Source organism: Streptomyces erythrochromogenes (genome assembly GCF_040684695.1).
In the GTDB taxonomy this organism is placed as follows: Bacteria; Actinomycetota; Actinomycetes; order Streptomycetales; family Streptomycetaceae; genus Streptomyces; species Streptomyces erythrochromogenes_C.
Map to the genome: position 1 here is coordinate 1 of NZ_JBFBGM010000004.1, position 55052 is coordinate 55052.

Sequence of the window (55052 nt, forward strand, 5' to 3'; positions counted from 1 at the left end):
CCTCGTGTACTGGCCGTACTCGGGAGCCCCGACAACGCAGGGAGGTGCGGTGCCGGGCAGCGCGGGCCCGGCAAGATCCGAAAGAGACGGCCTAGCGGCCGGGGAGGCGTTCCAGGATGACCAGGGGGATCTCGCGGGGGCGGGCGGCGGCCTGGTCGTCCTCGAAGGGGGGCCAGAGGGCGGTCATCATCTCCCAGTACACCTCCCGTTCCGTCGCGGTGGCCGTGTGCGCCGTCGCCTCGAAGGTGGCGGCGCCGACCTGGAGGCGGACCTCCGGGTGGGCGGTGAGGTTGCGGTACCAGTGGGGGTGCTCCGGGGCGCCGTCCGCGGAGGCCACGACGAGGTAGCGGCCCGCGTCCTCGCCGTAGATCAGCGGGGTGCGTACCGTGGTGTCCGTGGCGCGGTCGAGTGTGGTGATCAGCAGCGTGGGGACGCCGTGCCAGAGGTGGCCGTCGGCGCCGGCGGTGCTGACGTAGGCGCGGACATGGTCGAGCTGCGGACCGGGTCGCGGGTCCGTGGGGTGGTCCCAGTCGACTTCGAGTGTGTGCATTTACCTGTCCTTAGGGTTGCGGCCCCCTGGCGGCTAACGAGCATTAACGATTCTGGATGCGTACGACCCGTAGCGCACGTCTATAGGTCTGAACCAAGCTCTTCACATGGATCTGGAGCTGAGGCATCTCAAGATCGTCAGGGCGGTCGCCGACGCCGGGAGCCTGACCCGGGCCGCGACCGCCCTCGGCCTGGCGCAGCCCGCGCTCAGTACGCAGCTGAAGCGGATCGAGCGGGCGCTGGGCGGCCTGCTGTTCGTGCGCGGGCGGGAGGGCGTGCGGCCCACCGCGCTCGGGGAGCTGGTGCTGGAGCGGGCGAGAGTGGTGCTGCCCGCGGTGTGCGAGCTCCAGGAGGAGGCCCAGCGGTTCGCCCGGCAGGGGGCGCAGGGCTACCGCCTCGGCGGGACGCACGGGCCGCTGCTCGGCGGGCTCGTGGACCGGCTCGCCCACGAGGAGCCGGGCGTGCCGGTGACGACGTACACCTCCTGGTCGGAGAAGGAGGTCGCCGGGAGCGTCGCGGACGGGCGGCTGGACTTCGCGCTGGTCGGCGTCTGCGGGGAGAGCGCGCCGCCCGAGCCGGGGCGGCTGGCGTGGATGGAGGTCGCGCGGGACCCGGTGCACGTGATGCTGGCCGAGGACCACCCGCTGGCCCTGGCCCGGGCCGCGCGGGACGAGGTCGAGCTGGCCGAGCTGGCCGCCGAGGCGTGGACGGACGTACCCGGCGACGGGTGCTTCGGGGACTGCTTCGCCGCGGCGTGCGTACGGGCGGGTTTCACGCCCGCCTGCGTGTACGAGACCGACACCGCCTCCTGCGTGCACCTGGTGCAGGTGGGGCGGGCCGTCGGCCTGTGCCGGGCCACCTTCCCGCCGACCCCGGGGGTCGTCACGCGGCCGCTCGCCGGGACGCCACTGGTGTGGCGGCACGTGCTGGGGTGGCATCCCGCGGCGCGGGTGGCGGCGCGGGCCGCGGGTGTGCTCGGTCATGCGAGGGCTGCGCATGCGGAGGCTCTGGCGAGGGCCGGCGGGGGGTCGGCCCTGCGGGCGACCCCGGTCCGGGCGGCTGCGCCGTCGCCCGCCGCCTAGTCGCGCTGTGGCCGGGCAGGCGTAAAGGACGGGGCTCCGCCCCGGACCCCGCGCCTCAAACGCCGGCGAGGCTGAAAGAGCGCCTCAAGCGCCGGCCAGGCTGAAAGAGCCGGCGGGGCCGAGGAGGGCGGGGCCGGGGCGGGTGGGGCAGCCTTCGGGCGGCTACGGCAGGTAGCGCTCGATGACCTGCGGGCCCTCCTTCTCGATCAGTTTGCGGGCCTTCTCGACCCGCTCCGGAGTCGGGTCGTGGCCTGTCGCCATCACGAGGTCCTCGGGGTCGTACGGTCGTTCCCCGCCCGTGAAGAGCCGGTCCGACCGCGTGGGCTGCTCGTCGGGTTCACTGACCATCGCGTACCTCCTACGTATTCCCCTGGCCCCATACTCCGGCCGCCGCCCCATGAACGCACGTCGGCCGCCGCGCGGCCGCGGGCATAACACCGGGGGAGGGGCCAACCGGCAGCTCCCGCGCGCAGGTTCGGATTTCTACGGTTTCCGCAGACCCCCACCGGAAACCGAGGAGATCCCCCATGCTCAAGCGACACGCCCGCGCGGCGTGTACCGCCCTGGCCGCCGCCGGGCTGCTGCTGGCCGGGACGGGCGGCGCCACCGCCGACCCCGCCCCCGCGGTGCCCTCGGCGGCCGCCGCCCTGCGCACCGCCGACGCCGCCCCCGAGCTGCTCGCCGCCATGCAGCGCGACCTCGGCCTGACCCCCACGCAGGCCAAGGCCCGTCTCGCCCACGAAGCCGAGGCCGGGGCCACCGCCGCCCGCCTGCGGGACCGGCTCGGCGCCGCCTTCGCCGGGGCCTGGGTGGACGGGGCCGACTCCGCCGTGCTCACCGTGGCCACCACCCGGGCCGCCGACACCGCCGCGATACGGGCCACCGGGGCCCGGGCGAAGCTCGTCACCCGTACCCTCGCCGACCTCGACGGCGCCAGGGCCGCCCTGGACCGCGCCGCGGGCCCCGCGACGCCCGTCCGCTACGTCGACCCGCGCTCCAACACGCTGGTCGTCGAGGAGGCCGAGGCCGGGGCCGCCGCCCGGCTGCTCGCCGCCACCGGCACCGACGCGGCCCTGGTCACCGTCGTCCGCACGGCCGAGGCCCCGCGTCCGCTCTACGACCTGCGCGGCGGGGACGCCTACTACATGAACGGCAGCGGCCGCTGCTCCGTCGGCTTCCCCGTGACCAAGGGGACCGTGAACGGCTTCGCCACCGCCGGGCACTGCGGGCGCGCCGGGACCACCACCACCGGGTTCAACCAGGTCGCCCAGGGCTCCTTCCAGGCGTCGGTCTTCCCGGGCAACGACATGGCCTGGGTCGCCGCGAACGCCAACTGGTCCTCGACCCCGTACGTGAAGGGCAGCGGCGGCGCGAACGTGCAGGTGGCCGGTTCGGTGCTGCAGCCGGTCGGGGCGTCGGTGTGCCGGTCCGGGTCGACCACCGGATGGCACTGCGGCACGATCCAGCAGCACAACACCAGCGTCACCTACCCCGAGGGCACCATCTCCGGCGTGACCCGTACGACGGTCTGCGCCGAGCCGGGCGACTCCGGCGGCTCCTACATCTCCGGGAGCCAGGCCCAGGGCGTGACCTCGGGCGGCTCCGGCAACTGCTCCAGCGGCGGGACCACCTTCTTCCAGCCGCTGAACCCGATCCTGTCGGCGTACGGGCTGACCCTCAAGGTCAGCGGCTCCGACCCGGGCCCGGGCCCCGGTCCCGGCGAGCCCGAGCCCGGCGGCACGTGGAAGGCCGGCTCCGTCTACGCGGCCGGCGCCACCGTCACGTACGGCGGCTCGACCTACCGCTGCATCCAGGGGCACCAGGCCCAGACGGGCTGGGAGCCGCCGAACGTCCCGGCGCTCTGGCAGCGGGTCTGACGCACCCGCGCGAAGCCGGGAACCGGTGCCGTGACTGCCAAGGGGGGAGTCACGGCACCTTTACCCGTTCGCGCGGGACGGCCGCCGGTCAGACGAGGACCGCGGCCAGCGTGCCCAGCGCACCGAAGACGGCCAGCAGGCCGCAGATCGACAGGTTGACCGCCCGGTGCTCCCAGAAGACGGCGACGAACTCGCGGATGGTGGCGCTCGGCCAGTAGTACTTCGCGGTGGGGGAGCCCAGGACCTGCCCGTTCACGCCGGTCTTGCGCGCCAGCATCGCCGCCCGGAAGGCGTGGAAGTTGTTGGTGACCACCACGCACCGGTAGCCCGGGTCGTGGGCCTCCATGATCTGCCGGCTGAAGAGCATGTTCTCCTCGGTCGTCGTGGAGCGGTCCTCCAGCACGATGTGCTCCGCGGGCACGCCCTCCGCGATCAGCCAGTCCGCCATCGCCCGGGCCTCCGCGACCTTCTCGTCCGAGCCCTTGCCGCCCGAGACGAGCAGCACCGGCGGCCGGCCGCTCCGGGCCAGCTGGACCTCGTAGATCTGCTGCCCCTTGCGCAGCCGCGAGGCCAGCAGCGGCGGCACGCGGTCCCCGCCGATCAGCCCCGAGCCCAGCATGACCACGTGGTCGACGTCGCCGCGCACCTTGATCCGGCCGTAGAGGTAGGCGTAGCCGAGGAAGCAGAAGAAGACGAAGGAGACGTAGCCGGCGACGACGGTGAGGGTCCCGGCGATGCCGCCCAGGACGGGGGAGCCGACGACGCCGACGAGGACGAGCAGCGCGATCAGCGCGAAGATCGCGAGCCCGGCCAGCATCGACAGCAGGTTGGCCGGGCGGAAGCCCTCCTTGCGGACCATCGTCATGCCGTTGCGGACCAGGAGCACGCCCAGGGCCAGGACGCCGAACGCCGGTGCGGCGAAGGTGAGCACGACGACCGTGGCGGCCGCCCAGAAGGGGAGCTTGGCCACCTGGAGGAAGAGCGCCGAGAAGGCGGTCAGGAAGGTCAGCCCCAGGAGCACGGCGTTGCTGAAGCGCCGCCGGTCCTGTCTGACGCTTATGCAGAACGCGAGGAAGAGCAGGGCGGCGAGGGCGAAGGCGACCATGGCGCCCATCGTAGGCGGCGGATCTAGCGGTGAACGTGGCCGGTTCTGCGCACCGACCGGCCGGCCAGCACCTGGGTCCGGCGCCCGTCGCGGATGACGAACCGTCCGCCGATCAGGACGTGCGGGATGCCCGTGGGCAGGGTGCGGGGCCGCTCGTACGTGGAGCCGGCCGCGACCGTGCCGGGGTCGAAGAGGACGAGGTCGGCGCGGTAGCCCACCCGGACCAGGCCCCGGTCGGGCAGGCGCAGCCGCGCCGCGGGCCGCCCCGACAGGTGCGCGACGCACTCCTCCAGGGAGAGCAGGCCGAGTTCGCGGACGTAGCGGCCGAGGTAGTGCGGGAAGGTGCCGTAGGCGCGCGGGTGCGGCTTCGCGCCCTGGAGGATGCCGTCGGAGCCGCCGGTGTGGGCGCGGTGGCGCATGATCGCCCGGACGTTCTCCTCGTGGCCGACGTGCTGGAGGACCGTCGGGGCGAGCCGGTCGCCGACCAGGAGCCTGCGGGCGGTGTCCCAGCCGTCCAGGCGCGTGCCGACGAGGGCGGCGTACGCGGGGTCGCCGACGCCCGAGATCTCGATCGTCGACCAGTCGACGGGGACCCCGTGGCAGCCGTCGGCGCCCTCGTGCTCCAGGGCGTGGCGGATCCGCTCGGCCGTGCCGTCGTCGCGCAGCCGGGCCAGGACCGCCTCCGGGCCGCCCTCGTTCGCCCAACTGGGCAGCAGGGCCGCGAGGGTGGTGCAGCCGGGGGTGTACGGGTAGCTGTCCAGGGTGATGTCGGCGCCCGCGTCCAGGGCCGCGTCGAGGAGGGCGAGCAGGTCGCCCGCCCGGCCCTCGTTCTCCCCGAAGTTCATGGTGGCGTGCGCGAGGTGCAGGGCGCAGCCCGCCTCCCGGGTCAGCTCGACCATCTCGGCGTAGGCGGCGAGGGCGCCCCGGCCGTAGCTGCGGTGGTGGGGGCAGTAGTAGCCGCCGTAGCGGGCCACCACCCGGCACAGTGCGGTCAGTTCGGCCCCGGAGGCGTACATGCCGGGGGTGTAGGTGAGCCCGGAGGACAGGCCGACGGCGCCCTCGGCGAGGCCGTCGGCGACGAGGGCGCGCATCCGGTCCAGCTCGGCGGCGGTCGCCGGGCGGTCGTCCCAGCCGACGACGTGGGCGCGGACGGTGCCCTGGGGGACGAGGTAGGCGGCGTTGACGGCGACGCCCTCGCCGCCGAAGCCGCGGTCCAGCCGGTCGAGGTACTCGCCGACGGTGCGCCAGTCGAGGTCGACGTCGTCGCCGGGGCCGTTCCAGCCGGCGATCGCCGCCCGCACCCCGGCCAGGGTCCGGTCGTCGACGGGCGCGTACGACAGGCCGTCCTGGCCGAGGACTTCGAGGGTGACGCCCTGGGCGGCCTTCGCGCTGTGGTCCGGGTCGCGGAGCAGGGCGAGGTCGCTGTGGGCGTGCATGTCCACGAAGCCGGGGGCCAGCGCGAGACCGTGCGCGTCGACGGTCTCGCGGCCCCCGGAGAGCCTGCCGACGGCCGTGATCCGGCCCTCGTGGACGCCGACGTCGGCGGTGTACGAGGGGCCGCCCGTGCCGTCGACGACGCGGGCGCCCCGGATGACCAGGTCCACCGGCCGGTGCCTAGAAGAAGGTGCGGACGTAGTCGGTGACGGTGCCGTCGGCCTCCACGACCGGGATCAGCGGCCACTTCTCGAAGATCGTGCAGGGGTGGGACATGCCGAGCGCCACCCAGTCGCCGACCTGGACGTCGTCGGCCGATCCGGTCTCCAGCCAGGCGTGCTGGTCGGACAGCTTGACCACGCGGATGCCGGTGGCGGGCCGCTCCTCGCCGGTGAGCGGGTCGCGGACCAGCTCGGCCTCGGGCAGGCCCAGGTCGTAGGCGATGTCGCGCTTGCCGGCGTTGACGAAGGCCTGGGTGGGGGAGGGGCGGGAGACGACCTGGGTCCACAGGCGGAACGCCGGGCGCAGGCCGCCCTCCTCGGGATGGCGGTTGAAGGGGGTCAGGCGGGTGTACCAGCCGTGGTCGTGGGAGACGTACGCACCCGAGCGGAGCAGCTTCAGGACGGGCCGGGAGAGCTCCGGGAGCTCGGCGAAGACGTCGGCGACGGCGTCGAACCAGGCGGAGCCGCCGGCACTGACGACGATCTCGTCGAGGTCGGGCGCGAACCGGCCCGCCTTGTCGAACTCGACGGCGAGGGCGGTCAGCCGGCGCAGGTACGCGTGCACGCGCGCCGGGTCGGCCTCGGGGACCTCGGCCTCGTAGCCGCCCATGCCGACCAGGCGCAGGGTGCCGGTCGCGGCGACCGCGTCGGCGACGGCGCGGCAGTCCTCGTCGGTGCGGGCACCGGTACGGGCGCCCTCGCCGGCGCCGAGCTCGACGACGACGTCGACGCGGGCCCCGGCGCCCTGCAGGGCCCGGTCCATGAGTTGGACGCCGCGCACGGAGTCGACGTAGCAGACGAACCGGAAGCCGGGGTCGGCGGCGAGCTCCCCGGCCACCCAGCGCAGCGCGGCCGGATCGACGAGCTCGTTGGCGAGGAAGATCCGCTGGATCCCGAAGGCGCGGTAGACGCGGGCCTGGTGGGGGACGGCGGCGGTGATCCCCCACGCGCCGTGGTCCAGCTGGCGGCGGAAGAGCTGCGGGGACATGCAGGTCTTGCCGTGCGGGGCGAAGGCGAGGTCGTGGCGGGCGGCGTAGGTGCCGAGGGCCGCGAGGTTGTGCTCCAGCGCGTCCGCGTCGAGGGTCAGGACGGGGGTGGTGAACCCGCCGGTGTGCAGGTCCCGGCGCTGGGCCGCGAGCTGCCCGACGGTCAGGCCGTCCGCCTGGGCGTCCGGGGGGAGTCCCTTGAACCGGTGGTCCACCGGCTCGTCGGCGAGGTCCTTGACGGGGTCGCTGGCGCTGGCCATGCGGATGCCTCCCGGGCGTGTTGCGTCGGCTGCAACAGTCGTTGCGTGTACCACTGCATGCTGTCTAACATCCCGGGTGACGGCCGGTCAACGTGTGCCGCCGGAGCCGGGGATGCGGGCGACCGTGGGAGAGGGCGAGCGATGAGCCAGTCGGTCGAGAGAGCGCTCGGCATCCTGCCGCTGCTCGCGAAGGGGCCCGCCGGCCTCGGCGACGTGGCCGACGAGCTCGGCGTCCACAAGAGCACCGCGCTGCGCCTGCTGCGCACCCTGAACGAGGGCGGCTTCGTCTACCGCTGCCCCGACGGCCGCTACCGCCTCGGCGCGCGCCTTTTCGCGCTCGCCGCCGAGGCCATCGAGAACCTCGACGTGCGCGAGGTCGCCCGCCCCCACCTGGCCGGGCTGAACCAGGCCACCGGGCACACCGTTCACCTCGCCCTGCACCAGGACGACGAGGTCGTGTACGTCGACAAGGTCGACAGCCGCTACCCGGTGCGCATGTACTCCCGCATCGGCCGGCCCGTGCCCCTCACCGTCGCCGCCGTCGCCAAGTTGCTCCTCGCCGACCTCCCCGAGGCCGAACGCCGGGCCCTCGCCCACCGCATCGACTACCCCCGCTACACCGCCCGCTCCACCCCGGACGCCGAGGCCTTCCTGCGCGAGCTGGACCGCGTACGGGAACAGGGCTGGGCCACCGACCTGGGCGGCCACGAGGAGTCGATCAACTGCCTGGGCGCGCCCGTGCGCGGCCCCGACGGGCGGGTCGTCGCCGCGCTGTCGGTCTCCGCGCCCGGCGTGGTCCTCCCGGCGGACGGGCTGCTCGAACTGCTGCCGCAGGTGCTGCGCACCGCCGGTGCCATCAGCCAGGACTATTCAGGAGTACAGGAGAGCGCGTGACCGAGAAGACCGCCATCACCCCCGACACCCACACCGCGGCGCCCGCGAAGTTCTCGCACGGCGTGCGCAAGGGGAACATCCTGCAGGTCGCCGGCCAGGTCGGCTTCCTCCCGCACGTGGACGGCCGGCCGCCGACGCCCGCGGGCCCGACGCTGCGCGAGCAGACCCTCCAGACGCTGGAGAACGTCCGCTCCGTGCTGGAGGCCGGCGGCGCGGGCTGGGACGACGTGATGATGATCCGCGTCTACCTCACGGACACGGAGCACTTCGCGGAGATGAACGGCCTCTACGACGCCTACTTCGAGGAGCAGGGCCTGAAGGAGGCCCCGGCGGCCCGGACCACCGTGTACGTGGGCCTGCCGGCCGGGCTGCTCATCGAGATCGACGCCCTCGCGGTCCTGGGCTGACGCCCGCCGCGCACAGGCGGGCGCCCCGCCGCGGACGGGAGGGTACGCCCCTCCGGCGGCGGGGCGCCCCCCGGTTCAGGTGACGGCCGCGAGCGGTACTGCGAGCGGCACAACGAGCAGTACTACGAGCAGTACTGGGCTTCCTTGCCGATCGAGCGGTACATGCAGTCCGCGTTCTCCAGCAGCTGGAGCACCGCGTCCTTGTTGCGGGCGGTCTCGCGGTCGATCACCTCGTCCGGCGGGTAGAAGCCGCCGCCGCCGCTCTCCGGGTACATCTCGAAGGTGTAGGCGAAGATCTTCTGGTTGCCCCACAGCCAGTCGTCGATCGTGCCGTCCGTGATGTACAGGTCGCTCGACTGCTCCGGCGTGTAGCCGTTGCTGCCGGCCATGCCGGTGCCGATCTTCTTGTAGACGGCGAGGTCGTCGGCGGTCAGGCCCGGGGCGGTGTCGTTGTAGGTGTAGCCGAAGGGCCACAGCACGAGCTCGCTGTAGGTGTGGAAGTCGATCGCGGCCTTGATCTGCTGCTTGCCGCCGACCACCCGGCTGCGCACGAAGTCCGAGACGACCTTCACCTCGGGCGCCGACTCGGCGGCCGCGCCCCGGTAGGTCTCGGAGCTCTTGCTGCTGCTGGAGCCGCCGCAGCAGCCCCACTTGTAGTTCCAGTTCCGGTTCTCGTCGGTGCCGACGTAGGAGGACCCGGAGTTCGGCTGCCGGTTCTTGCGCCAGGAGCGGTAGGAGCCGGTGGCGATGTCGTACTCGCCGCCGTCGGGGTTGAGGTCCGGGACGATCCAGATCTCGCGGCCGTTGACGGCATTGGTGACCCGGGAGTCGGTGCCGTACTTGGAGGTGAACTCCTTGAGCAGGTAGAGCGCCATCTCGACGGTCAGGTGCTCGCGGGCGTGCTGGTGCGCCGTGAAGAGCACCTCGGGCTCGGACTCGTCCGTGGCGACGTTGTCGCTGATCTTGATGGCGAGGAGGTCGCGGCCCTGGTACGACTTGCCGATCACCCGCTTGGAGGCGATCGCCGGGTACTGCGCGACGAGCGTGTTGATCTCGGCCGTCGCCTCGGCGTAGTTGTGGTACTTCGAGTCCGCCGAGGGGAAGTCCATCGGGCTCGCCGCGATGCCGGGCAGCGAGCGGTCCGGGGGCCCGGGCAGCGGCGTCAGCTTGTAGCCGAGCGCCTTCAGCTTCTTGGCCTGCATGGTGTCGGCGCTGACCACGACGGTGTGGTCGTCCACCTCGTCGATGGAGACGCCCGTACCGAGCAGGGCGGTGCGGTCGGCGACGGTGGAGGGGCCGTGGATCCGGTACTGGACGATGGCCTCGTCCTGGGTGGCGGTCGACGGGCTGGGCGGTGGCGCCGCCGTCGCACTCATGCCGTAGGCGGGTGCGCCGAGCGCGAGCGCCAGCAGGGCCGCCGTCAGGCCGGCCCTCCGGCGGGTATGGAGCCGCATGCGTTCTCCTGGGTGGGGAGTGTGGGGGTAGCCGTGCGGACGCGCTCAGCGTCCTCTCGTGGCATGTCCCGGTCAAGGACCTCGGGTGTCCGCCGAACCGATCCGGCCACCCCCCACAGGTACCGCCTACGGGAGCCCGTGGACCTTGGGACCCACCGAGTTCGACCAAGCACTACCCGCCTTGGCGTCCCAGTTGGTCGACCAGGTCATCGCGCCGCGCAGCGCGGGGTAGGTCTTCGACGGCTTGAAGGATCCGCAGTTCGTGCCCCGGGTCAGGCAGTCCAGGGCGTTGTTGACGACGGTCGGGGAGACGTAGCCGCTGCCCGCGCCGCTGGGGGAGGCCGGGACGCCGATGCCCACCTGGGAGGCGTCGAGGCCGCCCTCCAGCTGGATGCAGGCCAGCGCGGTGAGGAAGTCCACCGAGCCCTGGGAGTAGACCTTGCCGTCGCAGCCGTTCATCGCGCCGCTGTTGTAGTACTGCATGTTGACGACGGTGAGGATGTCCTTGATGTTGAGCGCCGTCTTGAAGTAGCCGCCCTGCGGGGACTGCATGTCGATCGTCTGCGGCGCCATGGTGATGACGAGCGAGGGGCCGGCCTTCGCGGACAGGGCGCGCAGCGCCTGCGTCATGTAGGTGGGGTTGAGGCCGTTCTCCAGGTCGATGTCGATGCCGGTGAAGCCGTACTCCTGCATCAGGGCGTACGCCGAGTTCGCCAGGTTGGTCGCGGAGGCCGAGTCGTTGACCGTGATGGTCCCCTTCTCGCCGCCGATCGAGAGGATGACCGACTTCCCGGCCGCCTTCTTCGCGGCGATGTCCGCCTTGAACTGGGCGACGGTGTACCCGCCGAGGCCGGCCGAGTCGAGGTTGAAGGCGATGGCGCCGGGCGTGGTGGTGGCGTCGGCGAAGGAGACGGCGATGATGTCGTACTGGGCGGAGACGTCGGAGATCTTCTGGACGGTCGCGCCGTTGTTGAAGTTCTGCCAGTAGCCGGTCAGGGCGTGCTTGGGGACGGCCGGGTTGCCCGGGTTGCCGCCGCCGGTCGTGGTCCCGGTGACGGGCGCGGACTTCGGGCCCTCGCCGGCCGTGTTGTACGCGCTCACCTGGAAGGAGTACGAGGTGGACGGCGCGAGACCGGTGACCGCGGTGGAGGTCCCGGTCACGGTCTGGACGCGGGCGCCGTCCTGGTAGACGTGGTAGCCGGCGGCCCCGCCGACCGCGTTCCACGAAAGGGTGAGTCCGTTCGCGCTCTGGCCGGAAACAGCGGTCCCGGCCGGTGCGCCCGGGATGCCGGGGCCGGGGTCGGTGCCCCCGCCGCCGTCCGGGCCGAAGACGCTGAAGTCGTCGACGGTGTAGGCCGGCTGGCCGTACCAGCCGTGGGTGTAGACGGTGACCTGGGTGGTGGAGGGGCCGGTGGTGAAGGTGGTGGACAGCTTCTGCCAGCCGCCGCCCGAGCCGGGGGTCCAGGTCGAGACGTCCTGGGTGCCCGTCCCCGTCGCGCCGAGGTAGACGTAGCTGCCCTGCACCTGCGTGCTCAGCGTGTACGTCGAGTTCGGCTTGACCGTGACGGTCTGGCTGCAGCGGGCGTTGTCGGAACCGGCCGGGGTGGCCTTCAGCGCGCCGGCCCCGGCGTACACGGGCGAGGAGACGGCGGCGCCGCTGCCGCCGGAACAGGACCAGTTGGCCAGGCCCGACTCGAAGCCGCCGTTGCGGGCGACGTTGATGTCCGCGGCCTGTGCGGCGCTCGCGGCGAGGGCCGTCAGGGCCCCGGCGGCGACGGTGACGGCGATCGGCAGGGAGAGGGAGCGTATGCGGTTCACGTGGGCTCCGTGGGGGGAGGTGTCGTGGGGAAGGGAGAGCCGGGCCGCGTGGGGTGGGGCCGACTCACGGCGTGCGCTGCCAAGTTGGTCCAGACCAATCCCCGTGTCAAGAGTCTTCGCAAAGTGGCTTGAAATGGCTCAATGCGCGATCCCTGTTGTCCGGGTTTCCCGTCACCTGTGACCGGTGCCTTACGCACGGGAATCACCAAGCCCCTGACCTGCCAGGGGTGACGCGGTTATGGTGCTGGGGCAAGGGGGGATGGGCGACGGCCGTCCGCGGTCGCGCAGTGGTGCGCGCACGCGACGCGGCTGCGACGCGTCCCCGTCGAGCGCGCGAACGTCCGGGCGTACGGGGAACGTGGGGGAACGGGGGAATTCGCGTGCCGACCGCCATCGCAGTCACCAGCGACGATCTGGTGCTTCCGGCCCCCGACCGGCACACGCCGGGGGCCGCCCTGCTGCACCCGCCCGAACAGCACGACCTGGAATCGGCGCTCGCCGGGACCAGCGCCCTGCTGGAACGGCACGGCCACCTCGTGGCGCTCGTACCGCCCTGGCTCCCGCGCGCCACCGTCCAGCGGCTGCACACCGTCCGGGCCATCCTGGAAACCGACCGGATCGCGCTGCTCGACATCGATCTCCCGCCGCTGGGAACGGCCCTGCTGGCCCGTCAGCTGCGCCAGCTCAGCGTCTGCGACTTCAGCCCCGGCGTCATCGCCTCCGCGGCCCGGCTGCTGTCGCACTACATCTACGCGGGCGCCCTGCTCGGCTCGGTCGCCAAGCTCGACCGGGTCCGCGTGCCCGTCGGGCTCGGGGCGCACGCCCGGTCCTGGTCGCCGAGCGCGCAGTTCGCCGTACTCGCCCACCCGACACCGCACCTGGCCAAGCTGGGCTCCGGGGGCGGCGGGCGCACCGGACGGGGCGGGTCGCACGGCGCGTCGCACGCCGCCCACGGTGCGGGGGCCGCGGCCCTGCCCGCCGGGCCCGACTTCGCCACCCAGCTCACCTTCGCGCGCGGCCAGCTCGCCTCCGACTGGGTCGCCGCCGAACTGGCCCCCGCCTGGCAGGTGCAGGGCGTCATGGAGAACCCGCTGCCGGCCGCCTCACCCGCCTGGTGGGGCACTCCCAAGCTCGTCGAGTTCGCCGCCGGCATCCCCGACCTGTCCGTGCTCTACCAACTCGTCGCCTCGGTCCGCCGCGAGCAGTGCCGCTGGTGCGGCCTCGAACTCATCGGCGACCGCTGCGGCTTCTGCGCCGCTCCGCTCACCGCCCCACCGCCGACCGCGGCGACGTCGGCGAGCACCGGCCGCTCCAGACCCTGACCGACGACCGAACGTACGAATGAAGAAAGAACGGCGAGGTAGTACGGCCTATGAACTCACGCCAGCGCCGCGGCGTCATTCTGCTGCTCCTGTCGGTCCTGTGCGCCCTGGGGGCCTTCGCCGGAGTCCTCGTGGTGATCGGCGACGTCAACTCCAAGGTCGGGTCCGAGGTCGTCGCCTACCGTGCCAAGGCCGACATAGCCCCGTACAGCCCGCTGGGGCCCGGCCAGTTCGAGGAGATCAGGATCCCCGAGCGGTGGCTGTCCGACACGGCCGTCACCGACCTCGGCGCACTCAAGGACAAGATCGCGCTCACCACCCTGAAGAAGGGCTCGCTGCTCCAGACGGACATGGTCGTCGACCGGCCGCAGCTCCAGCCCGGTGAGCAGGAGATCGCCATCATGATCGACGCGGCCACGGGAGTGGCCGGCAAGATCACCTCGGGCGCCAAGGTCAACATCATCGCCACCTTCAAGGGCGCCAAGGACACCGAACCCTCCCGTTCGGTGATCATCGTCGCCAACGCCCGCGTCCTGAACGTCGGCAAGCTCACCGCCCTGGAGAAGGACGGCGACCGCAAGGGCCCCGCCGAGGCCGTCCCGATCACCTTCGCCCTCAGCACCAAGGACACCCAGCGCGTCGCCTACGCCGAGTCTTTCGCGGAACACGTGCGCCTGGCCCTGGTCGCCCCCGGCACCGATTCCGCGCCCGCCGCCGGAGACCGTACGTACACCCTCGACGGGGACAGGTGAGGCCCGGATGACCACGCGAATCCTCCCCGCGGTCGGCGACCCGGACGCGGCCCGCATCTTCTCCACCCTGCTGAGCCAGCTCCCCTCGGCGGAACCCTCCCCGCCGGTACCCGACTCGACCACCCTGCTGGACACCCTCGCCCGCCTCGCCGTCGAATCGCTCGACGAACTCCCCGAGGTGGTCCTCGTCCACGAGCGCATCGGGCCGGTGCCCGCACTGGAGCTCATCCGGGAAGTCGCCCTCCGCTTCCCGGCGGTGGGGGTCGTCCTGGTGTCCTCGGACGCCGGCCCGGCGCTCTTCTCCGCCGCCATGGACTCCGGCGCCCGCGGCCTCGTCGGCCTGCCGCTGTCCTACGACGAGCTCGCCGCCCGCGTCCAGGCCGCCGCCCAATGGTCCGTCGGCGTCCGCCGCCACCTGGGCCGGGGCGCCGCCGACGCCGACGCCCTCACCGGGCCGGGCGGGCGGGTCGTCACCGTCACCGGAGCCAAGGGCGGCGTGGGCACCACCTTCACCGCCGTCCAGTTCGCCCTGGCCGCCGCCGCGTCGGGGCGGCGCACCGCACTGGTCGACATGGACCTCCAGGCCGGCGACGTGGGCTCGTACCTCGACGTGCAGTTCCGGCGGTCCATCGCCGACCTCGCCGGGATCCAGGACATCTCGGCGCGGGTCCTCCAGGACGCCGTCTACGAGGACCGCACCGGGCTCGCGCTGCTCCTCGCCCCGGCCGACGGCGAACGCGGCGAGGAGGTCGACGACCGCGCCGCCCGCCACATCCTCGGCGCCCTGCGCAGCCGCTACGAACTCGTCGTCGTCGACTGCGGGACCCAGGTGACCGGAGCCAACGCCGCCGCGGTGGAGATGGCGGACACCGCGGTCCTGGTCACCACCCCCGACGTCATCGCGGTCCGGGCCGCCAAGCGCATGGTCCGCCTGTGGGAGCGGCTCCAGGTCCGCAAGGCCGAGGACACCGCGATGGTCGTCAACCGCTGGAGCAAGCACACCGAGATCCAGCCCGCCCTGATCGAGAAGATCACCAAGACCCGCGCCACCCGCACCCCCGTCCCGGCCGCCTTCAAGGAGCTCCAGGCCGTGGTGGACGCGGGCCGCCTCCAGGACCTCGACAACCGCTCCACGGTCAAGCAGGCCCTGTGGACCCTGGCCGGCGAACTCGGCCTCCTCGCGGCCCCGGACACCGCCGCGGCGGCCCCGGCCCCGCCGGGCGGCGCCCTGACCCTGCGCGCCGCGGGCACGGTCTCCCGCCTGCGCCGCGGCCGGGAGGGCTGACGGATGCGGACGACGCCCGCCCGGAGAGGGACCCGCGGGAACCGGGCCGACGGGCGCGCCCGGGGAGACCGGGGCGCCCGGGGCGATCGTGGCCAGGTGGCGATCGAGTTCGTCGGCACGGTCCCGCTGATCCTGCTCCTGGTGGCGGCGGTCTGGGAGTGCGTACTGATCGGCTACGCCTTCTCCCTGGCGGGCAACGCGGCGGACGAGGCGGCCCGCGCGGGCGCGGTGCACGGGGACGCGGCCTGCGGCGCGGCGGCGCGGGAGCACATCGGGGAGGCGTGGGGCCTTGAGGTGGTGTGCCAGGAGTCCGGCGACATCTACCGGGCCAAGGTGCGCCTCTCCATTCCCGTCCTCCACCCGGCGCTCAACTTCGGCGGGATCGACGGCACCGGCGGCGCCGCGCTGGAGAAGGAGGCCGAGTGACATGAGGCGGCGCATCCGTTCCGACCGGGGCCAAGTGGCCCTGGAGTACATCGGCTTCGTACCGATCCTGCTGTTCGTCGCGCTGTGCGGGATCCAGCTGGGCTGGGTCGCGTACGTCCACGAACAGGCGGACACGGCCGCCCGGACGGCGGCCCGCGTGGAGGCTCAGCACCGGGGCAGGGGAGAGGCAGCGGGCGTGGCGGCCGTCCGGGAAGGGCTCGGTGCACGCGTCGTCGTGAGCAGGACGGCCGACGCCGTCACCGCAGTCGCCACCATCCCCGTCAACTCGATCATCCCCGGGCTGAACCCGGAAGACGCCACAGCCACGGCAGTCATGCCCAACGACGACCCCGAGGTGACCGGACCATGAGCCTGCGTTCCCGGGTCAGCACCCCCGACGACCGCCACGGCCCGCGCGAGGACGGCCGGCTGGTCTCCTCCTACCGCGCCAAGCTGCTGGAGGAGATCGACCTCGCCGAGATGTCCGCGCTCGCACCCGCCGAGCGCCGGGCGCGCCTGGAACGCGTACTCGGGCACATCATCAGCCGCGAGGGCCCGGTCCTGCCCACCGCCGAGCGCGCACAGCTCATCCGCCGCGTCGTCGACGAGGCCCTCGGGCTCGGCGTGCTCGAACCGCTCCTCGAAGACGCCTCCATCTCCGAGATCATGGTCAACGGCCCCGACCAGATCTTCGTCGAGCGGGCCGGGCGCGTCGAGCAGCTCCCCATCCGCTTCGCCTCGCACGAACAGCTCATGCAGACCATCGAGCGCATCGTCTCCACCGTCAACCGCCGCGTCGACGAGGCCAACCCGATGGTCGACGCCCGCCTGCCCAGCGGCGAGCGCGTCAACGTCATCATCCCGCCGCTCTCCCTGACCGGCGCCACCCTCACCATCCGCCGCTTCCCGCGCGCCTTCACCCTGCACGAGATGATCGCCCTCGGCTCCCTCGACGAGCAGATGCTCCTACTGCTGTCGGGCCTGGTCCAGTCGAAGATGAACGTGATCGTCTCCGGGGCCACCGGCACCGGCAAGACCACCCTCCTCAACGCCCTCTCCGGCCTGATCCCGGAGGGCGAGCGCATCATCACCATCGAGGACTCGGCGGAACTCCAGCTCCAGCAGGCCCACGTCATCCGCCTGGAATCACGCCCGGCGAACGTGGAGGGCAAGGGCCAGATCACCATCCGCGACCTCGTACGCAACTCCCTGCGCATGCGTCCCGACCGCATCATCGTCGGCGAGGTCCGCGGCGGCGAGACCCTCGACATGCTCCAGGCCATGTCCACCGGCCACGACGGCTCGCTGGCCACCGTCCACGCCAACAGCTCCTCCGACGCCCTGACCCGCCTGCAGACCCTGGCCTCCATGTCGGAGGTCGAGATCCCCTTCGAAGCCCTCCAGGACCAGATCAACAGCGCCGTCAACGTCATCGTCCAGCTGACGCGCTTCGGCGACGGCTCCCGCCGCATCACGGAGATCTCCATCCTCGAGTCACACGGCCGCGAACCCTTCCGGATCACCACCGTCTGCCGGTTCGCCGCCCAGCCCATGGGGCCGGACGGCCGCGTCCACGGCTACTTCGAGTACTACCCGCTGCCCCGCCGCATCGCCGAACGCCTCTACATGAACAACCAGCCCATCCCGCAGGCCTTCGGCGTCGCGCTGCCCGACGACCCCCTCACCACCCCGCACATCACACGGACCGCCCTGTGAACCCACTGATCCTCCTCACCCTCGGCATCACGCTGCTGGCCTGCGTCCTCGCGGTCGTCGGCCTGCAGGCGTACGCGGCCGGCCGCGCCCAGCACGCAGCCCTCGTCGAACGCCTCTCGGCGAGCGGCCTGCCCGAACCGCTCGGCCGGGTAAGGCGCTTCCGGAAGATCGACCGCCGGCTGCGGAAGACGAAGTTCGGCCGCCGGATCGAACAGAAGCTGGCGACCACGGGCTTGGACCTCACGCCCGGCGAGTTCTTCGTCTACATGCTCGGCTCCATCGCGGGCGTCTGGCTCATCGCCTCGTCCCTCCTCGCCCCGTTCTTCGGGCCGGTGGCCGGACTGATCGGCGTCTGGGCGGCGAACGCGTTCCTCGGCTGGCAGCGGGCACGGCGTACGGAGCGCTTCATCAACCAGCTCCCCGACCTGGCCCGCATCCTCGCCAACGCCACCCAGGCCGGACTGGCCCTGCGGACCGCCATCGGCATCGCGGCGGAGGAACTGGAGGCACCGGCGGGCGAGGAACTCGCACGGGTCGCGGACCGCCTCGCCGTGGGCCACTCCATCGAGGAGTCCCTGGGAGAACTCACCGAGCGCCTGCCGTCCCGCGAACTCGTCGTCCTCGTCTCCACCCTCGTCCTGTCGGCCCGGGCCGGCGGCGCAATCGTGGACAGCCTGCGCAACCTGACGGTGACGCTGGAGCAGCGCAAGGAGACCCGGCGGGAGATCCGCACCCAGCTGTCGCAGGTCACGGTGACGGCCTACCTGGTCCCGGCCATCGGGCTCGGCTCGCTGCTCCTCGTCGACATGATGATGCCGGGCGCGCTGGACCGTATGACGGGCGCGTTCTTCGGGCAGACGGCCGTCCTCGTCTCCCTGGGCCTCTTCGCGCTGGGCTTCGTCCTCATCCGCCGCCTGTCGAAGATCGACGTGTGAGGGGGCGGACGCGACGATGACCGGACTCCTCCTCGCACTCGCCGTCGGCCTCTCGGTGTTCGGCGCCTTCCACGGCATCCGCCTCTACCGGGCGGACGTGAAACTCCCCACCGACCTCGCCCTGGCCCTGGAGGTCGGAGCGACCCGTACGACGGCGGTCGGGTCGCTGGTCGACCGCCTCGGCATCCGCTGGGCGCCGCTGGTGCTGCGCGCGATGGGCCCGACCCGGGTGGCCCGCAAGCGCCGGCAGATCGACATGGCGGGCAACCCGGCCGGCCTGACGATCGACCGGTACGCGGCCCGGCGCGCCGTGTACGGGCTGCTCGGCGCCGCCGGGGCCTTCTCCATGCTGGTCAACGGCCAACTGGTCGCGGCCCTGCTGATGGTGGCCTTCGGCCTGTTCTGGATCGAGGTCGGCCTGTGGTCGGCCATCCGGGTGCGCCGCGACCACATCGAGCGGACCTTGCCGGACTTCCTGGACGTGCTCGCGGTCGTCGTCAGCGCCGGGCTGGGCTTCCGGCAGGCGCTGGAGCGGGTCGCCGACAAGTACGAAGGTCCCTGGGCCGACGAAATCCGCATCACGCTGCAGCAGATGAACATGGGCGTCAGCCGGCGCCAGGCCTTCGACGAGCTGCGGCGGCGCAACGACAGCGAGCAGGTCGCGCAGTTCGTGACGGCCCTCCAGCAGGGCGAGGAACTGGGCTCCCCGATCGTCGACACGCTGATCGCGATCGCCGAGGACATGCGCCGCACGGACGCCCAGAACGCCCGCCGGCGCGCCGCCCGGGCCGTGCCCAAGGCCACGTTCGCCGTGACGATGTTCATGCTGCCCGGCACGCTCATCCTCCTCGTGTGCGGTTTCGTCTACGGCGCGAACGTCGACTTCGGTGCGCTGTTCGGGGGTGGCTGAGCCGTGGCGCGGCTGAGCGTGCTCATCGCCGACGGGAACCCGGTGATCCGGGCGGGTCTCGCCGCCATCCTGGGCGGGGCCGCGGACATCGAGGTGACCGCCCAGGCCGCGGACGGCCGCGAGGCGCTGAGCCTGACGCGTCGGCATGCTCCGGACGTGGTCCTGCTGGACGTCCGGATGCCGGGGGTGGACGGGATCTCCGCGCTGCCACACCTGGTGCAGCTGGCGCCCGTACTGATGCTGACGTACAGCAGCGAAGCCGAAATCGTCCGCGAGGCCCTGCTGCTGGGCGCCGGGGGCTACCTCGTGCACGGCGAGTTCACGGCGGACGACCTGCTCAGGGCCGTGCACGACGCGCCCCTGGGCCGCCCCCACTTCACCCCGTCGGCGGCGAGTGCCCTACTGGCGGAACTACGGGCCTCTTCGCATCCGCAACGAGATGTGGCACAGTCGTCCGAGCGGATGCACAACTCTGTTGTCTTCGGGCTGAGTTCCCGGGAGGTGGAGATCATGGATCTGATCGCGTCCGGGATGAGCAATCAGCAGATCGCAGCCGCCTGCTTCATCAGCGAGAAGACGGTCAAGAACCACATCAACCGCATCTTCGCGAAGCTCCGGAGCGCCACGCGCAGCGAGGCGATAGCCCGCTGGCTGGGAACCGCCCGTCCAGGAGTGACCGGTCATGGGTAGACAGAGTGCGCAGTGGGTCCGTAATTGGGTCCCGGGACCCTTGGTCACGACTGGTGACTCGCCGTACCGTCCGCAGATCGACACCGGTACCGGCCCGGGAGGGAACCCCCATGTCACAGAACACGCTGCTGAAGGCCGCCGTGGAGGCGCGGATCAGGGTGAACGGGTGGGCGGACACGGCCGTGACAAGGCTTCGCAAGCGCCACGCCCAACTGGACCGCGGCCAGACGGCCTTCGAGTACCTGGGCATCATCCTGGTGGTCATCGTGATCGTCGGAGCGATCGTCGGCTCTGGCATCGGGACCGAGATCACCACCAGGATCAAGCAGGCCGTGAAGGACATCAAAGCCGGCTGATGACGCCGCGTGGACAGCGAACGGCCGACCGGGGGCAGGCCTTCCCCATCTACGTGATCGTGGTGGCGGGTCTGCTCTTCGCCGCGCTCGCCTTCTTCGTCGTCGGCCAGGCCTCCACCACGCGGAGCGACGCCCAGGGGGCGGCGGACGCTGCCGCCCTCGCGGCCGGGCGGGCAGCCAGGGACGACGTGCTCCTGGGCCTCGACCTCGTCTCCTTGAAGCCCGCGGACTGGACGAAGATCCTGGAAGGGAAGCTCTTCGCCGTGGGCGGTGCGTGCGGCGAGGCCTCGGCCTTCGCTGCGAAGAACAGCGCGACGGTGACCTCGTGCGAGCCCGCTCTCCCCAGGTTCACCGTCTCCGTGGAGACCGAGGGGACCGTCGGTGAATCGGTGATCCCCGGGACCGAAGGCATGCACGGAACCGCCACGGCCACGGCCCTGATCAAGCCGAAGTGCCGGCTGGGTGCGGTTTCCACCCCGGCACCCACCCCCACCCCCACCGCCACTCCCCTTCCCACCCCATCGGCCGGGGGCGGTGCGACGGCCGAGCCGACCCCGTCGACGGTGACCTTCGTGTGCGGTGGGGAGTCGGTCAAGCTCGACCCGCTCAAGCCGGGCTCGCTCAGTGAATTGACCAGAAGACTGTTCAGCGTGCGACTCGTCGGCTGACAGGGAACGAGAGACAAGGAAGCGTTCGTAGATGAGCATTCGGCGCATGGTGAAGGCTCGCAGGGGACTGGCTGTTGCAGGTGCGGCGGTCATGGCCCTCACGCTGGCCGGGTGTGGCGGCAATGACGGCGACAGCAAGCCGAAGGCGGACCAGAAGCCGTCGACGCCGCAGTCTCAGGGATCGGGGGCTCAGAACCCGGCGCCGAGTGCGAGCCAGGGCTCCGAGCCGACCGCAGTGATCGCCACCGTGAACGGAGCGAGTGGCATGACACTCGTGATCAATTCCTTGCAGCGGGATCCCGGTGGGTTTCTGACCGTCAACGGGCAGATCAAGAACACGGGCAGTCAGTCCTTCACCGGTACTTCGGCATGGCGGGGGATCGAGCTGAAGGGCAGCGGGGAGTCCGTGGCCGGTGCCACCCTCGTCGACAAGGCCGGCAAGAAGCGCTACTACGTACTTCGGGACACCGAAGCGCGCTGCCTCTGCACCACGGGGATCTCGAGCGTGGATCCGGGCCAAGTGGTTCCGTTCTTCGCGCAGTTCCCTGCCCCGCCGACCTCGACCACAGAGGTGGAGTTCAGCCTGCCCACCTTTGCCACGGCCACTGTCAAAATCTCGGGGTGACCCCATGACAACACGCCACCGCACCGTCGCCGCCACGGCAGCCGCCGGTCTTGTGATCGCAGGAGGACACCTGGTCGGGGCCGGCTCCGCGTACGCCGATGACGTGAAGCCCTCGGTGCCGCCCGGCACGGAGCCTTCGGCTTCCGCGCCCGTGGCGATCGACTCCAACGCCCCCGGGCTGAAGATCCCGCAGGGCGGAACCCTGGCACCGGTGAAGGTGCTGGACATCGCAGAGGTCGTCGAGGACCTCGGTGGGGAGCAGCGGCGTCAGGAGACCAACGAGACCGTCATGATGGCGCTGCAGTCCGAGGTGCTCTTCCCCGAGGACAGCGCCGTGTTCAACGCGCAGGCGGCCGCCCGGATCCAGGCCATCGGGAACGAGATCAACCAGTCCAAGGCCACCCGCATCCGGGTCTTCGGCTTCACCGACGACCAGGGCAGCTACGAGCACGGCAAGGAGCTGTCCAAGCAGCGGGCCGACGCCGTGCACAACGAGCTGGCCAAGACCGTGACGAACCCGAGCGTCGTCTTCGACGTCCGCGGCTACAGCGAGGACTACCCGATCGCCGACAACGGCACCGAGGAAGGCCGCAAGAAGAACCGCCGCGTGGAGATCACCTTCCCGCGCGGCGCGGGCTGAGTCAGCTCGGCCCCGGTCCCGCGGGCCCCGGTCCGGCGGGGCGCGGCCGCTGCCGGAGGCGACCGCGGGAGGCTTCCACGATCGTTCCGAGTACGAGGGACTGGACCAGCACGCACACGACGAGTTCGGCGATGAAGATCCACGTCGCCGGCTGGCCGTCCCCGTGGAGCAGCGGCACGAGCATGAACAGCGGGAACGCGCACAGCGCCGGCAGCACCCACACGAAACCGGGGTCCTCGGCGAACAGCGTGACGGCCGTCGCGACGGCGATGGCGACACCGACGAGCCCCAGGTAGATCGCCGAAGCGGGGTTCGCGAAGGTCAGGCGGGCGAGCGTGCGCGTGCGAGTGGTCATCGGTTTCCCCAGACGGTGTGGACTGCCTCCATGGTCCGCAAGGCACGGGGGCTTGTCCTGAGTACGCGTACCCAGACCCGGCGTGGTCCGGGCACGCGTACCGCGGCGACCCGGGGGAGGGGTCAGCCGAACTGCCCCGGCTGGTAGTCGCCGGCCGGCTGCTGGATGATCACGTTCATCCGGTTGTAGGCGTTGATCAGCGCGATGAGGGACACCAGCGCGGCCAGCTGGTCCTCGTCGTGGTGCTTGGCGGCGTTGGCCCATGCCTCGTCCGTGACCCCGCCGGCCGCGTCGGCGATGCGCGTGCCCTGCTCGGTCAGCTCCAGGGCCGCCCGCTCGGCGTCGGTGAACACCTTCGCCTCGCGCCAGGCCGCGACGAGGTGGAGGCGCTGCGCGGTCTCCCCGGCGTGTGCGGCGTCCTTGGTGTGCATGTCGGTGCAGAAGCCGCAGCCGTTGATTTGGCTGGCCCGGATCTTCACCAGCTCCTGGGTGGCCGCCGGGAGGGTCGAGTCCGAGACGACCTTGCCCGCGGAGTTGATGTACCTCGCGAACTTGGTGGCGACGGCGTTTCCGTACATGTTGAGTCGGGCTTCCATGGCGGTCTCCTGGTCTGCTTGCCGTGTCGACGGTTACACAGCCCTGACGGATGCCACCGGGCGGATGTGACGGCCCGGCGCGGCGCACGGCAGTGACCTGCGTCACTGCCACATGAGGGCCTCCGCGGCCTCGCGCGCCCTGAGGGCCGGCTCCGGGCCGGGGTTCAGGGCGGCCACCACCGTCGCGCCCTCGACCAGGATCAGCAGCTGGTCGGCGAGTGCGGGCGGAGCCCCGGCCGGGACCAGCTCGGCCAGGAGGGCGTGGAGCTCGGCCTTGTGGACGCGTACGACCTCCGGTGCGGCCGCGCCGAGCTCCCCGTACGCGTTGAGGAAGGCGCAGCCCCGGAAGTCCGGCTCCGAGAACCACCGGGCCAGCCAGTCGAAGACGGCGGGGACCGGCTCCGCGCTGCCCGTCGCCGCCTCGCGCAGGTCGGCCGTCCAGCGGCGGTCGCGGCGTTCGAGGTAGGCCGTGACCAGGGATTCCTTCGCCGGGTAGAGCCGGTAGAGGCGCTTGAGCGGCACTCCGGACGCGGTGCGGATGCGGTCCATGCCCACCGCCTGGATGCCGTGGCGGTAGAACAGCTCCTCCGCGGCGTCCAGCAGTCGGGTCCGTGCCTCGTCGTCGTCCATGGGGGCAGCGTAGCCCGATGGCGCTTGCGGTGAGAACGGTCGTTCTCCTAGGGTGGGCGACGGCTGGAGAACGATCGTTCTCCGCGCCCTCCGCTCCGGAAGGAAGCGCCATGACCCGTCCGCCCCTGCCGCCCTTCACCGAGGAATCCGCCCGCGCCAAGGTCCAGGCCGCCGAGGACGCCTGGAACAGCCGCGACCCCGAGCGCGTCGCCCTCGCCTACACCGAGGACTCCGTCTGGCGCAACCGCGACCGCTTCCTGACCGGCCGGGACGAGATCCGCGCGTTCCTCGCCGACAAGTGGGAGCGCGAGCTCGACTACCGGCTGCGCAAGGAACTGTGGGCCCACACCGGCAACCGCATCTCCGTCCGCTTCGAGTACGAGTGGCACGACGCCTCCGGCCAGTGGTGGCGCAGCCACGGCAACGAGCAGTGGGAGTTCGACGACGACGGCCTGATGCGCCGCCGCGAGGCCAGCATCAACGACGTCCCGATCGCCGCCGAGGACCGCCGGATCCGCTGAACGGACCGCCGGGCGCGGGCACTCGGGAACCACCCCGAATCCGAGTACGCCCGCGCCCGGCCAGGGCCGTTTCGAGCTGGTACGGCAAGCCCGCCCCTTCCCCGAACGAACGCAGCACGCGCGACGAGCAGGACGCGTTCTGGTCTGCTACGGCACCGGTGCCCCAGCGGGCCCGTCTGACAAGATGATCAAACCTCCGCGGGGAGGCCGGCAGGGCATCGGACAGGGGGACCAGGCATGGCTCGGACTCGTGTGAACGGCGTCGACCTCTACTACGAGATCAAGGGCGAAGGCGAACCGCTCGTGCTCGTCCACGGCTCCTGGACCGACCACCACAGCTGGCACGCCGTCCTGCCGCACCTCACCCGCACCCACCGCGTACTCGTCTACGACCGCCGCGGGCACAGCCTGAGCGAGCGCCCGCCGGGCCAGGGCACGCGGGCCCAGGACGAGGACGACCTGGCCGCGCTCATCGAGCTGCTCGGCGCCCCGGCCCACGTCGCGGCGAGTTCCTTCGGCGGGTCGGTCGCGCTCGGCCTCGCGGCCCGCCGCCCCGAACTGCTGCGCAGCCTCGCCGTCCACGAGCCGCCCCTGACCGCCGTCGTGGCCGGCGATCCGGAGCTCGACCGGCTGATGCGCCAGGCGCAGGCCCCCATCGACGCAGTCATGGCGGAGGTGCGCGCGGGCGACTCCGAGGCCGGCGCGCGCCGGTTCGTCGAGGAGGTCGTGTTCGGGCCGGGCGCGTGGGACGGCATGCCCGACCCGGCCCGGCGGACGTTCGTCACCAACGCCCCCACCGCCGCGGACGAACAGGGCGACCCGGACTGGAACACCGTGGACCTCGCCGCTCTCGCCGGCTACGCCGGCCCGGCGATGCTGAGCAAGGGCACCGACAGCCCGCAGTGGTTCGGCGCGATCGTCGACCGGCTCGCGCAGGTGATCCCCGGGGCGCGGGCGCAGACCCTGCGCGGCGAGGGGCACGTCCCCCACCTCACCGCCCCGCAGCGCTACGCCGACCACCTCCTCGCCTTCCTCGCCCCGACCGGCTCCGCACCCCGCTGATGAGATGAGGGCCGATGGTTACGCACATCGCTCGACACGACTTCGCCACGCCTGACGTGAGCGAAACCATGGCGCCGGTGCTCGAGAGCGCCGAGGAGGCCCTGGCGGGCCTCGTGACATCCGAGTTCGACCGGTACGACGCGCTCACGCTGACGCTCGCGGCAGCGAAGTGGCACTGCCTCGAGGATCCCGTCGCGGACCGGTTCACGACGTGGAAGGCGTGGATCCTCGCGATGCAGACCGGGTCTGCGCTGTTCGCCGCAGGGCGGGCCGCCGAGGGCACCGTCACCTGCCGGATCGGGGTCAACGGCGAGCAGCGGGAGTTGCCGGCGACCGGACCGCAGGAATATCTGCACGCCGGGAACTGGCTCACCTCGTTCTACCTGGCCGCGATCTGCCGCGAGAACGGCCGCGTGAACGAGCTCGCGCACGTTCCGCAGTCCTTCCTTCGTGCTTCTGATGCGGAATTCGACGAATACATCTATGCGTGGATCGAAACCATCCAGCACCACTGGCACGGCCGGCAGGAGACCTGGGACACGCTGGTCCGGGCCGTTGACGGCACGGACCCCGCGCATGTGCGGATCGCCGGCCAGGAACTCATGCTGAAGATCCTGTATCCGCCGCTCCAGCTCTTCCACCGGTATGTCGCCCGCGAGAACGACCTGTTCAACGAAGCCCTGGCCGACGCGCTGAACCGGCACAAGGAGTACTGGACGGCGAACGAGGACCGGGCGCGGAGCGGCGAGGGCCTGGTGGCTCTCGGGCCGCTCGCCATCGCCTGCATGGCCCGTGACGCAGGCATGCCGATCGAGGTCGAGTCCGCGTACCTGCCGCAAGAACTGCTGGAGTTCGGCTGGGTGGGCGAAGTGGACGCCTGAGCCGCGATCGAAGGGAATGAGGTCAAGTGAGCGAAGGGGCCGCGTCCGTCATGCTGAACCGGCTCCGTGCGGTGGAGTGGGTCGGTGACTGGGACCACGTGCTCGCACGCGTTCCGTCCCGGCGCATTCTCATGCGCGAGTACCTGAGGCGCGCCGCCCTGTGGGCGCAGGAGTACTCGGTCGAGAGCGCCTGGCCCTTCTTCGACGTCACCGAACGCGTGGACCCCGGGTTCCGCCTCTCACCCGGGACGGCGGCGGAACTCGAGGCGTACCTGAGCCGTGTGCCGGGTCGGGAGCTCCGCGCGACGTGCGCGGGCGCCGTGCGGCTGGCGGGCATGCGCGAGCGGAACCCGGCCGCACTGCCCGACCTGCCGGACCTCTACGAACCGCTGGTCCTGTTCTACGAGCGGGGCGGGGAGTTCGTACGGGACGACGCGGGCGGCCTCGACCTGACCGGGGTGTCCTTCCGTCCGGGAACCCCGCGGGGGAACCTGGGCACTCCGCCCTTCCGGGCGCTCGGCGAGACGGTGCTCGACGCCCTGGACGCCCGAGGCCGTGTCTCGTACTACGCCCACCGCGCCGCCGTCGGGAACCGGGCCCTCCTCGTACGGCGCCGCGTCGTGCGGGGCGAGCGCCACGACGAGCTGTTCGGCCCGGACCTGCGCTGGGAGCCGACGGAGCGACTCCCGGACACCGAAGAGGCGATCAAGGCCGCGGGCCTGGTCCCGCTGGACGGGATCGCCGCGGCCGAACTCATCGGCGCGGCTACGACTCCTCGTGGTGCGCCTGCGTGATGAGGTCCGTGGCGACCTCCAGGGCGGCCAGGCGGGTCTCCTCCGGGTCGCCCTCGACGTGCTGGAGGAACATCATTCCGGCGTGCAGCGTGAACAGGGCGCTGACGCAGCGCACCTGGTCCGTCAGCGGGCCGTCCTCCGTGCGCAGCAGCTCCACCAGGCGGTACAGCCGCTTCTTCACGGTCTCGCCGATGCTCAGCTCGCGCGTCGTGGCCTGGTTCTCCTGCATGAAGCGGTACAGGGCGGCGCCCGCCGCCATCGCCTCGCTGTAGCGGCGCAGCACCTCGCGCTTGGTCTCCAGGGTGCGCGGCTGCTGCTCCGCCCACTTGATCAGCTCGTCGATGGGACGCGTGACGTCCTCGAAGAGGCTGATGATGATGTCTTCCTTGGTCTTGAAGTGGTAGTACAGCGCCGCCTTCGTGACCTCCAGCCGCTCCGCGATCTCGCGCAGCGACGTCTTCTCGTACCCCTGCTCGACGAAGAGCTCCAGTGCGATGTCCTGGATGCGCTGGCGCGTGTCGCCACGACGGCGCTGCGGACTGCTGCTGGACATGACTCTCCTCGATCTACTTACTTGACGCCCGGCAAGTTACGGGTCTACCGTCCCCAGTGTAGTGAACTAGCCGGGCGGCAAGTAAGTGCCGTTCCGGCAGGTAGTGCCCAGGGGAGTGGACAGGAAATGGTGGAGACAAGCAAGCCCGCGGAGACCTCGCAGGAGGTGAAGCCACGCAGCGTACGTGTCGTCCTCATGGCCCTCATGATCGCAATGTTGCTGGCGATGCTCGACAACATGATCATCGGTACGGCCATGCCCACCATCGTCGGCGAGCTCGGCGGCCTGGAGCACCTGTCCTGGGTGGTGACCGCGTACACCCTGGCCACGGCCGCCTCCACCCCCATCTGGGGCAAGATCGGCGACATGTACGGCCGGAAGGGCTCCTTCCTCACCTCGATCGTCATCTTCCTGATCGGCTCCGCGCTCAGCGGCATGGCCCAGGACATGGGCCAGCTCATCGGCTTCCGCGCGATCCAGGGCCTCGGCGCCGGCGGCCTGATGGTCGGCGTCATGGCGATCATCGGCGACCTGATCCCGCCCCGTGAGCGCGGCAAGTACCAGGGCATGATGGCCGGCGTGATGGCCCTCGCCATGATCGGCGGCCCGCTCGTCGGCGGCACCATCACCGACCACATGGGCTGGCGCTGGTCCTTCTACATCAACCTGCCCCTCGGCGCCGTGGCCCTCGCCATGGTGACCGCCGTCCTGCACCTGCCCAAGCAGGCCGAACGGCAGCGTCCGAAGATCGACTACCTGGGCGCGGCGCTGCTCACCGTCGCCATCACCTCCACCGTGCTCGTCACCACCTGGGGCGGTACCGAGTACGACTGGGCCTCCGCCGAGATCATCGGCCTCATCGCCATCGGCGTGCTGTCGACCGCGGCGTTCCTCTACGCGGAGACCAAGGCGGCCGAGCCGGTCATGCCGCTGCACATCTTCCGAAGCCGCAACTTCACCCTGATGTCCGTGATCGGCTTCCTGGTCGGCTTCGCCATGTTCGGCGGCGTGCTCTACCTCCCGCTGTTCCAGCAGTCGGTCCAGGGCGCCTCCGCGACCAACTCGGGCCTGCTGCTCCTGCCCATGCTGCTCTCGATGATGCTCGTCTCGCTCATCGCCGGACGCGTCACCACCAGCAGCGGCAAGTACAAGATCTTCCCGATCGTCGGCGGCGGGCTCATGGTCGTCGGCATGTTCCTCCTCGCCACCATGGACACGGGCACCACCCGCCTCGTGTCCGGCCTCTACATGGCCGTCCTCGGCGCCGGCCTCGGCTTCCTGATGCAGATCACCATGCTGGTCGCGCAGAACAGCGTCGAGATGAAGGACATGGGCGTCGCGTCGTCCTCGGCCACCCTCTTCCGTACGCTCGGCGGCTCCTTCGGCGTGGCCCTGATGGGCTCCCTCTTCACCTCCCGGGTCACGGACACCATGTCCGAGCGCCTGGGCCCGGAGGCCGCCGGGGCCGCGGGCTCCGCCCAGTTGGACGCGGCGAGCCTGGCCAAGCTGCCGGAAGCCGTGCGCGAGGCCTACCAGCACGCGGTCGCCGCCGGCACGCACTCCGCGTTCCTGCTCGGCGCGGCCGTCGCCGTACTGGGCTTCCTGGCGGCCTGGTTCGTCAAGGAGGTCCCGCTCCGGGGCGCCGGTCCGGCCCCCGCCGCCGACACGTCCGCCCCGGCCGACGGCAAGTCCGCCGCCGCCGCCGACGACACGTCCGCCCCCGCCGACGCCAAGCCGGCCCCCGCGGCGCAGGAGTCCCTCGCGCACTGACCCGCGCGAACCCCACCGCACACGATCCCGGCCCCGGCGGACGCACGCGTCCGCCGGGGCCGGGATCGTTTTCCGCCGCGCCCGTCCGGGAAGGAGCGGTGGGCGATCAAGGACCAAAGTCCCATGAGCCCCATCAGTCCTGTCAGTCCCATTACGGGGAATTTATGGGTGATTTGACTGGAACTCCTCTGCGGTGACGGACGTCCTGATCCACGGAACGCTCGCACGGCGGATGGGGAGTGGACGGTTCATGGGTTTCTCGGGGTACACGAAGAAGAAGGGCGTCCGGGCCGGTGCGGCCGTCGTCGCGTCGGCCGTCGCCGCGACGGCGACGGTCTGGGGACTGGCGACCCTCGTGGCACCGGGAAGCGTCGGCGCGGCCTCCCGGCAGAGTGTGGCCCAGCCCCACGGGGGCGACGACTCCGGCCACGGCGGGGCGGGCGGGCCGGGGTCGCGGACGGGCATACCCGAGGGCATAGCCCACTCCTCCGAGAGCGGCGGCAACGCCGTCAACATCACCATCGACGACGGCCCCGACCCCCGCTGGACCCCCCAAGTGCTCGACGTCCTGGACGAGTACGACGTCAAGGCGACCTTCTGCATGGTCGGGCCCCACGCCAAGGCCCACCCCGACCTCGTCAAGAAGGTGGTCGCGGCGGGCCACCGCCTCTGCGACCACACCATGGACCACGACACGACCATGGACAAGAAGCCCGTCGACTACCAGGAACGGCAGATCCTGGACGCGAAGAAGCTCATCGAGGAGGCCGCGGGGGGCGGTGCGAAGGTCGAGTACTACCGGGCCCCCGGCGGCGCGTTCACCCCCGACAGCCGGCGCATCGCCGCCGCGAACGGGATGCGCCCGCTCGGCTGGAACGTCGACACCAAGGACTTCCAGAAGCCCGGCACGGCCGCCATAGTCGACGCCGTCAAGCGCGAGATCGGCAACGGCCCGACCATCCTCTTCCACGACGGCGGAGGGAACCGCACCCAGACCGTCGAGGCCCTCGACCGGGTGCTGGCCTGGCTGCGGGACCAGGGCCGGCCGACCGGCTTCCCGGTCCGCACCGCCCCCGACGCCCCGTGAGCAGCCGTCCCGTGGCCGACGCCCCGTGAGCCGACGCCCGCCCGGCCGCCCCTGACACGCCGTCCGCCGCGCGAACGGGTGAGGGTCGACGACGCGGACCCGCCCGCGTTGTTACCTGGTCGCGCACGGACGAACGTACGCCCGACCAGGAGGCTCCTGTGGCCATCGCCCCCGGCAAACTGTCCGACCCCGTGGTCGGCGCCCTCGTCACCGCCGTCAACGCGCACGACAAGGACGCCTTCCTGAAGCTGCTGACCGCCGACGCGACCATGTCCGACGACGGATCGGACCGCGACCTCCACGACTGGGTCGACCGGGAGATCTTCGACTCCAGGGGGCACATGGACGTCGTGTCCGAGTCCGACGGGGGCCGCGCCCTCGTCGTCGACTACCGCAACGACACCTGGGGCGAGATGCGCACCGCCTGGCGCTTCACGATCGCCCCCGGCGGCGGCCGCATCAGCCGCTTCGAAACCGGCCAGGCCTGACCCGCGCAACCCCGCCCCGCCACGGTCCGGGCCCCACCGCACCGGGCCCGCCCCGATCCGTCCCGCCCCGGCTACCGGCCCCGCGCCACTTCCAGCACCGCCGCCGTCAGGCCCGCGTTCTCCGGGGCCAGCCCGCCCGGGAAGACGTAGCGGCGGCGCGTGTACCCGTACGCGATGCCCGTGACCGGGTCGGCGAAGCCCTGCGCGCCCGCCGCACCGCAGTGCCCGAAGGCCTGCGGGCCCACGGCGGGCTGCCGCTCGAAGCCCAGCCCGAAGTGGTCGATCTCCCCGGTCAGGATCTCCTGGCCCGGCGTCTGCAGCCGTGCGAACTCGGCCGCCGTCTCCGGCTTCAGCAGCGCGGCCCGCGCGCCCACCTGGCTGATCGCCGCCGCGTACAGGCCCGCGACGCCGCGCGCCGAGCCGATGCCGCCCGCCGAGGCCGGGCCGAGCTCACGCGTCCGCGGGTGGTTGGCGTGGACGACCAGGTCCATCGGCGGCTCCCGGTGCCAGTTGAAGGCCACCGCCAGCAGCTCGGGCACCGGTCCGGCCGCCGCCTGCGCCGCGGCCTGCTCGGGCGTCGGCAGCATCTCCAGGACCGGCTTCCAGCGCCCCTCCTGCGAGGCCGGAAGCCCCAGGTAGAGGTCCAGCCCGTACGGGGCGCGCACGCGCTCCTCGTACACCTCCTGGATCGACCTGCCCGTCGCGCGCCGCACGACCTCGCCGGTCAGCGCGCCGATCACGAAGGCGTGGTAGCCGTACGCCGTTCCCGGCTCCCAGTACGGCCTCTGCCGGGCCAGCCGCGCGGCGACGGCGGCGTCGTCCGCGAGCTCCTCGTAGTCGAAGCCCCCGTCCACGCCGATCAGCCCCGCCTGGTGGCTGATCAGCTGGCGCAGTGTCAGCCGCTCCTTGCCGTCCCCGGTGAACTCCGGCCAGTACGCCGACACCCGCCGGTCGAGATCCAGCGTGCCGTCCTGCACGAGCAGGGCCACCACCAGGTGCGCGGCGCCCTTGGTGATCGAGAAGACGCCGCTCAGCGTGTCCCCGTCGGTGTCCTCGCCGGCCCACAGGTCGACGACGGGCCGGCCCCGGTGGTGGACGGCGAGCTGGGCCTCGGGCGAGTGCGGCTCGGCCGCCGCGAACGCCTCGAACTCCTCCCGTACGCGCTCCCACCCGGCCGCCACCGTGCCGCCCACGCGGACGCCCGCACGCGCTCCCGCGTCCACCTCCGCGCCCGTCCCCGCGCCCGTCCCCGCGCTCGTGACCGCTCCCGCGTTCTCGTTGGCGCCCATCGCATCCCCCTCGGATCGGAGTGTCGTTCCGCTGCTCCCGAACCGGAGTCGATCATCGGATATTCCGGTGACCGAGGGACTCCCGTACGGGTGAAAGGCCGCGCGGCGTCGTTCCGGCCCGCGCCGGGACCCCGTTGGTCCGGGCATGACGCGCACCCGCACCGCCGCTCTCGCCCTCGCCACGGCCGCCGCGGCCCTCGCCCCCGTCCTCGCCCCGCAGGCCACCGCCGCGGAGGCGGCCATGTACCTCCAGGACCCGGCCGGCGGCGAGAAGACCATGAAGTCGATGTGGACCGAGGACGAGATGCACAAGGTGGAAGGGCAGTTCCGCTTCCACCCCGGCGTCCGGTACAAGACGGTCACCCGCCCCGGCCACCCGGCCGCGCCGGACCACGAGCGGAAGGTCGGCGACCCCAAGACGCTGGCGTGGGAGCCCTCGTACGAGTTCGCCTGGTCGGTGTCGGACTCGACCGTGGTGAAGAAGGCGCTGACGGTCAAGGAGGGGGAGCACCCGATCGTCGTGCACGCCGTGCTGCGCCGCGCGGACCGCTCCGCCGTGGCGGAAGTGCGCAAGGAGCTGACCGGGAAGCCGGCGACGGGGCGCGAGAAGGTCGCGGGCGGCAAGCGGATCGCCTGCGACACCGGCGAGTACACGGTGGAATGGTCGCTGACCCGCTCCGGCTACGGGACGCTCCACGGCTCCCTGCGCTGGAACTCCAGCTGCGAGCAGTACCGGACTGCGTTCTCCCAGGACCACGGGAAGCAGCGCTGAGGATCGCGTCGGGGGCCGGCCGCCCCGCGCACCTCGTGAGTGCTCGGCGGGCGACGGGGCCGCGGCCCCGGATCGAGGGCCGTAGGGGCCATGGTGCCGCACGAGGTGGTCTGCGGCCGGGGTCGAAGGTCCCGTGTCGTGGGGGACTTCGGCGGGAACTGCGGCGGGGTGGGAAACTTGGCGCCTTCGGCGCCTTCAGTGCCTTTCCGTGCCCTCAGGGCTTCTTCGACGCCTGGGAGGCCTGTGCGGCGATGTCCTCCAGGACGCCCTTGGGATTGCCGGTCGGTTCCACGGCACGCCCGATGTTGCGCTTGATGGTGTCGCTGACCGTCACCCAGGACGGGTCGTTGACCGGGTAGAGCTGGGCGCCGCGCAGCGCGTTGAGGAACTGCTGGTCGTTCTTGTCGAGCCCGCCGCCCGCCGGGGTGCGCGAGGCGGTCACGGTGGAAGGCAGCAGGTGGTAGCGGCTGGCGAAGTCCGACAGGTTCTTGTCCTGGTAGACGAAGTCCAGGAACCTGCCGATCTCCGCGCGCTTCCCGTTCTGCTTGAAGGCCATCATCCAGTCGGCCACGCCGACGGTCGGCGGGGTCTCCCCGGGGCCGAGGTCGTCCGAGACGGGCATGGTGGTGGTGACGACGTTGATGCCCTTGGCGCGCGCCTCGTGGGCGAGCGCGGGGTAGCCGTTGAGCATGCCGACCTCGCCGCGCGTGAAGGCGGCGAAGGCGTCCGCGCGGTTCAGCTGGGACGGAGCCGTGGCGCCCGTGTAGCCGGTCGCGACCATGTTCTCCTTGACCCATTCCCAGGTCTTGATGTTCTGGTCGGAGGCCAGGCTGTAGTTGCCGCTGCTGTCGGCGTAGCCGCCGCCGTTGCTGAGCTCCCAGATCAGCGCCTCGGCGTGCGCCTCCTCGGGCCCCAGCGGCAGGGCGTAGGGGTACTTCACGCCCTTGTCCTTGAGCGCCTTCGCGGCGGTCTTGAGGTCGGACCAGGTCTTGGGGGCCTCCTTGACGCCCGCCTTGGCGAACAGCGCCTCGTTGTAGAAGAGGAGGCGGCTGCTCGCGACGAAGGGCAGACCGTAGAGGGTGTTGCCGACCGAGCCGGCGTCGGCCAGCGGCTGGAGGAAATTCGCCTCGGCGGTGACCGACAGGAGTTCGTCCGCGGGATAGAGCTGCCCCTGGGCGGCGAAGTCCGAGTACGAGCCCATGAGAGCGATGTCCGGCGCCTTGCCCTCCTTGACCATGCGGGAGACCTCGCGGTCGATGTCGGCCCACGGCAGGAGCATGACCTCCACCTTGATTCCCGGATTCTCCTCGGTGAAATCTGCCGTCACCTTGTCCCAGAAGGGCTTGGAACTGGTGGCCGGACTGTCGCCGTATTCGGCGGCGACCAGTTGCAGCGTCCCTCCGTCACCTGCGTCGTCCCCGGGACCGCCACATCCGGCCAGCGGTATCAGCAGGCCGAGCACGGTCGCGGTGGCGGTCGTGCCGAAAATTCTCCGTCGCACGGGTATATTCCCCTGAATTTCTTTTGCGTCTCGTTATTGCTTATGGGTCGCTCCGAGCCGGGTGATCCCTCGATGGCCCGTTGGCCGGAATTCTCTCCTGTGTGCGGGATGGTTTTTCCATGGGGGCCGTACTTGTGGTGAATGCTCCAAGCAGCACTTTTCCGAATGGTGTTTTCCGATATGGAGCGGGGAAAGTAGACGCGCGTAGACATGCCAAAAAGCCCGTTTCCGCGGGGGAAACGGGCCGGGCGTGCGGGGGCGGCGGGGGAGCCGCCGGTCAGTCGGTGAATTCGCCCGCGTACGGGTCGGGCTCGCCCGTCTCCGGGTTGCGGCCCTCCTGCCAGCGGCGCTGCGCCTTGCGCCAGTGCACGAAGCTCAGGTGGCCGCCGTCCCAGAAGGTGATGCTGACCGGGCTCACGTCGAACTCGTCGGAGCAGAGCCGGTAGAGGAACTCGGCCATGCCGTACGGGTACACGGCGAAGGAATCGGCGGTGTGCCGGCCGCACACCAGCACCGGCCAGCGGTCCGGGTCGGGGTCGGAGGTCAGCCAGCACAGGATGTCCGAGCCGCCCGTGACCCCCCAGGCGATGATCGCCTCCGGGTCCACGTCGAAGGCCGAACGGCCGCCCTCCGCCACCCACATCTGCCGGGCGTTCTCCGTCTCCTCGGCCATCTCGGCCGGATCCCACTGCAGCCCGGGCTTGGGCATCGGCAGCAGGATGCTCGCCTCGCCGTTGATGGATCCGGCGCCGAACCGGCCCATGAAGGCGATGAAGTCCGCCGGGAACCGGGTCCCCCAGGCCGTCTCGGCCGCGGGCCAGTCGACGTCCTCGTCGGCGCCGTGCGTCGCCGGCATGATCTGCTCCAGCGCCTTGATCCGCGCGTTCTCCGTCATGCCGCTCCCCTGATGCCCCAGCTCAACCGCCCCAACCTACTGCCGGCGGCGAGCTCCTCCTAGGCGGTGTCCACTTCCAGCGTGGTCCCGGCCGTCAGACCCCACCCGGCCATGGCGCCCGCCGGCGCCTCCAGGACGTGCCGGGCGCGCAGCCGCGGCAGCCCGAGCCGGCCGGGAGCCATGGTGACCACGTCGAGCACGCGCAGGTGCCGGTCCAGGTACGCCACGTCGATCGCGAACCGCATCCGGAAGGTGTGCACGCTCGCCGCCGGGGTCAGCAGCATCGCCCCGTCGATCCCGTCCCGGCCGAGCAGCCCGCGCGTCCTCGCCCGGTAGGAGGCGGCGACCTCCAGCGGGATCGGTGCGGGATCGGATCCGACCCGCAGCGCGGCGGGACCGTCATGCCAGTGCGCCATGGCGGCCACCCTAGGGGACCGCCTACCTTCGCCGGATGGGTGTGGTCGTGATCGTTCTCGCCGCCGGCTACGGCGTGGCCGCCGGGCTGCTGCTGCCGCGCGCCGCCTACCGGCTGTCCGTGGACCCCGGGGACCCCTGGCGGGAGAACTGCCCGCAGGGGCACCGGCTGCGCGGCTGGCTCGGCCCGGCCCGCTGCCGCCCGCCCCGGGCGGAGCCCGCCGGATCCGGACGGAGTCACGCGTCCGGGGCGGTGCCCGTGTCCGGGCCGGCGCACACGGATGAGCCGGCGGACGCGTCCCGGCGGAGCCATGCGTCCGGGCGGGGCCACGCGTACGGGCCGCGGGCCGTGCTCCCGGCCCTGGTCAGCGGAGCGGTCTGCGCCCTGATCGCGGCGGCCGTCGGGGTGCGGCCCGAGGCGGCGGCGTACGCGGGCCTGGCCCCGCTCCTCGTCCTGCTCGCCCTCGTCGACCGGGCCGTGCACCGGCTGCCCGACGTACTGACCCTGCCGCTGGCGGCCGGGGCGGCGGCCCTGCTCGGGATCGCCGCCCTGCTGCCCGGTTCGGCCGGGTCCTGGCGGCTCGCCCTCCTGGGCGGGGGCGCGCTCGGAGCGGCGTACCTGGTGCTCCATCTGGTCAACCCCGCCGGCATGGGCTTCGGCGACGTCAAGCTGGCGCTCTCGCTGGGGGTCGCTCTTGGGTGGTACGGGTGGGGGGTATGGGCGTCGGGGGCCTTCCTGGGCCTCCTCTACGGCGCGCTGTACGGCCTGGCACTGCTCCTGCGCGGCTCCGCGACCCGTGACCAGGGCTTCGCCTTCGGCCCCTTCATGGCGGCCGGAGCACTCACCGGAGTGCTGCTGGGTGGTTTCGGAGCGTAATCATTGCGCGCCGATGCACGCAGCATGCTTTACGAAGGGTTATGGTGGAACCCCCCCCTCGGGCCGGTCCGTATCCCCCCCACGGACCGGCCCGTTTTTTGTTCACCCGCTCCCCACACGGGTGTTGGGGCGAAAACGCAGGTCAGCCGCGCTGGGCCCAGATGTTCGTGCCGGGCGTGGAGACCGCGAAGGAGTCGATCTCCTTCAGCTCCTCCTCGGAGAGCGGCGCACCGGCCAGGGCCGCCACGTTCTGCTCCAGCTGCCGGACGCTCGACGCGCCGATCAGGGCCGAGGTCATCCGCTCGTCGCGCAGCACCCACGTGAGCGCGAGCTGGGCCAGGGACTGGCCGCGGCGGGACGCGATCTCGTCGAGCCCGGCCAGCCGGCGCAGCACGTCGTCCGAGAGCAGGTCGGGGTTGAGCGACTTGCCCTGGGCGGCGCGGGAGTCCGCCGGGATCCCCTTGAGGTACTTGTCGGTCAGCAGGCCCTGCGCGAGCGGCGCGAAGGAGATGCACCCCATGCCGGCGTCCTCCAGGGCGTCCAGCAGGCCGTCCTCCTCCGTCCAGCGGTTGATCATGGAGTAGGAGGGCTGGTGGATGAGCGGGCGCACGCCCATCCCGCGCAGGATCCGCACGGCCTCGGCCGTCTGCTCGGCCGTGTAGGAGGAGACGCCTACGTAGAGCGCCTTGCCCTGCTGGACCGCGGACGCGAGGGCGCCCATGGTCTCCTCCAGCGGGGTCTGCGGGTCGAAGCGGTGCGAATAGAAGATGTCGACGTAGTCCACGCCCATCCGCTTCAGCGAGGCGTCGAGCGAGCTGAGCAGGTACTTGCGGCTGCCCCATTCGCCGTACGGCCCCGGGTGCATCAGGTAGCCGGCCTTGGTCGAGAGGATCAGCTCGTCGCGGTACGACGCGAAGTCCTGCGCAAAGATCTTGCCGAAATTCAGCTCGGCCGAGCCGGGCGGCGGCCCGTAGTTGTTGGCGAGGTCGAAGTGGGTGACGCCGAGGTCGAAGGCGCGGCGCAGGATCGCCCGCTGGGACTCCAGAGACCTGTCGTCACCGAAGTTGTGCCAGAGGCCGAGGGAGATGGCGGGGAGCTTGAGGCCGCTGTGGCCGGTGCGCCGGTACTCCATGGAGTCGTAGCGCGAGGGCTCTGCCCGATAGGGATTGGTATCAGTCACGTTGTCCTCCCTATCACGGAGTTGTGACAGACCGAGTTGGGTACCCGATCCCGGCGCGCAGTAATGTGGCCGCCTCGGGGGAGGGACCGCATTTCGCACGGGGGCAAGGCACGGAGGGGCTGGAAGATCGTGAAGCTGCGCGACCTGGTGTACAGGCTTTACGCACGCCGGGTGGAAGGCCGCCTCGACCATGATGCGGCGCCCAAGCACATCGGCGTCATCCTGGACGGGAACCGCCGCTGGGCGAAGGCGTCCGGAGGTACGACGGAGCAGGGCCACCAGGCCGGAGCCGACAAGATCTCCGAGATGCTCGGCTGGTGCACCGAGACGGACGTCGAGGTCGTCACCCTGTGGATGCTCTCCACGGACAACCTGGACCGGCCCGAGGTCGAGCTCCGCCCGCTGCTCAACATCATCGAGAACACCGTGCGGGGCCTCGCGGCGGACGGCCGCTGGCGCGTCCACCACGTGGGCAACCTGGACATCCTGCCCGCGGGGACCCAGACGGTCCTCAAGGAGGCCGAGCAGGCCACCCACGACGTCGACGGGATACTCGTCAACGTCGCCGTCGGCTACGGCGGCCGCCAGGAGATCGCCGACGCCGTGCGCTCGCTGCTGCTGGAGCACGCGCGCAAGGGCACGTCCTTCGAGGAGCTCGCCGAGATCCTCGACATCGACCACATCGCCGAGCACCTCTACACGCGCGGCCAGCCCGACCCGGACCTCGTCATCCGCACCAGCGGCGAGCAGCGGCTGTCCGGATTCATGCTGTGGCAGAGCGCGCACTCCGAGTACTACTTCTGCGAGGTCTTCTGGCCGGCCTTCCGCAAGGTCGACTTCCTCCGCGCCCTGCGCGACTACGCGGCCCGCCACCGGCGCTACGGCACCTGAGGCCCCTGAGGGGGTTCCGGCCGTCCGGGCACCCCCTCAGCCCCGCCTTCCCCTCCCCTCGAAGCCTTCACCAGGGATTCACCGAGCGTCCGTCATATGCCATGGCATGGCCTGGCCTGATCGGGGAATATCCCTTTCAGGTCGATGCCCGATCCACGGGTGTCGCATCTCAGCGGACGGCATGGGGTCGTCCGCCCGGGAGGCCCTTTGCACCAGGACGCACGTGCGGTTCGCACGGACGCAGTGGAGGGCCGGAAATCGGCCCTGGCATGGGTGCCGATGACCGGTCCGGTCTTCATGGCCCGACCTCTTCCGAGGGGGTACGTCCTTCCGTGGTGACCAGCACAAAGCGCCGCCTGCCCGACAGGCGGACCTACGTCCTCGACACCAGCGTCCTGCTGGCAGACCCCAACGCGATCTCCCGCTTCGACGAGCACGAGGTCGTGCTCCCGATCGTGGTGATCACCGAGCTGGAGGCAAAGAGGCACCATCCCGAACTCGGCTACTTCGCGCGCCAGGCCCTGCGCCTGCTCGACGACTTCCGGGTTCGCAACGGTCGCCTCGACGCACCCATCCCGCTGGGCGATCTGGGCGGCACCCTGCGCGTCGAGCTCAACCACTCAGACCCCAGCGTCCTCCCCGCCGGCTTCCGACTGGGGGACAACGACTCGCGGATCCTCGCCGTCGCCCGCAACCTCCAGGCCGAGGGCTACGACGTCACGGTCGTCTCGAAGGACCTCCCCCTGCGCATCAAGGCCTCCTCCGTGGGCCTGATCGCGGAGGAGTACCGCGCCGAGCTCGCCATCACCGACGGCGGCTGGACCGGCATGAGCGAGATCGGCCTCTCCGGGGAGCAGGTCGACCTCCTCTACTCGGAGGAGCGGCTCTACGTACCGGAGGCCGCGGAACTGCCCGTGCACACCGGGCTGGTCCTGCAGTCCGAGCGCGGCAAGGCCCTGGGCCGGGTCACGGCGGACGGCAACGTCAAGCTCGTACGGGGCGACCGCGACGCCTTCGGGCTCCACGGGCGCAGCGCCGAGCAGCGCATCGCCCTGGACCTCCTCCTCGACCCCGAGATCGGGATCATCTCGATGGGCGGCCGGGCCGGCACCGGCAAGTCGGCGCTGGCGCTCTGCGCCGGCCTGGAGGCCGTGCTGGAGCGCAGGCAGCACCAGAAGGTGATGGTCTTCCGGCCGCTGTACGCGGTGGGCGGCCAGGACCTCGGCTACCTGCCCGGGGACGCCTCCGAGAAGATGAGCCCCTGGGCGCAGGCGGTCTTCGACACGCTCTCGTCGGTCGCCGGCCGAGAGGTCATCGAGGAGGTGCTGAACCGCGGGATGCTGGAGGTCCTGCCGCTCACGCACATCCGCGGCCGCTCGCTCCACGACGCCTTCGTGATCGTGGACGAGGCGCAGTCGCTGGAGCGGAACGTCCTGCTGACCGTCCTGTCCCGGATCGGGGCCAATTCGCGGGTCGTTCTGACCCACGACGTCGCCCAGCGGGACAACCTGCGGGTCGGCCGGTACGACGGAGTGGTCGCCGTGGTGGAGAAGCTGAAGGGGCATCCGCTGTTCGCGCACATCACGTTGACGCGATCCGAGCGCTCCCCGATCGCCGCTCTGGTGACCGAGATGCTGGAGACGCTCTGACGCGGGTGAGCCCGGTGAGACCGCCCGCCGGGCGGTCGAATCGGTCAAAAACCTCATAGCGGGAAGGTGAGTTGGCGCCGCCCGGCAAAGGCCCGAGAGCCTAGCCGGGCGGCGTCGTGCTGCACAGTGCCTTGAGGAAATCGACGACGACATGCCAGGTGTGATCTTTCACACGCAGGGGGGAATTGCCTTGCGGTGTCGAGGTCCGGCAGAGTCTGGTTTCCGTCAGGCCCCGCATACGGCACTCCTGTATCTCCCGTGAGGTACGCGCAGCACCACAACTCCACAGCCGATGGCCGTATGCCGCCCGAGTTCCACGCGGCAGCCCCCACAGGGGAGTTGCCCACGGGCCCGCGCCTCCAGTGACCGTCGCACCACGGAGGCCAGAGTCGAGGGCACTTTTGCGCTCGCGCGGTCACTGCGGACGCTGCTGGAAGGACACCGTGTGAGCCGGATCTCGGTCCGGGGGTTCGCAGTGGCTTCGGCCACCGCGGTCACCACCGTCGGCGCAGTCGTGGGCGTTGCCACCGGCGACCCCACGAACGATCTCGAGACCACCGCGTCCGGGGCGACCCTCCTCGCAGACATCCCGGTCGGCGACCAGGCGCAGGTCCAGAGCGCGTCCCTGACGCAGCAGGCCGACACCATCGCGCACGCCGCCGACGCCGACGCCAAGCGCTCGGCCGAGGAGGCCGCGCGCGTCCAGGCCGCCGAGGACGCCAAGAGCAAGAAGGCCGAGGCGCAGAAGGCGGCCGACGAGAAGGCGAAGAAGGAGCGCGAGGAGAAGGAGGAGGTCGCGAGCCGGTCCGCCGCCCGCGACGCCGCCGACTTCGCCCCGCAGAGCTCCTACACGGTCGCCCAGGTCAAGGCCATCGCGCAGCAGATGGTCCCGGCCGGCCAGTTCCAGTGCTTCTCGAAGATCATCAACCAGGAATCCACCTGGAACTACCTGGCCGTCAACAAGTCCTCCGGGGCCTACGGTCTGGTCCAGGCGCTGCCCGGTTCGAAGATGGCCTCGGCCGGCGCCGACTGGCGCACCAACCCCGCCACGCAGATCAAGTGGGGCCTGAACTACATGGAAGACCGCTACGGCAGCCCCTGCGCCGCGTGGACCTTCCACCAGGCCAACGGCTGGTACTGACGGCCGGCGCCGCACCGCGGCGCCACCGCTCGACCCCTGGGAGCCCCGCACCGTCGTACGGTGCGGGGCTCCTCGCGTGTACGGTCTTCGGGGTGTGCCCGTAGACGGGGGGCGGGGGAAGGAAGCGACATGGCGAAGAGGGAAGGCTGGCTCGGCCGGCTGGGCAACAGGCTGACCGAGATGGAGGCGCGGCTCAACGCACGGCGTGCCGAGGTCGAGGCCGAGACCGGCGGTGAACTGCCCGAGCCCGCACGTCAGGCGGCGGCGGCCCCGGCGGCTCCCGCGGCGTCCGGCGCCCCGGCGGACGCGCCCGCGGTCCGGGCGGCGGCCCCCGAGCACTACCACCGGCCCGAGCGGCCCGATCCGGCGAGCGTGGTCCCGTGGGGGATGCGCGTCGCCGCCGAGGCCAGCTGGCGGCTGCTGCTGCTCGCCGGGATGCTCTGGGTGCTGATGAAGGTGATCAGCGAAGTCCGCCTGGTCGTCCTCGCCTTCGCGGCCGCCATGCTCGTCACCGCGATGCTGCAGCCCTTCGTCGTCCGGCTGCGCAGACTGGGTCTGCCGCGCGGCCTGGCCACGGCCGTCACGGCCGTCCTCGGCTTCGTCGTCATCGGGCTCGTCGGCTGGTTCGTGGTCTGGCAGGTCATGGAGAACCTCGACGACCTCTCCGACCGGGTCCGCGACGGCATCAACGAGCTCAAACTCTGGGCACTGGACAGTCCGTTCCACGTGACCGAGAAGCAGATCAACGACATCGCCAAGAACCTCAGCGAGACCATCGGCACCAACACCGAGCAGATCACCACCGCCGGCCTCCAGGGCGTGACGGTCCTCGTCGAGATCCTCACGGGCATGCTGCTCGCGATGTTCTCGACGCTCTTCCTGCTCTACGACGGCAAGCGCATCTGGAACTGGGCGCTCGGCCTGGTCCCGGCGGCGGCCCGCGCCGGTGTCGCCGGTGCCGGTCCGCGCGCTTGGCGCACGCTGACCGCGTACGTGCGCGGCACGGTCATCGTCGCGCTCATCGACGCCATCTTCATCGGCCTCGGGCTCTACTTCCTCGACGTGCCGATGGCGGTGCCGCTGGCCGTCTTCATCTTCCTGTTCGCCTTCATCCCGCTGGTCGGCGCGGTGATCTCGGGAGCCCTCGCGGTGGTCGTGGCGCTCGTGACCCAGGGGGTGTTCACCGCCCTGATGACGCTGCTGGTGGTGCTGGCCGTGCAGCAGATCGAGGGCCACGTGCTCCAGCCCTTCATCCTCGGCCGGGCGGTACGGGTCCACCCGCTCGCGGTGGTCCTCGCCGTGGCCGCAGGCGGGATGATCGCCGGCATCGGCGGAGCGGTCGTGGCCGTTCCGCTGGTGGCCGTCACCAACACGGTGGTGGGCTACCTGAAGGCGTACTCGCGGGAACAGCACCACCTCGGGACCGGGATGATCGGCCCGGCCCCGCACGGTTCGACGGCGCTGGGCGTCGGACCCGACGACGACGAGGTACACGCCAGGCCCTAGTGGCCCGCCGGGATGTGCCTGGCCGAATCGCGCGCCACCGGAGTCGAACGTTTCGGCGACCGGGGCTGCCATGATCGAAGGCGTGCGGGCGCTGCCGCGGCGCCCGGGAAGCGGCAACGACCGGGGGGAGCCACATGATCAGCGATCCGGAGCTCGACGGGACGGGGGAGACCCGCCCCGCGGAGCCGGCGGAGCAGGCGGAGGAGCCGCCGCGGCGCGAAGGGGAGGCGGGGGCGCGGCGGCCGTGGCGGTGGGCCCTGGGCGGGGCCGTGGTCGCCTCGGCGGTGTGGGCGGGCGGGCTGTACGCCTTCGGGGACCGGCTCGCCGCGCCGGAACTCCCGTACCGGGCCACGGAGAACCTGTGCCAGGACTTCGAGGCGCGGGCACTGGGCAGGATCGCGGGGGACCTGCACCGCTACCGGCCGAGGAACCAGCACGACGACCATCCGGCCCTGCGCCGGGCCGTCTGCAGCCTGCAGAACGGCGAGAGCATCTCCACCCTCACCGTGCGGGCGCAGGTGGACCTGCACAAGAAGACGGATCCCGGACCGGAATTCGACGTACCGTCGGTCTGGTCCTTCGCGGAGGGCAGCGGGGTGCGCACGGAGGAGGTCCGGGGACTCGGGGAGCGCGCCCTGGTCCTCGTGGGCCCCCGAGAGAATTCGGTCGAGCTCAAAGTGCTGCACGGGGGTGCGGTGTTCACGGTCGAGGCCACCGGTGCCGCCGGCGAGCAGAGCACCCAGGCCGACACCGCCGCGCTCCGGGCGGCGGTGGTCGCGGACGGCCGCGCGCTGCTGGCCGCGCTGAAGAAGTAGGGGGCATCGGTGATCAGCGAGCCCGAACTCGACGGGGCGTGGGAGTCGGCGCGCCCGGCCGAGGTCGCGCAGGAGGAGGCCGCGCCCGCGCGGCGGCCCGTACGGCCGTGGCAGTGGGTGGTGGCGAGCGCCGTGGCCACCTCCGCGCTGTGGGCGGGCGGGCTGTACGCCTCCGGGGGGCCGCCGGCCGCGGAGCCGGAGGTCCGGTACGCGGTCACGGACGACCTGTGCCGGCAGTTCGGGGCGCCGGCCCTGGGCCGTGCGGCGGGCGGCTTCACGGACGCCACCTCGAACGAGACCGGCCGGCATCCGGCCATGGACTGGGCATCGTGCAGCTACGAGGGCGACGGCCCGGACGGCATCTCCCTGATGGTCCTGGTCGAGCTGCACAAGAAGACCGATCCGGGGCCCGAGTTCGCACTCGGCTCGTACTACGAACGGATCCTCGGTGCGGACGCCGCCTGGGAAGAGATGCCCGGTCTGGGGGAGCAGGCCCTGGTCCGCTCCTCCGAGGCCGGTGAAAGCCTGGAGCTGCGCGTCCGTGACGGAGGCGCGGTGTTCAGCTTCGAGGTGATGTCCTTCGGCCGGAGCGAGGAGCAGCCCGGCCCGGCGGGGGACGGGGCGCCGACGCCCGACCAGGACGCCCTGACGGCGGCGGCGGTCGAGGACGCGCGGGCGCTGATGGCCGCGCTGCGCAAGCGCTGACGACGAGCAGGGCCCCGCGGCCGTCTCCGGTCACGGGGCCCTGCTCGTCGTACAGGCGTACTGGCGTACGGGTGCTGCTACTCGCCGGCGATGGCGGCCTCGGCGTCGAGGGTGACCGCGACGGCCTGGATCACCGAGGCGATCTTGAAGGCCTCCTGGATCGTCTCGCGGTCGACGCCGGCCTTGCGCAGGACCTGCTCGTGCGAGTCCAGGCACTGGCCGCAGCCGTTGATCGCGGAGACCGCGAGCGACCACAGCTCGAAGTCGACCTTCTCCACGCCCGGGTTCCCGATGACGTTCATCCGCAGACCCGCGCGCAGGGTGCCGTACTCCGGGTCGGAGAGCAGGTGCCGCGTGCGGTAGAAGACGTTGTTCATCGCCATGACCGCGGCGGCGGACTTGGCGGCGGTGTACGCCTCCGGCGAGAGGTTCGCCTTCGCCTCGGGCTCCAGCTCGCGCAGGACGCGCGGGGAGCGGGCGGCGATCGCGCAGGACAGGACCGTGCCCCACAGCTGCTGCTGCGGGAGGTCGCTGTTGCCTATGACCGAGCCGAGGTTCAGCTTCAGGTCCTTGGCGAAGTCCGGGACGGACGCCTTCAGGGAGTCGAGGGACATCCGTCACTCACCGGCCAGCAGCGCGCCGGCGTCGATCGTGGCGTCGCCCTTGTTCCAGTTGCAGGGGCACAGCTCGTCGGTCTGCAGGGCGTCGAGGACCCGCAGGACCTCCTTGGGGTTACGGCCCACGGAACCGGCGGTCACCATCGAGAACTGGATCTCGTTGTTGGGGTCCACGACGAAGACGGCGCGCATCGGCAGGCCGTCCTCGCCCAGGATGCCCAGCTCGGCGGAGAGCTCGCGCTTGATGTCCGACATCATCGGGAAGGGCAGGTCACGCAGGTCGGCGTGGTCCTTGCGCCAGGCGTGGTGCACGTACTCGGAGTCGAGCGAGAAGCCGAGGACCTGCGCGTCGCGGTCGGCGAACTCGTCGTTCAGCTTGCCGAAGGCGGCGATCTCGGTCGGGCACACGAAGGTGAAGTCGAGCGGCCACGCGAAGATGACCTTCCACTTGCCCTCGTAGGTCTTGTGGTCGATCTGCGCGAACTCGGACCCGGCCTCGAGCGAGACGCAGGCGGTCAGGTCGAAGGCGGGGAACTTGTCACCAACAGTGAGCACGCGCTCTCCTTGTTCAATGGAAAAGGACCCCTTTTGGGGGCTTTCCGATGGGGTTGGACGTGTCTCACATGCTGGCACAACCTGCATTGATTATGGAAATAGCTAGTCTTGCTGCGGGTGATCGGAGGTACCTATCAGTGGCTGTCGGTAATAGGGGAGCGAAACAACCGACTCTCGCTCAGCTGCGCGCCTTCGCGGCCGTCGCCGAGCACCTGCACTTCCGCGACGCGGCCGCGGCCATCGGCATGAGCCAGCCGGCGCTCTCCGGCGCCGTCTCCGCACTGGAGGAGGCCCTCGGCGTGCAGCTGCTGGAGCGCACCACCCGCAAGGTGCTGCTCTCCCCGGCGGGCGAGCGGATCGCCGCCCGGGCGCGGGTGGTCCTCGACGCCGTCGGCGGGCTGCTGGAGGAGGCCGAAGCGGTACGGGCCCCCTTCACCGGGATACTGCGGCTCGGGGTGATCCCCACCGTGGCGCCCTACCTGCTGCCGACCGTCCTCGGGCTGTTCCACCGCCGCTACCCGCGGATGGACCTCCAGGTCCACGAGGAGCAGACCGGCTCGCTGCTGGAGGGGCTGGCCGGCGGGCGCCTGGACCTGCTCCTGCTGGCGGTGCCGCTCGGCGTGCCCGGTGTGACCGAACTGCCCCTCTTCGACGAGGACTTCGTCCTGCTGGCGCCCCGGGAACACGCGCTGGCCGGCCGCCGGGACATCCCGCTCGACGAGCTGCGCGACCTGCAGCTGCTGCTGCTCGACGAGGGCCACTGCCTGCGGGACCAGGCCCTCGACATCTGCCGGGAGGCCGGCCGGACCACCGGGGCGGACGTCACCACGACCGCCGCCGGGCTGTCCACGCTCGTACAACTGGTCGCCGGGGGACTGGGGGTGACGCTGTTGCCGCGGACCGCGCTGCGGCTGGAGACCGCCCGCAACGAGTACCTCTCCACCGGCTGCTTCGCCGAACCGGCGCCCTCCCGGCGGATCGCCCTGGCCATGCGCACGGGGACCGCCCGCCAGGAGGAGTTCGCGGCGATCGCCGCCGCCCTGCGCGAAGCCGTACGCCCGCTCCCCGTCTGGCCCACCGACTAGGGGGTGTCCGGCGGATCGGGGTCGGACACCCCCTAGGGGAGCCGGCGGGCCGCGGGGAACGGGCGTACGGGATCACGGGCGTACGGGGGTCACTCCGTACGCAGGCCGTCCGGGCGCATCAGGCGCAGCAGCGGCGGCAGGCTGAGCAGGGTCACCGCGGCGACGACGCCCGCGCCGACGCCGGTCATCGCGAGGACCGACGGCCAGTCGATCCGGACCGGTTGGGCGGCCATCGACATCAGGACGGCTCCCAGCCCCACGCCCGCACCGGTCGCCAGCACCAGGCCCACCGCGATCGGCACGGCCGTCTGCCACAGCACCGACAGGCTCAGCGTGGAGCGCTTGGTACCGAAGGCGACCAGGGCCGACAGCAACTTGCGCCGCTCGCGCAGCTGCTCCAGCTGGGAGACGAACAGGCTCCCGCCGATCAGGACCAGCACGGCGGCCGCCCCGAAGAACAGCCCGGTGCGGATCGAGGAGAAGCCGGCGGCCCGGGTGCTGTCCCGCAGCGTCATCGCCGTGACGAACGGGTCGGTCCTGAAGACCGCGTTGCGGGCCCGGTCCAGGGCGTCGGGACCCGACTCGTCGACCTGGACGAAGATCCGCGAGTCAGGGAAGTCGCCGATCTCCTTCGGCGCGGCCGACGGGGTCACCAGCAGGCCGCTGCGCAGCTGCCCGGTGGGGTCCTCGCGGCTGGCCACCGTGCGGGCGCCCGCCGGGACCTTCCACTTCGCCGGAGCGGGGCTGTCGGACGTCTCGAACCCGTACGCCCTGACGTTGCCGACGAACAGCTCGTCTCCGGGCCCCGCCCTGCCCCCGTAGAAGGCTTCGGTCGAGGGGGAACCGGTGAGGACGAAGGCGTCCCCCTCCTTGCACGCGTCGAGGACCGCGACCTCGCCGAGCGCGTCGCACGTGCCGATCGTGACCTGGACCGTCTCCTCCTCCGCGGGCAGTTGGCGGGCCCCCTGCGTGGAGGTCAGCGGCACCGCGCGGGTGACGCCCGGCACCGCGGCGATCCGCTCGGCGAGGCCGTCCAGGCGGCTCCGGTCACCGCCGTGCAGCATGACCGCGACGGCGGCCCTGGCGGGATCCTGGCCGGTCGACTTCGTGTAGTCGCCCTCGACGCCGGCGAAGAGCATCTGGAGGGCGATGGCACCCGCGACGGCGACGGCGATGCCGTTGACGAGGCGGGCGGCGCCGGCGCTGTCCACCTGGAGCCGTCGCACGGCCAGCTGCCAGGAGACCGGGCCGCCGGAGGCCTTCCCGACGAAACGCTCCAGCAGCCAGGGCAGCAGGACGGTGATCCCGACCAGCAGCAGCACCACGCCGCCGCTGACCTGCCACTGGTTGAACCTGCCGTGGTCGTTGCCGCGGCCGCCCATGGGCAGGAGCAGGCCGATCCCGACGAGCGGGAGCAGCAGCCGCCACCAGATGCGGCGCCGGGCGGGCCTGGCCGTACGCACGACGCCGAGCGGCTCGATGACCACACCGCGCAGCGCGAACAGGGTCACGGCCACCGCCGCGGCGGGCACGGCGACGGCGACCAGGGCGGCCAGCCAGGGCGCCGGGTCGAGGTCGGCGGGGAAGACGCTGCGCTGCTGGAGGCTGACGCTGCCGACCAGGGAGCGGCCGACGGCGAAGAAGCCGGTGCCCAGCACCAGTCCGACCAGGGAGCCGGCCAGTGCCTCGCCGGCCGCGATCCGGCGCACCATCCTGCTGTCGGCGCCGACCAGCCGCAGCGCGGCGAGCCTGCGGTCGCGCCGTTCCCCGCCGAAGCGGACGGCGGTGGCGATGAACACGGCGACGGGCATCAGCAGGGCGACGAAGGTCAGGACGACCATCAGCATGAGGACTGGGTCGAGGCCCTCGCGCTCCGCGTCGTAGCCGAAGGTGGTGACGCGGTCGACGCGGTAGTCCGTGGGACCGTTCTTGGCGAGGCGGTCACTGCCCAGGTAGAAGAACAGCTCGCCGGGTCCGACCAGTCCCGCGTCGCCGATGGTCTCGCCGACCGGGCCGTCCAGCCGCTCGCGCAGCAGGGCGCCTTCGGCGGACTCCAGCAACTCGGCCAGGGCGGGGGAGAGGGCCAGCTCGCCCGGGCCCGGGATCTTCTTCAGGCCGGGCGGCAGCGGGGCCTGCGGGCCCTCGGCCCGCAGTGCGTACCCCTCGATGTCCTTGCCGCGGTAGGTCTGGCCGATCCGGGTGATGAGCAGGGTGTCGGGCCCCGGGGCCTCGGCCGTCACCGAGTCCATCGTCGACCGCGCGTCGCCGCGCTCGTAGCGGGCGGCCAGCGCGCCGGGGATGGCGGTGCTGATCAGCAGCAGTGCGACGCCGAGGCCGACGCCGACACCGGTGAGCAGGGTGCGGATCCACCCCTCGCGGCCCCCGCCGAAGGCGAAGCGGGCGCCCATGCCGAGGTCGCGGGTCCATACCTGGAGCCGGCTCATACGATCCGCTCCATGTCGCGGGACCTGCCGTCGCGCACGACGATCTCGCGGTCGGAGTAGGCGGCCACGCGCGTCTCGTGCGTGACGAGCACGACGGCGGCGTTCGCGGACCGGGCGGCCTCCGTGAGCAGCTGCATGACGAGTTCGCCGTTGAGGGAGTCGAGGGCTCCGGTGGGCTCGTCGGCGAAGATCACCCGCGGGCGGGTGACGAGGGCGCGGGCGACGGCCACGCGCTGCCCCTGGCCGCCGGATATCTCGCCGGGGCGCTTGGCGCCGAGGTCCTCCACCTGGAGCTGCTCCATCCAGTGCAGGGCGGTGCGTTCGGCCTCCTTGCGCTTGACGCCGGTCAGGCGCAGCGGCAGGGCGACGTTCTCCACGCAGGTCAGCTCCGGTACGAGCTGCCCGAACTGGAAGACGAAGCCGAACTCGGTACGGCGCAGCTCGCTGCGCTCGGCGTCGCTCATGGCGGTGAGCTCGCGGCCGGCGTAGACGATGGAGCCGGAGTCGGGCGGGACGATCCCGGCGAGGCAGTGCAGCAGCGTGGACTTGCCGGAGCCGGAGGGGCCCATGACGGCGACGACCTCGCCCGCGTGGATGGAGAACTCGGCGCCGTCGAGGGCGTCGGTGCTCCCGTACGCCTTGCGCAGGTCGGTGGCGGCGAGCAGGGAGCCGGCGGGGGCCGTCATCGGCGCACCTCCTCGGCGAGCCGGCCGAGGCGGGCGGCGGTGAGCTCCAGCCACCGCAGGTCCGCTTCGAGGTGGAACAGGGCGTGGTCGCACACGAGCTGGTCGGCGAGGTCGCCCTTGCGCTTGCGGGTCGTCAGCACGCGCATGAGGCGCAGGTGCTCGGCCCGCTGGGTGTCCAGCAGTTCGTCGGCGCGGCGGCCGGTGAGCAGGGCGAGGACGACCTTCGTGTAGAGGGTCGAGTGGAGGTACGGATCCGGCTTCTCGGGCTGGGACAGCCAGGTCTCGACGTCGGTGATGCCGGCGTCGGTGATGGCGTACCGCTTGCGGTCGGGGCCGCCGCCGCTCTCTATGCCGTCGACCTCGACGAGGCCGTTCTTCAGCAGCCGGGACATGGTCGAGTAGACCTGCCCGTAGGCGAGGGGGCGGTCGTGGCCGAACTTCTCGTCGAAGGCCCGCTTCAGGTCGTAGCCGTGGCGCGGGCCGGCCTCAAGGAGGCCCAGGAGGGTGTGACCGATGGACATGGCAGCGACTATACATCGTGTGTATACGCACCGTGTATAGCTGTCCGGCCTGCGGAAACGCGAAAACCGCCCCCGTGCGAGGCACGGGAGCGGCTTCTGGGCGGCGGTCAGTTCGTGGGCTTCGGCGGTCGGCCCCGCCGGGGGATGGGGCCCGGGGCGGAGGGGAGTCGGCCGGCCTCGGCGAGGGCCCGGCGGAGCAGGAACTCGATCTGCGCGTTGGCGCTGCGCAGCTCCTCGCCCGCCCAGCGGGCCAGCGCGTCGTACACCTGCGGGTCCAGTCGCAGGAGCACCTGCTTGCGCGCCTGGCGGCCCGTCGGCTTCTCCTCGCCGGAGGGGGTCACTGGTAGAGGGTGCCCGTGTTGAGGACGGGCTGGGCGGCCCGGTCGCCGCACAGGACGACCATCAGGTTCGAGACCATGGCCGCCTTGCGCTCCGAGTCGAGGTCCACGATCTCCTCCTCCGCCAGACGGGTCAGGGCCAGCTCGACCATGCCCACGGCGCCCTCCACGATCTGCTTGCGGGCCGCCACGACGGCGCCCGCCTGCTGGCGCTGGAGCATCGCGGAGGCGATCTCAGGAGCGTACGCGAGATGCGTGAACCGGGACTCGATGATCTGCACACCGGCGGCCTCCACCCGGGCGTGCAGTTCGACCGCGAGCTTCTCGGTGATCTCCTCGGCGTTCCCGCGCAGCGACAGGCCGCCCTCGTCGTGCGCGTCGTACGGGTACTCGATCGCGATGTGCCGGACCGCGGCCTCGGTCTGGGTCTCGACGAACTCGGTGAAGTCCTCGACCTCGAAGACGGCGCGCGCCGTGTCCTCGACCCGCCACACCACCACGGCCGCTAGTTCGATCGGGTTGCCGTAGGCGTCGTTGACCTTCAGGACGGCCGTCTCGTGGTTGCGCACCCGGGTGGAGATCTTCTCGCGCGAGGTCAGCGGGTTGACCCAGCGCAGTCCGTCGGCCCGGATGGTGCCGCGGTAGCGGCCGAAGAGCTGGACGACCCGGGCCTCGCCCGGCGCCACCGTGTTGAGGCCGCTCATCGCGATCACGGAGGCGAGGCCCAGGAGGACGCCGACCGCGATCAGGGTCACCTTGGCCGCGGTCGCCGCCGCCACCGCGCCGGCCACGACCAGACCCGCGCCCGCGAGCAGGCCGGCGAGTCCGAGCAGCAGTGCCAGTGCGCCGCCGACGCTGCGTGCCGCGAACTCCCGTACGGCGTCCGGACTGGCTATGTGGTTCGTCATGGTTCGCCCCGTTTCTCTGCGCGCGGCCGGTCGGACCGCTTAGCAAAGTGATATCACTTTTTTGCGTATTGGCAACCCATCCGCTTATCTGAGCGTCGGTTCCTGTGACGTGGGTGCTGATTCTCACGTCCGAAATGACCGGTATTGAGCCGGATTGGCCAATCTTTGTCACAGCCTGCGGTGTTAGCTTTCTGAGTTGACGTCGGGGGGGTAATCGAGCGGAGCGGGAGCGATGGGCCGAGCAGAAGTGCGTAAGGCGCAGCAGCGCGGTGCGCGGCGGGCGCCGAGCGGACGCGCGAAGGGCGCCAAGGAGAGCGGGGGTACCGGCAAGCGCACCGGCATACGCCGCTTCTTCACCTGGAAGAAGATCCTGGGGACCTTCTTCGGGATGATCCTGCTGCTCATGGCCGCGGCCTTCGCCCTGTACTTCTCGGTGAACGAGCCCACCGACCCCAACAAGCAGGCGGTGCTCCAGAGCAACACCTACCGCTGGTCCGACGGCTCGATCATGGCCAACACCGGCAAGATGAACCGGGAGATGGTCACTCTCGACAAGATCCCGGAGGACGTCCGCACGGCCTTCATCGCCATCGAGAACAAGTCCTTCTACAAGGACCGCGGCGTCGACCTGATGGGCGTGGGCCGAGGCCTGTTCAACACCGTCCGGGGCAAGGGCACGGCCGGCGGCTCCACGATCACCCAGCAGTACGTCAAGAACTACTACCTGACGCAGGACCAGTCGCCCACGCGCAAGCTCAGGGAGCTGGTGATCGCCCTCAAGGTCGACCAGCGCATGGAGAAGGACGACATCCTCGCCGGCTACCTGAACACCAACTTCTACGGCCGCAACGCCTACGGCATCCAGGCCGCGGCCCAGGCCTTCTACGGTGTCGACGCCGGACAGCTGACCCTGGAGCAGGGCGCCTACCTCGCCGCCGTCATCCAGGCGCCGAGCCAGTACGACCTGGCGACGGCCGGCCCGAACGGCACGAAGCTGGTCAACATCCGCTTCAACGCGGTCCTCGACAACATGGTCGAGATGGGCAAGCTGGACCCGGAGAAGCGCAAGACCATGACGCTCCCGCCGCCCATCAAGCCCAAGCCCCGACCGGGCATGGACGGCCAGAAGGGCTACCTGGTCCAGGCCGCCAACGACGAGCTGAACAAGCAGGGCATCACCGATGCGATGATCACGGCCGGCGGCTGGAACATCACCCTCAACGTCGACAAGAACAAGCAGGCCGCGCTGGAGAAGGCGGTCCAGGACGAGCTGGAGTCCAAGCTCGACCGCAAGGACACCAAGGGCAGGCCGCAGGACCAGAGCGTCCAGGCCGGCGCCACCTCCGTGGACCCGAAGACCGGAGCCATCGTCGCCATGTACGGCGGCGTGGGCCTGGAGGAGAAGTCCGCGAGCAACGCCCTGCGCACCGACTACCAGCCTGGCTCGACCTTCAAGCCGATCGTGCTCGCCTCCGCCCTGGAGAACGCCTCGAACACCCAGGACGGCAAGCCGATCACCCCGCACGCGCTCTACGACGGCACGAGCAAGCGCCAGGTCGTGGGCAGCAAGATCCCGTTCAACCCGCAGAACCAGGACAACACCAACTACGGCACCCCGATGATGACGGTCCAGGAGGCGACCAACTTCTCGGTGAACTCCGTCTACGCGCAGATGATCGTGGACGTCAAGCCGCCCAACGCGAAGAAGACCGCGCTGGAACTGGGCATGGAGGACCGCGAGGGCTGGCCCGAGGACAAGCCGGCCATGGCCCTGGGCACCATGAGCGCGAACACCGTCGAAATGGCCGGCGTCTACGCCACCTTCGACAACCACGGCAAGAAGGTCACGCCGACCATCATCAAGAAGGCGGACCACAAGGACGGCAAGTTCACCCCCCAGCAGGGCGTGGGCAGCCAGGCCATCAGCCGCAAGACCGCCGACACCGTCACCAAGGTGCTCCAGGGCGTCGTGGAGGACGAGGGCGGTTCCGGCAACAAGGTCCGCAGCAGCGCCTACGAGGCCGGCGGCAAGACCGGTACCACCGAGTCCAACGTCGCGGCCTGGTTCACCGGCTACACCCCGGAGCTGGTCACGGTCGTCGCCATGTTCGGCGAGGACCCGACCACGCACAAGCAGGTCACCCTGACCGGTACCGCCGGCCTCGGGCGCGCGGGTGGTTCCAGCTTCCCCGCCTCGATCTGGAAGGCGTACACCCTCGCGGCCCTCAAGGGCGTGGACACCGGCAAGTTCCAGCTGCCCGAGGCCGACATGGGCGCGGTGCAGACACCGTCCCGCAGCGCCTCGCCGTCCGCCTCGCCGAGCCAGTCCTCCAGCGCGCCGGCGGTCACCAACAGCCCGACGCAGTCGCCGACGCAGACGTCGCCGACCCCCACCACGACCAAGACGGGCGGCACGCCGACCGGGACGACGTCCCCGACGGCCACGGCCACCAAGACGAACGGCCCCAAGCCGCCGGACCCGCCGATCCTGGGTGAGCACCCGGGCAACTGAGAACACCGCCGCCCCGCAGCCGAAAGGCTGCGGGGCGGCTCCGTTTCACGGCTCCGGTCCGGTCGGGTCGTCCGGTCCGCGGACGGTCAGCGCCGGTCGCCCGCCCCCGGCAGCGGGAGCTCGAACCAGACGACCTTTCCGCTGCTGAGCCGGGTCGCGCCCCAGCGCCGCGCCAGCCGGTTGACCAGGAACAGGCCCCGGCCGCCCTCGTCGGTGTCGCGCGCCCGGCGCTGGCGGGGCAGCTGCGGGGAGTCGTCGCCGACCTCGCAGCGCAGCACGTCCGTACGCAGCAGACGCAGCGTCACGGGCCGCTCCGCGTACCGGACGGCATTGGTGACCACCTCGCTCACCAGCAGCTCCAGCGAGTCGCTCAGCTCCTCCAGACCCCACCGGGTCAGCGCCCGGCGGGCGAACCGCCGGGCCCGGCCCGGGGCGGTCTCCTCCGGGTCCAGGAACCAGTACGCGACGTCACTGGGCGCGATCCCGTCGAACCGGGCCGCCAGCAGCGCGATGTCGTCGTCCCGGTCGCCCGGGCCCAGCATGTCCAGCACGTCGTCGCAGAGGGCCTCCAGCGGCGGCGGATGGTCCAGGCCGGTCAGCTG

Annotated in this window: 58 protein-coding genes (1 of these 58 running past the window's edge); 34 read left to right on the forward strand and 24 right to left on the reverse strand. The window is 71.6% G+C overall.

Going from position 1 to position 55052, the window contains the following annotated elements; all coding sequences use genetic code 11:
- Positions 1 to 91: 91 nt before the first annotated feature.
- Positions 92 to 550 carry a nitroreductase/quinone reductase family protein gene (locus AB0O53_RS08885; RefSeq protein ID WP_350988269.1) on the reverse strand — a complete coding sequence of 153 codons (459 nt, stop codon included), beginning with the start codon at positions 548 to 550 and terminating at the stop codon, positions 92 to 94.
- 106 nt (positions 551 to 656) lie between these two features.
- Here AB0O53_RS08885 and AB0O53_RS08890 point away from each other — a divergent pair, with 106 nt between their 5' ends.
- Entirely contained in the window at positions 657 to 1631 is a 975-nt protein-coding gene (locus tag AB0O53_RS08890) for a LysR family transcriptional regulator (RefSeq protein WP_365194197.1), read from the forward strand.
- Between the two features lie 162 nt (positions 1632 to 1793).
- On the opposite strand, the gene AB0O53_RS08895 is transcribed toward AB0O53_RS08890, so the two are convergent.
- Entirely contained in the window at positions 1794 to 1979 is a 186-nt protein-coding gene (locus AB0O53_RS08895) for a hypothetical protein (protein ID WP_030034983.1), read from the reverse strand.
- Between the two features lie 179 nt (positions 1980 to 2158).
- On the opposite strand from AB0O53_RS08895, the gene AB0O53_RS08900 reads away from it, so the two are divergent.
- Positions 2159 to 3508 carry a carbohydrate-binding protein gene (locus AB0O53_RS08900; protein ID WP_350988267.1) on the forward strand — a complete coding sequence of 450 codons (1350 nt, stop codon included), beginning with the start codon at positions 2159 to 2161 and terminating at the stop codon, positions 3506 to 3508.
- An 88-nt stretch (positions 3509 to 3596) separates the two neighbouring features.
- Here AB0O53_RS08900 and AB0O53_RS08905 read toward each other — a convergent pair whose 3' ends face one another.
- The 3 genes from AB0O53_RS08905 to AB0O53_RS08915 are packed head-to-tail and all read right to left on the reverse strand — an operon-like array spanning position 3597 to position 7514.
- On the reverse strand, positions 3597 to 4613 hold the full coding sequence (locus tag AB0O53_RS08905; RefSeq protein WP_350988266.1) for a YdcF family protein: 1017 nt from the start codon (positions 4611 to 4613) through the stop codon (positions 3597 to 3599).
- 23 nt (positions 4614 to 4636) lie between these two features.
- Positions 4637 to 6217, reverse strand: coding sequence for an N-acyl-D-amino-acid deacylase family protein (locus tag AB0O53_RS08910; RefSeq protein ID WP_365194201.1), 1581 nt, complete (start codon positions 6215 to 6217; stop codon positions 4637 to 4639).
- A gap of 10 nt (positions 6218 to 6227) precedes the next feature.
- Positions 6228 to 7514: an amino acid deaminase gene (locus AB0O53_RS08915; RefSeq protein ID WP_350988262.1), complete on the reverse strand. Its 1287-nt coding sequence runs from the start codon at positions 7512 to 7514 to the stop codon at positions 6228 to 6230.
- Between the two features lie 141 nt (positions 7515 to 7655).
- Between AB0O53_RS08915 and AB0O53_RS08920 the strand changes: the two genes are divergently transcribed.
- Positions 7656 to 8408, forward strand: coding sequence for an IclR family transcriptional regulator (locus AB0O53_RS08920; protein WP_350988260.1), 753 nt, complete (start codon positions 7656 to 7658; stop codon positions 8406 to 8408).
- Complete coding sequence (locus AB0O53_RS08925) at positions 8405 to 8815, forward strand: RidA family protein (protein WP_350988258.1); 411 nt, start codon at positions 8405 to 8407, stop codon at positions 8813 to 8815. The genes AB0O53_RS08920 and AB0O53_RS08925 overlap by 4 nt, the downstream gene beginning before the upstream one ends.
- 122 nt (positions 8816 to 8937) lie before the next feature.
- Here the strand turns inward: AB0O53_RS08925 and AB0O53_RS08930 are convergent, their stop codons facing one another.
- Positions 8938 to 10269: a M14 family metallopeptidase gene (locus tag AB0O53_RS08930; protein ID WP_350988256.1), complete on the reverse strand. Its 1332-nt coding sequence runs from the start codon at positions 10267 to 10269 to the stop codon at positions 8938 to 8940.
- 126 nt (positions 10270 to 10395) lie between these two features.
- Positions 10396 to 12087: a chitinase gene (locus AB0O53_RS08935; RefSeq protein ID WP_365194206.1), complete on the reverse strand. Its 1692-nt coding sequence runs from the start codon at positions 12085 to 12087 to the stop codon at positions 10396 to 10398.
- 380 nt (positions 12088 to 12467) lie between these two features.
- Between AB0O53_RS08935 and AB0O53_RS08940 the strand changes: the two genes are divergently transcribed.
- From AB0O53_RS08940 to AB0O53_RS09000, 13 genes are all read left to right on the forward strand, one after another.
- The gene (locus tag AB0O53_RS08940) at positions 12468 to 13409 is read left to right on the forward strand and encodes a hypothetical protein (protein ID WP_365194208.1); all 942 of its coding nucleotides are present in this window, start codon (positions 12468 to 12470) and stop codon (positions 13407 to 13409) included.
- Between the two features lie 50 nt (positions 13410 to 13459).
- Complete coding sequence (gene cpaB / locus AB0O53_RS08945) at positions 13460 to 14161, forward strand: Flp pilus assembly protein CpaB (RefSeq protein ID WP_365194211.1); 702 nt, start codon at positions 13460 to 13462, stop codon at positions 14159 to 14161.
- A 7-nt stretch (positions 14162 to 14168) separates the two neighbouring features.
- Positions 14169 to 15446, forward strand: a complete 1278-nt coding sequence (locus AB0O53_RS08950; RefSeq protein ID WP_365194213.1) for a CpaE/TadZ family protein — start codon at positions 14169 to 14171, stop codon at positions 15444 to 15446.
- A gap of 96 nt (positions 15447 to 15542) precedes the next feature.
- Positions 15543 to 15872 (forward strand): TadE/TadG family type IV pilus assembly protein, encoded by a 330-nt coding sequence (locus tag AB0O53_RS08955; RefSeq protein WP_365194215.1) that lies wholly within the window; start codon positions 15543 to 15545, stop codon positions 15870 to 15872.
- A 1-nt stretch (position 15873) separates the two neighbouring features.
- Positions 15874 to 16242: a TadE/TadG family type IV pilus assembly protein gene (locus AB0O53_RS08960; protein WP_365194217.1), complete on the forward strand. Its 369-nt coding sequence runs from the start codon at positions 15874 to 15876 to the stop codon at positions 16240 to 16242.
- Complete coding sequence (locus AB0O53_RS08965) at positions 16239 to 17588, forward strand: TadA family conjugal transfer-associated ATPase (protein ID WP_365194220.1); 1350 nt, start codon at positions 16239 to 16241, stop codon at positions 17586 to 17588. Before AB0O53_RS08960 ends, AB0O53_RS08965 begins: the two co-directional genes overlap by 4 nt.
- Positions 17585 to 18523, forward strand: a complete 939-nt coding sequence (locus AB0O53_RS08970) for a type II secretion system F family protein (RefSeq protein ID WP_350988241.1) — start codon at positions 17585 to 17587, stop codon at positions 18521 to 18523. Before AB0O53_RS08965 ends, AB0O53_RS08970 begins: the two co-directional genes overlap by 4 nt.
- Before the next feature lie 16 nt (positions 18524 to 18539).
- Positions 18540 to 19433, forward strand: a complete 894-nt coding sequence (locus tag AB0O53_RS08975) for a DUF5936 domain-containing protein (protein WP_350988239.1) — start codon at positions 18540 to 18542, stop codon at positions 19431 to 19433.
- Between the two features lie 3 nt (positions 19434 to 19436).
- Positions 19437 to 20123: a response regulator gene (locus AB0O53_RS08980; RefSeq protein WP_350988237.1), complete on the forward strand. Its 687-nt coding sequence runs from the start codon at positions 19437 to 19439 to the stop codon at positions 20121 to 20123.
- Between the two features lie 110 nt (positions 20124 to 20233).
- The gene (locus AB0O53_RS08985; RefSeq protein WP_266498154.1) at positions 20234 to 20479 is read left to right on the forward strand and encodes a hypothetical protein; all 246 of its coding nucleotides are present in this window, start codon (positions 20234 to 20236) and stop codon (positions 20477 to 20479) included.
- Positions 20479 to 21147 (forward strand): pilus assembly protein TadG-related protein, encoded by a 669-nt coding sequence (locus AB0O53_RS08990; protein ID WP_365194224.1) that lies wholly within the window; start codon positions 20479 to 20481, stop codon positions 21145 to 21147. The genes AB0O53_RS08985 and AB0O53_RS08990 overlap by 1 nt, the downstream gene beginning before the upstream one ends.
- Positions 21148 to 21178: 31 nt before the next feature.
- On the forward strand, positions 21179 to 21772 hold the full coding sequence (locus AB0O53_RS08995) for a hypothetical protein (protein ID WP_435886629.1): 594 nt from the start codon (positions 21179 to 21181) through the stop codon (positions 21770 to 21772).
- A 4-nt stretch (positions 21773 to 21776) separates the two neighbouring features.
- Positions 21777 to 22412, forward strand: a complete 636-nt coding sequence (locus tag AB0O53_RS09000; RefSeq protein ID WP_365194228.1) for an OmpA family protein — start codon at positions 21777 to 21779, stop codon at positions 22410 to 22412.
- 1 nt (position 22413) lies between these two features.
- Here AB0O53_RS09000 and AB0O53_RS09005 read toward each other — a convergent pair whose 3' ends face one another.
- The 3 genes from AB0O53_RS09005 to AB0O53_RS09015 form a co-directional block, all read right to left on the reverse strand.
- Positions 22414 to 22767, reverse strand: a complete 354-nt coding sequence (locus AB0O53_RS09005; RefSeq protein ID WP_350988230.1) for an SCO4225 family membrane protein — start codon at positions 22765 to 22767, stop codon at positions 22414 to 22416.
- A gap of 122 nt (positions 22768 to 22889) precedes the next feature.
- Positions 22890 to 23363 (reverse strand): carboxymuconolactone decarboxylase family protein, encoded by a 474-nt coding sequence (locus AB0O53_RS09010; protein ID WP_350988228.1) that lies wholly within the window; start codon positions 23361 to 23363, stop codon positions 22890 to 22892.
- A 102-nt stretch (positions 23364 to 23465) separates the two neighbouring features.
- Complete coding sequence (locus tag AB0O53_RS09015) at positions 23466 to 23993, reverse strand: TetR/AcrR family transcriptional regulator (RefSeq protein ID WP_365194231.1); 528 nt, start codon at positions 23991 to 23993, stop codon at positions 23466 to 23468.
- A gap of 110 nt (positions 23994 to 24103) precedes the next feature.
- Between AB0O53_RS09015 and AB0O53_RS09020 the strand changes: the two genes are divergently transcribed.
- From AB0O53_RS09020 to AB0O53_RS09035, 4 genes are all read left to right on the forward strand, one after another.
- Positions 24104 to 24514, forward strand: coding sequence for a nuclear transport factor 2 family protein (locus AB0O53_RS09020; protein WP_365194233.1), 411 nt, complete (start codon positions 24104 to 24106; stop codon positions 24512 to 24514).
- A gap of 237 nt (positions 24515 to 24751) precedes the next feature.
- Entirely contained in the window at positions 24752 to 25576 is an 825-nt protein-coding gene (locus AB0O53_RS09025; protein ID WP_350988222.1) for an alpha/beta fold hydrolase, read from the forward strand.
- Positions 25577 to 25590: 14 nt separating this feature from the next.
- Entirely contained in the window at positions 25591 to 26457 is an 867-nt protein-coding gene (locus AB0O53_RS09030; protein ID WP_350988220.1) for an immunity 49 family protein, read from the forward strand.
- A gap of 26 nt (positions 26458 to 26483) precedes the next feature.
- Positions 26484 to 27251 (forward strand): hypothetical protein, encoded by a 768-nt coding sequence (locus tag AB0O53_RS09035; RefSeq protein ID WP_365194236.1) that lies wholly within the window; start codon positions 26484 to 26486, stop codon positions 27249 to 27251.
- On the opposite strand, the gene AB0O53_RS09040 is transcribed toward AB0O53_RS09035, so the two are convergent.
- Complete coding sequence (locus AB0O53_RS09040) at positions 27223 to 27804, reverse strand: TetR/AcrR family transcriptional regulator (RefSeq protein WP_030829799.1); 582 nt, start codon at positions 27802 to 27804, stop codon at positions 27223 to 27225. The two genes, AB0O53_RS09035 and AB0O53_RS09040, sit on opposite strands and share 29 nt — an antisense overlap.
- A gap of 126 nt (positions 27805 to 27930) precedes the next feature.
- Between AB0O53_RS09040 and AB0O53_RS09045 the strand changes: the two genes are divergently transcribed.
- From AB0O53_RS09045 to AB0O53_RS09055, 3 genes are all read left to right on the forward strand, one after another.
- Positions 27931 to 29574: an MDR family MFS transporter gene (locus AB0O53_RS09045; protein WP_365194239.1), complete on the forward strand. Its 1644-nt coding sequence runs from the start codon at positions 27931 to 27933 to the stop codon at positions 29572 to 29574.
- A 250-nt stretch (positions 29575 to 29824) separates the two neighbouring features.
- Positions 29825 to 30661 carry a polysaccharide deacetylase family protein gene (locus AB0O53_RS09050; protein ID WP_350988214.1) on the forward strand — a complete coding sequence of 279 codons (837 nt, stop codon included), beginning with the start codon at positions 29825 to 29827 and terminating at the stop codon, positions 30659 to 30661.
- A 158-nt stretch (positions 30662 to 30819) separates the two neighbouring features.
- Positions 30820 to 31149: a nuclear transport factor 2 family protein gene (locus AB0O53_RS09055; protein WP_350988212.1), complete on the forward strand. Its 330-nt coding sequence runs from the start codon at positions 30820 to 30822 to the stop codon at positions 31147 to 31149.
- A 71-nt stretch (positions 31150 to 31220) separates the two neighbouring features.
- On the opposite strand, the gene AB0O53_RS09060 is transcribed toward AB0O53_RS09055, so the two are convergent.
- Entirely contained in the window at positions 31221 to 32438 is a 1218-nt protein-coding gene (locus AB0O53_RS09060; protein ID WP_365194243.1) for a serine hydrolase domain-containing protein, read from the reverse strand.
- A 145-nt stretch (positions 32439 to 32583) separates the two neighbouring features.
- Here AB0O53_RS09060 and AB0O53_RS09065 point away from each other — a divergent pair, with 145 nt between their 5' ends.
- The gene (locus tag AB0O53_RS09065; RefSeq protein WP_350988208.1) at positions 32584 to 33210 is read left to right on the forward strand and encodes a hypothetical protein; all 627 of its coding nucleotides are present in this window, start codon (positions 32584 to 32586) and stop codon (positions 33208 to 33210) included.
- Between the two features lie 214 nt (positions 33211 to 33424).
- Here AB0O53_RS09065 and AB0O53_RS09070 read toward each other — a convergent pair whose 3' ends face one another.
- The 3 genes from AB0O53_RS09070 to AB0O53_RS09080 form a co-directional block, all read right to left on the reverse strand.
- Positions 33425 to 34711, reverse strand: coding sequence for an extracellular solute-binding protein (locus AB0O53_RS09070; RefSeq protein WP_350988206.1), 1287 nt, complete (start codon positions 34709 to 34711; stop codon positions 33425 to 33427).
- 277 nt (positions 34712 to 34988) lie between these two features.
- Positions 34989 to 35606, reverse strand: a complete 618-nt coding sequence (locus tag AB0O53_RS09075; protein WP_350988204.1) for an SMI1/KNR4 family protein — start codon at positions 35604 to 35606, stop codon at positions 34989 to 34991.
- 59 nt (positions 35607 to 35665) lie between these two features.
- A complete protein-coding gene (locus tag AB0O53_RS09080) occupies positions 35666 to 36022 on the reverse strand; it encodes a DUF192 domain-containing protein (RefSeq protein WP_350988202.1) in 357 nt (118 codons plus the stop codon).
- A gap of 35 nt (positions 36023 to 36057) precedes the next feature.
- On the opposite strand from AB0O53_RS09080, the gene AB0O53_RS09085 reads away from it, so the two are divergent.
- Positions 36058 to 36897, forward strand: a complete 840-nt coding sequence (locus AB0O53_RS09085; RefSeq protein WP_350988200.1) for a prepilin peptidase — start codon at positions 36058 to 36060, stop codon at positions 36895 to 36897.
- A gap of 142 nt (positions 36898 to 37039) precedes the next feature.
- Here the strand turns inward: AB0O53_RS09085 and mgrA are convergent, their stop codons facing one another.
- Positions 37040 to 38077 carry an L-glyceraldehyde 3-phosphate reductase gene (mgrA, locus tag AB0O53_RS09090; RefSeq protein WP_350988199.1) on the reverse strand — a complete coding sequence of 346 codons (1038 nt, stop codon included), beginning with the start codon at positions 38075 to 38077 and terminating at the stop codon, positions 37040 to 37042.
- A gap of 129 nt (positions 38078 to 38206) precedes the next feature.
- On the opposite strand from mgrA, the gene AB0O53_RS09095 reads away from it, so the two are divergent.
- From AB0O53_RS09095 to AB0O53_RS09120, 6 genes are all read left to right on the forward strand, one after another.
- On the forward strand, positions 38207 to 38968 hold the full coding sequence (locus tag AB0O53_RS09095) for an isoprenyl transferase (RefSeq protein ID WP_030850457.1): 762 nt from the start codon (positions 38207 to 38209) through the stop codon (positions 38966 to 38968).
- A 332-nt stretch (positions 38969 to 39300) separates the two neighbouring features.
- Positions 39301 to 40617, forward strand: coding sequence for an RNA 5'-3' helicase PhoH2 (phoH2, locus tag AB0O53_RS09100; protein WP_350988196.1), 1317 nt, complete (start codon positions 39301 to 39303; stop codon positions 40615 to 40617).
- Between the two features lie 445 nt (positions 40618 to 41062).
- The gene (locus tag AB0O53_RS09105) at positions 41063 to 41758 is read left to right on the forward strand and encodes an aggregation-promoting factor C-terminal-like domain-containing protein (protein WP_350988194.1); all 696 of its coding nucleotides are present in this window, start codon (positions 41063 to 41065) and stop codon (positions 41756 to 41758) included.
- A 129-nt stretch (positions 41759 to 41887) separates the two neighbouring features.
- Positions 41888 to 43264 carry an AI-2E family transporter gene (locus AB0O53_RS09110; RefSeq protein WP_350988192.1) on the forward strand — a complete coding sequence of 459 codons (1377 nt, stop codon included), beginning with the start codon at positions 41888 to 41890 and terminating at the stop codon, positions 43262 to 43264.
- A gap of 134 nt (positions 43265 to 43398) precedes the next feature.
- Positions 43399 to 44079 carry a hypothetical protein gene (locus AB0O53_RS09115; RefSeq protein WP_350988190.1) on the forward strand — a complete coding sequence of 227 codons (681 nt, stop codon included), beginning with the start codon at positions 43399 to 43401 and terminating at the stop codon, positions 44077 to 44079.
- A 9-nt stretch (positions 44080 to 44088) separates the two neighbouring features.
- On the forward strand, positions 44089 to 44784 hold the full coding sequence (locus AB0O53_RS09120) for a hypothetical protein (protein ID WP_365194250.1): 696 nt from the start codon (positions 44089 to 44091) through the stop codon (positions 44782 to 44784).
- Positions 44785 to 44861: 77 nt separating this feature from the next.
- Here AB0O53_RS09120 and AB0O53_RS09125 read toward each other — a convergent pair whose 3' ends face one another.
- Together AB0O53_RS09125 and AB0O53_RS09130 are read right to left on the reverse strand one after the other, a co-directional pair.
- Positions 44862 to 45398 carry an alkyl hydroperoxide reductase gene (locus AB0O53_RS09125; RefSeq protein ID WP_266498101.1) on the reverse strand — a complete coding sequence of 179 codons (537 nt, stop codon included), beginning with the start codon at positions 45396 to 45398 and terminating at the stop codon, positions 44862 to 44864.
- A 3-nt stretch (positions 45399 to 45401) separates the two neighbouring features.
- Positions 45402 to 45956, reverse strand: coding sequence for a peroxiredoxin (locus AB0O53_RS09130; protein WP_350988186.1), 555 nt, complete (start codon positions 45954 to 45956; stop codon positions 45402 to 45404).
- 92 nt (positions 45957 to 46048) lie between these two features.
- Between AB0O53_RS09130 and AB0O53_RS09135 the strand changes: the two genes are divergently transcribed.
- The gene (locus tag AB0O53_RS09135; RefSeq protein WP_435886632.1) at positions 46049 to 47041 is read left to right on the forward strand and encodes a hydrogen peroxide-inducible genes activator; all 993 of its coding nucleotides are present in this window, start codon (positions 46049 to 46051) and stop codon (positions 47039 to 47041) included.
- An 89-nt stretch (positions 47042 to 47130) separates the two neighbouring features.
- Here the strand turns inward: AB0O53_RS09135 and AB0O53_RS09140 are convergent, their stop codons facing one another.
- The 5 genes from AB0O53_RS09140 to AB0O53_RS09160 form a co-directional block, all read right to left on the reverse strand.
- Positions 47131 to 49485: an ABC transporter permease gene (locus AB0O53_RS09140; RefSeq protein ID WP_365194253.1), complete on the reverse strand. Its 2355-nt coding sequence runs from the start codon at positions 49483 to 49485 to the stop codon at positions 47131 to 47133.
- Entirely contained in the window at positions 49482 to 50171 is a 690-nt protein-coding gene (locus tag AB0O53_RS09145) for an ABC transporter ATP-binding protein (protein WP_365194256.1), read from the reverse strand. The genes AB0O53_RS09140 and AB0O53_RS09145 overlap by 4 nt, the downstream gene beginning before the upstream one ends.
- Entirely contained in the window at positions 50168 to 50692 is a 525-nt protein-coding gene (locus AB0O53_RS09150) for a PadR family transcriptional regulator (RefSeq protein ID WP_046775921.1), read from the reverse strand. The genes AB0O53_RS09145 and AB0O53_RS09150 overlap by 4 nt, the downstream gene beginning before the upstream one ends.
- A gap of 107 nt (positions 50693 to 50799) precedes the next feature.
- A complete protein-coding gene (locus AB0O53_RS09155) occupies positions 50800 to 51033 on the reverse strand; it encodes a type II toxin-antitoxin system antitoxin (RefSeq protein ID WP_031153287.1) in 234 nt (77 codons plus the stop codon).
- A complete protein-coding gene (locus tag AB0O53_RS09160; protein ID WP_365194259.1) occupies positions 51030 to 51938 on the reverse strand; it encodes an SPFH domain-containing protein in 909 nt (302 codons plus the stop codon). Before AB0O53_RS09160 ends, AB0O53_RS09155 begins: the two co-directional genes overlap by 4 nt.
- Before the next feature lie 232 nt (positions 51939 to 52170).
- Between AB0O53_RS09160 and AB0O53_RS09165 the strand changes: the two genes are divergently transcribed.
- Complete coding sequence (locus AB0O53_RS09165; protein ID WP_365194262.1) at positions 52171 to 54450, forward strand: transglycosylase domain-containing protein; 2280 nt, start codon at positions 52171 to 52173, stop codon at positions 54448 to 54450.
- Positions 54451 to 54536: 86 nt separating this feature from the next.
- On the opposite strand, the gene AB0O53_RS09170 is transcribed toward AB0O53_RS09165, so the two are convergent.
- On the reverse strand, positions 54537 to 55052 hold the end of the coding sequence (locus AB0O53_RS09170; RefSeq protein ID WP_365194265.1) for a SpoIIE family protein phosphatase. It continues 1722 nt past the right edge of the window; 516 of the gene's 2238 nt are visible here — the last part of the coding sequence; the start codon falls outside the window, past its right edge; it ends in the stop codon at positions 54537 to 54539.

Bases quoted from the DNA above. Each gene is read 5' to 3' on its own strand.
- AB0O53_RS08885 (WP_350988269.1), bottom strand. From the start codon at position 550: ATGCACACACTCGAAGTCGACTGGGACCACCCCACGGACCCGCGACCC.
- AB0O53_RS08890 (WP_365194197.1), top strand. From the start codon at position 657: ATGGATCTGGAGCTGAGGCATCTCAAGATCGTCAGGGCGGTCGCCGAC.
- AB0O53_RS08895 (WP_030034983.1), bottom strand. From the start codon at position 1,979: ATGGTCAGTGAACCCGACGAGCAGCCCACGCGGTCGGACCGGCTCTTC.
- AB0O53_RS08900 (WP_350988267.1), top strand. From the start codon at position 2,159: ATGCTCAAGCGACACGCCCGCGCGGCGTGTACCGCCCTGGCCGCCGCC.
- AB0O53_RS08905 (WP_350988266.1), bottom strand. From the start codon at position 4,613: ATGGTCGCCTTCGCCCTCGCCGCCCTGCTCTTCCTCGCGTTCTGCATA.
- AB0O53_RS08915 (WP_350988262.1), bottom strand. From the start codon at position 7,514: ATGGCCAGCGCCAGCGACCCCGTCAAGGACCTCGCCGACGAGCCGGTG.
- AB0O53_RS08920 (WP_350988260.1), top strand. From the start codon at position 7,656: ATGAGCCAGTCGGTCGAGAGAGCGCTCGGCATCCTGCCGCTGCTCGCG.
- AB0O53_RS08930 (WP_350988256.1), bottom strand. From the start codon at position 10,269: ATGCGGCTCCATACCCGCCGGAGGGCCGGCCTGACGGCGGCCCTGCTG.
- cpaB (WP_365194211.1), top strand. From the start codon at position 13,460: ATGAACTCACGCCAGCGCCGCGGCGTCATTCTGCTGCTCCTGTCGGTC.
- AB0O53_RS08950 (WP_365194213.1), top strand. From the start codon at position 14,169: ATGACCACGCGAATCCTCCCCGCGGTCGGCGACCCGGACGCGGCCCGC.
- AB0O53_RS08960 (WP_365194217.1), top strand. From the start codon at position 15,874: ATGAGGCGGCGCATCCGTTCCGACCGGGGCCAAGTGGCCCTGGAGTAC.
- AB0O53_RS08965 (WP_365194220.1), top strand. From the start codon at position 16,239: ATGAGCCTGCGTTCCCGGGTCAGCACCCCCGACGACCGCCACGGCCCG.
- AB0O53_RS08975 (WP_350988239.1), top strand. From the start codon at position 18,540: ATGACCGGACTCCTCCTCGCACTCGCCGTCGGCCTCTCGGTGTTCGGC.
- AB0O53_RS08985 (WP_266498154.1), top strand. From the start codon at position 20,234: ATGTCACAGAACACGCTGCTGAAGGCCGCCGTGGAGGCGCGGATCAGG.
- AB0O53_RS08990 (WP_365194224.1), top strand. From the start codon at position 20,479: ATGACGCCGCGTGGACAGCGAACGGCCGACCGGGGGCAGGCCTTCCCC.
- AB0O53_RS08995 (WP_435886629.1), top strand. From the start codon at position 21,179: ATGAGCATTCGGCGCATGGTGAAGGCTCGCAGGGGACTGGCTGTTGCA.
- AB0O53_RS09000 (WP_365194228.1), top strand. From the start codon at position 21,777: ATGACAACACGCCACCGCACCGTCGCCGCCACGGCAGCCGCCGGTCTT.
- AB0O53_RS09005 (WP_350988230.1), bottom strand. From the start codon at position 22,767: ATGACCACTCGCACGCGCACGCTCGCCCGCCTGACCTTCGCGAACCCC.
- AB0O53_RS09010 (WP_350988228.1), bottom strand. From the start codon at position 23,363: ATGGAAGCCCGACTCAACATGTACGGAAACGCCGTCGCCACCAAGTTC.
- AB0O53_RS09015 (WP_365194231.1), bottom strand. From the start codon at position 23,993: ATGGACGACGACGAGGCACGGACCCGACTGCTGGACGCCGCGGAGGAG.
- AB0O53_RS09020 (WP_365194233.1), top strand. From the start codon at position 24,104: ATGACCCGTCCGCCCCTGCCGCCCTTCACCGAGGAATCCGCCCGCGCC.
- AB0O53_RS09025 (WP_350988222.1), top strand. From the start codon at position 24,752: ATGGCTCGGACTCGTGTGAACGGCGTCGACCTCTACTACGAGATCAAG.
- AB0O53_RS09030 (WP_350988220.1), top strand. From the start codon at position 25,591: ATGGTTACGCACATCGCTCGACACGACTTCGCCACGCCTGACGTGAGC.
- AB0O53_RS09040 (WP_030829799.1), bottom strand. From the start codon at position 27,804: ATGTCCAGCAGCAGTCCGCAGCGCCGTCGTGGCGACACGCGCCAGCGC.
- AB0O53_RS09045 (WP_365194239.1), top strand. From the start codon at position 27,931: ATGGTGGAGACAAGCAAGCCCGCGGAGACCTCGCAGGAGGTGAAGCCA.
- AB0O53_RS09050 (WP_350988214.1), top strand. From the start codon at position 29,825: ATGGGTTTCTCGGGGTACACGAAGAAGAAGGGCGTCCGGGCCGGTGCG.
- AB0O53_RS09060 (WP_365194243.1), bottom strand. From the start codon at position 32,438: ATGGGCGCCAACGAGAACGCGGGAGCGGTCACGAGCGCGGGGACGGGC.
- AB0O53_RS09065 (WP_350988208.1), top strand. From the start codon at position 32,584: ATGACGCGCACCCGCACCGCCGCTCTCGCCCTCGCCACGGCCGCCGCG.
- AB0O53_RS09075 (WP_350988204.1), bottom strand. From the start codon at position 35,606: ATGACGGAGAACGCGCGGATCAAGGCGCTGGAGCAGATCATGCCGGCG.
- AB0O53_RS09080 (WP_350988202.1), bottom strand. From the start codon at position 36,022: ATGGCGCACTGGCATGACGGTCCCGCCGCGCTGCGGGTCGGATCCGAT.
- AB0O53_RS09085 (WP_350988200.1), top strand. From the start codon at position 36,058: ATGGGTGTGGTCGTGATCGTTCTCGCCGCCGGCTACGGCGTGGCCGCC.
- AB0O53_RS09110 (WP_350988192.1), top strand. From the start codon at position 41,888: ATGGCGAAGAGGGAAGGCTGGCTCGGCCGGCTGGGCAACAGGCTGACC.
- AB0O53_RS09115 (WP_350988190.1), top strand. From the start codon at position 43,399: ATGATCAGCGATCCGGAGCTCGACGGGACGGGGGAGACCCGCCCCGCG.
- AB0O53_RS09125 (WP_266498101.1), bottom strand. From the start codon at position 45,398: ATGTCCCTCGACTCCCTGAAGGCGTCCGTCCCGGACTTCGCCAAGGAC.
- AB0O53_RS09135 (WP_435886632.1), top strand. From the start codon at position 46,049: ATGGAAATAGCTAGTCTTGCTGCGGGTGATCGGAGGTACCTATCAGTG.
- AB0O53_RS09140 (WP_365194253.1), bottom strand. From the start codon at position 49,485: ATGAGCCGGCTCCAGGTATGGACCCGCGACCTCGGCATGGGCGCCCGC.
- AB0O53_RS09145 (WP_365194256.1), bottom strand. From the start codon at position 50,171: ATGACGGCCCCCGCCGGCTCCCTGCTCGCCGCCACCGACCTGCGCAAG.
- AB0O53_RS09150 (WP_046775921.1), bottom strand. From the start codon at position 50,692: ATGTCCATCGGTCACACCCTCCTGGGCCTCCTTGAGGCCGGCCCGCGC.
- AB0O53_RS09160 (WP_365194259.1), bottom strand. From the start codon at position 51,938: ATGACGAACCACATAGCCAGTCCGGACGCCGTACGGGAGTTCGCGGCA.
- AB0O53_RS09165 (WP_365194262.1), top strand. From the start codon at position 52,171: ATGGGCCGAGCAGAAGTGCGTAAGGCGCAGCAGCGCGGTGCGCGGCGG.